The following is a 57,671-nucleotide window of genomic DNA, read 5'->3' on the forward strand; positions in this document are numbered from 1 at the left end:
CGGCCGTTCTCGCGCCGCGGTTTGTCTCTTTTTCCCTTTGTCGCCCCCCCCCCCCCCCCCCCCCCCGCCGCGCGCCCCCCCCCCCCCCCCCCCCCCCCCCCCCCCCCCCCCACCTCGGGGGTTAACCACCGAGATGGGGCGCTCGCGCTGCGGCGGGCAACTGCAGCCTCGGCCGCGAGTAGGCGGCTGAGGCGACCGGGCAGTGGGGAAGGGCTGGGGTGAAGGGCTAGTTGATGACGGGCTAGTTGGTGAAGGTGGTTGAGAGGTGGATGGCGGCTGAGTCGCCGGGGAGTTCGCCTACGCCGGTGATGGGGGTGACCGTGATGTAGCCGGCGAGCAGGAGGGCCTCGTCGGTGTCGGTCTCCGTGGGGGGCTCGCGCAGCACCAGGCCGACGATCGGCTCGCCCGTCGGCGCCTTCTGGAGTACCAGCCGGGAGCGCTCGTACGGGACCAGGCGGGCCCACCGGGCGCCCTTCAGTTCCGTGAGCGGTACGTCGGGAACGTTGACGTTGATGACCGTTCCCCGCGGCTGCTCGAGCAGCCAGGACAGCGCTTCCGCAGCCACGGCGGCCGCCGTTTCGACGTACCTCGGCTGCTCGGAGTCGATGCTGATCGCGAGCCCCGACAACCCCTGGCTGGAAGCGGTCAGCGCCGCGGCGACCGTACCGGAGTGCAGGATCGGGCCGATGTTGTGCCCGTTGTTGATCCCGGACACGACCACGTCCGGCGACGGCCCGAAGGCGCCCAGCCGGGCCAGCGTCACGGCCAGTGCCGGCGTCCCGTCGATCCCGATGAAGCCGTTCTCACCGACCTTCGACGAGATCGCCTTGCCGATCATCCCGGCCCGCGAACTGCCGACGCCGCTCTGGTCGTCCCACGGTGCCACCACCTGGACCGCGTGTCCGGCGTCCTCCATCGCGGCAGCGAGCGCCTGGATGCCCAGGGACTCATAGCCGTCATCGTTGGTGACCAGGACTCTCAGCTGTTCGGGCGCCATGCGACCACCCAATCACACCCCAGGCGCCGGCGCGGCCCCCGACCGGGGCGGTGGGGTCGGGTCGGCATCGACACAGTCTCAGCCGCGATCCTCGATGTCACCTTCCGTTTCCAGTACCGCCGTCCGCAGGGTCTCCAGTGCTTCCGAGCTCGGCTCCGACCACAGTCCGCGCTGGGCAGCCTCGAGCAGCCGCTCGGCGATCCCGTGCCGCGCCCAGGGGTTCGACTTGCGGAAGAACTCGGCGATCTCCGGGTTCGCGACGTACTCCGTGGTCAGCGTCTCGTACATCCAGTCGTCGACCACGCCCGCCGTCGCGTCGTACCCAAACAGGTAGTCCACCGTCGCCGCCATCTCGAAGGCGCCCTTGTACCCGTGCCGCTGCATCGCCGCCATCCAGCGCGGGTTCACCACGCGCGCCCGGAAGACCCGCTTGGTCTCCTCCTCCAGCGTCCGCGTCTTCACCTGAGCCGGTACTGCGGAGTCGCCGATGTACGCCTTCGGGTTGGAACCGGTCAGGTGGCGCACCATCGCGACCATGCCACCGTGGTACTGGAAGTAGTCGTCCGAATCCATGATGTCGTGCTCGCGGGTGTCGGCGTTCTTCGCCGCGACCTGGATCCGCGCGTAGGCACGCTCCATCGACGGCCGGGCCTCCGCACCGTCCAGATCCTTGCCGTACGCGTACCCGCCCCAGACCGCATAGACCTCGGCCAGCTCAGCGTCGGTACGCCAGTTGCGCGCATCGACGAGCGGCAGCAGCCCAGCGCCGTACGAACCGGGCTTGGACCCGAAGACCCGCGCGGTTGACGACCGCACGTCGTTGCCAGCAGCAACATCAGCGTCGACGTGCGCCCTGAGGTAGTTGCTCTCGGCATCTTCATCGAGGGCGGCCACCGTACGGACCGCTTCGTCGAGGAGTGAGACGACATGCGGGAACGCGTCGCGGAAGAAGCCCGAGATCCGGATCGTCACGTCGACACGCGGCCGGCCGAGTTCCGCCAGCGAAACGACCTCGAAGCCGGTGACGCGCCGCGAGGCCTCATCCCAGACCGGGCGGCAACCGAGCAACCAGAGCACCTCGGCCAGGTCGTCGCCCTGGGTGCGCATCGCGGACGTTCCCCAGACGGTCAGGCCGACCGATCGCGGCCACTCCCCCGTCTCCGCCTTGTGCCTGGCCAGCAGCGAGTCGGCCAGCGCGACGCCGACGTCCCAGGCGTTGCGGCTCGGGATCGCCTTGGGGTCGACGGCGTAGAAGTTCCGGCCGGTCGGCAGCACGTTCACCAGACCGCGCGTCGGCGATCCTGAAGGGCCGGCCTCGACGAAACGGCCGGCCAGCGCGCGGAGTACGTTCGTCAGCTCGTCGCCGGTGCGGGCCAGCCGCGGTACCACCTCGTCTGCGGCGAATCGCAACGACTTCTCGACTTGAGCAGCGTCGCGACCGAGCACTTCCTCGATCACGACCGACACCTTGCCGGCGTCCCAGGACAGCGTCTCCATACTGACCACCAGCTTGCGGGCGACGGCCTCCAGCAGGTCCACGCCATCGGCGCCGCTCACGGCAGGGAGATCAGCCAGCGTCGCCAGCTCCGTCAGTTCCGGTACCGCGACGCCCGGGTTCTCCAGCATGGCTGCTTCGTCAACGCCGAAGGTCTGGCCGAGCGCGGCTCGCAAACCCGGTACGGCGCCCGAGACGCCGCCCCACATCTGCTGCGCACGCAGTACGGCGAGAACGAGGTTGACCCGTGCCTCGCCATCCGGCCCGCCGCCGAGGATGTGCAGCCCGTCGCGGATCTGGACGTCCTTGATCTCGCAGAGGTAGCCGTCGAGGTGCAAGACGAACTCGTCGAACTCCTCGTCCTCCGGCTTCTCCGACGTGTGCAGATCGTGGTGCAGCTGAGCGGCCTGGATCAGCGTCCAGATCTGCGCCCGCAGCGTCGGGACCTTGTCGGGGTCGAGCGCCGAGACGGTGGCGTACTCGTCGAGCAGGTACTCCAGCTTGGCCATGTCGCCGTACGTCTCCGCGCGCGCCATCGGTGGTACCAGGTGGTCGACGATCACGGCGTGCCCGCGGCGCTTGGCCTGTGTGCCCTCGCCGGGGTCGTTGACGATGAACGGGTAGACGAGCGGCAGGTTGCCCAGCACCGCGTCGGGCGCGCAGTCGGCGGCCATACCGATGCCCTTGCCAGGCAGCCATTCCAGCGTGCCGTGCTTGCCGAGATGGACGACCGCGTGCGCGCCGAACCCGCCTTCCTCGACGGGCGCTTCGAGCCAGCGGTACGCCGCGAGGTAGTGGTGCGACGGGGCCATGTCCGGGTCGTGGTAGATCGCGACCGGGTTCTCGCCGAAACCGCGGGGCGGCTGGATCATCAGTACGACGTTGCCGAACTGGAGAGCCGCGAGGGCGATCGCCGGCTCGGGGCCGGACTGGTCGACGTACAGGGAACCGGGCGCCTCCCCCCACGCCTCGATCATTGCCTTTTGCAACGTTTCGGGGGTTTTGGAGAACCACTTGCTGTACTTCGAGAGCGGGATCTTCGCGACCGCGCCTTCGAGCTGGTCGTCGGTCAGCCAGTCGACATCGTGACCGCCGGCTGCGATCAGCCGGTGGATGAGGCCGTCGGCGCCGTCCGCCCCTTGGAGTTCGTCGAGGTTGAGGTCGGGGCCGAGGTCGTAGCCGGCGTCCTTGAGCTGGCCGAGGATGACGACCGCCGAGGCCGGGGTGTCGAGGCCGACGGCGTTGCCGATCCGGGCGTGCTTGGTCGGGTACGAGGACAGTACAAGGGCGAGCTTCTTGTCTTTGGGCTCGACGTGCCGAAGCTTGGCCTGGGCGACCGCGATGCCGGCGAGCCGGGCGCAGCGCTCTTCGTCGGGCGCGTAGCTGGCGATGCCTTCGGCGTCGTACGCCTTGAACGAGAACGGGATGGTGATGAGGCGGCCGTCGAACTCGGGGATCGCGACCTGGGTGGCGGCGTCGAGCGGGCTGATCGCGGCGTCGCTCTCGAGCCACTGCTCTCTGGTCGAGGTGAGGGCGAGGCCTTGAAGGAGGGGGATGTCGAGGGACGCGAGGGCGCCGGCGTCCCAGGAGTCGTCGCCACCGGCCGTCGCGTTGGAGGCGACTGTGCCGCCGGCCGCCAGGAGGGTGGTGACGAGGACGTCGCATTGCTTGAGCAATGTGAACAGGTCGGCGTTGTCCTCGTGGGTGGGGTCGAGGCCGCGCAGCGTTCCGCAGTACAGGGGAAGGGGCTGGGCGCCGGCCTGTTCGATCGCGGTCGCCAGGGCGTCGACGAAGGCGATGTTGCCGGAGATCTCGTGGGCGCGGTAGTAGACGATGCCGACGACCGGCCTGTGGTCCTTGGTGAAGGTGCGGCCGGCGCGGATGCCGTACGTCGGGAGGGTTTTCGGTGGGTCGAAGGCGTCGCCGGTGAGGAGAATGGTGTCGCTGAGGAATCCGGCCAGGTTCTGGAGGTTCTCGGAGCCGCCCTCACGGAGGTACGCGAGAGCCTCGGTGACCGCGCCGGCGGGGACGGTCGACATCGACATCAGCTCGGCGTCGGGGGCTGCCTCGCCGCTCAGCACGACGGTGGGGATGCCCGAGGAGATGACGGCGTCGAGGCCCTCCTCCCAGGCGCGGCGACCACCCAGCAGGCGGACCACTACGACCTCGACGCCGTCAAGCAGAGTGGGGACATCCTGGAGCTCGACCCGGGCCGGGTTGGCGACCCTCCACCCAGCCTGGGCCTGCGAAGCAGCCAGCAAGTCGGTGTCGGCAGTGGAGAGCAGCAAAAGGTTCGCGGGCACGCGCGACCGGTCCTTCCTCGGGGTGTCCACGCCCCAGGTGGCAGGTACGACAGCAGCAGTTCCTGACTCCCGGGATCACCCCCGGTCACAGTGGCGGGACCGCCCCGGACTCCCACCGGGTTCCTGCACAGCCGTCGATGACGAGCTCGACTCTAGACGACGGGCTCCGTAGGTACTCCCCCACGGTCGGGCTCCGCTCGCTCCTCCGTCGCTCACACGCCCGACGCTCCCACCCGCCCTTGCGTCAGCACCCGGCGCTCGCCCGCCGGCGCCCCCAACGGTCGGGCAACCCGAAGTACTCCCCGGTCGGACTCCGGTCACTCCTTCGTCTTTCACACACTCGAGGCTCCCGCGCCCTTGCGTCAGCACCCGGCGGTTGCTTGCGTGGTGCTCGGGTTGGTTGTGTGCGCAACGACAGGTAGTAGTGCGGGATCTGCGCCGTCGGGCATCGAAGCTGAGCGTGGTGACTCGGGGGTGGCGTGACTACTACCTGTTCTTCGGGACAGATTGGACCGGTGGCGCACTACTTTTCCGGTGTGGATCTCTTCTCTCGTTCCTGGGCTGCCTTGCGGGCGGCTGTTGGCGGGCTGGCTGATGAGGACTTCGGGCAGCCGTCCGGATGTGTCGGGTGGCTGGTGCGGGATCTGGTGTGTCATCTGGTGATTGATGCGCAGGATGTGTTGATCACGCTGGTGACGCCCAGCGATGCGGAGGCCACGCATGACTCGGTGAGTTACTGGAGAGTGGCTGAGACGGCGCCGACCGGTGAGGATCCGCTTGATGCGTTGATTGTTCGGTTGGCGGCGGCGTACCAGGATCCGGCGTTGCTGAAGTTTCATCTCGATGATGTGGGGGCCGCGGCCGGGCGGGCGGCTGAGCTGGCCGACCTGGGGATGCGGGTCAGCACTCAGGGCATGGTGTTGACGGCGGGCGACTATCTCTCGGCGTACGTGCTGGAGTGGACGTTGCATCACCTGGATCTGGTCGCCCACCTTCCGCAGCTCCCGCAACCGCCGGCCGAAGGTCTCGGACAGACCCGGAAGATGGTGGAGAGCATTGCTGGATCACCGTTTCCCGCGAGCTTTTCCGACACGGACGTCCTGTTGGTCGGTACAGGTCGTCGCAGCCCAGCTGCTTCGGAGCTGGCCGACTTGGGCGAACTTGCCGTGCAACTGCCGCTCGTGCTCGGCTAAAACCAGTGGCACCAGGTCGTACGCAGAGGTCACTCTGGGGAGATGCACCTCACCTTCCTGCACGACCCCCGCGGCGGTGAGAGCGTCACCGTCATCCGGCGCGCGGACGGCGCGGAGTTCAAGCTCTTCTCGTACTCACGCAAGCATCGCGTGCCGCACGACCTCGCGCACGCCGTCACCGAACGCGAACTGCGCATGCCCGACGGCATCTTCGGCTGCATCGCGGCCGGTGCGGTCTTCGACAGCATGGAGCAGACGGCGGGCAAGAAGCGCCACGACGCCAAAGTCCGCAGCGCGCGCATCCTCAAAGCGCCCAACAGCATCGGTATCAGCGAGGCGCTCTCGAGTGTCTTCCACATGGCGGTCGAGAAGGACCAGCCCACGCCGTACGCCGAAGTCCGCGAAATGTGGGGCGTCAGCCGCGCCGATCGCTGCCCCTACACCGATCCGGAAATCGACCGCACGACAGCAACCCTGCGCGAACTGAGCCACCTCTGGCAGGCAAGCTCCGACCCACTCGTCTTCCCATGGCCGCACGCACTTCAAGCACAGACCGGCACCTCAGCCGCCACCCGGCCGCGGAATCGCTAGCGACGTCTGCGACTCCACCATGGTTTTCGCCAGCCATAGAAGGCAACGCCGAACAGCCAAGCACCCGCGACAGCCGCGCCGATCTGAAGGCCCCACCAGCGACCGAGCAAGGTGTGGCTCAGTTCGCCTCTGGCCCACTTCGCGCCCTCTTGCCGGCAGTCGAGCTTGTTGCTCTGCTCATCCTTGATCAGATCGCAGGGCGGGTCCTCGACCGCATCCGCGCTCACCGTCGATCCCGTCGGTGCCTGCTTCGCCTGCGCGGCTGCCTGCGGATTGACGGCCTGGAGGTTCGGATGCTGTTTCATCCACCGCTCGAAGACCTGCAGCATGGCCAGGTGGCCACGAGCGTTGGGATGGAGGCTGTTGTGGTACCAGTTCTTCGGGTTGAAGCGCTGCTCGGCGATCCCCGCGACGGATCGAAGGCCGATGAAGTTCACGCCCGGCTGGTCGTCGTTGGCCGGATCACACAACTGCAGGTGCGCAGTGGCCAATGCACCTTCCATCTCGCCGAGGAAGTAGAACTTCTTGGCCAGCGCCGCGGCTCTGATGGTTGAATTCAGGCTCGCGACGAAGCTGCTGATGAAGTCCAGGTCTCCTTGGGACAGCGCCACCTGACCGCACTTGACTGCTCTCCCGTTCTCGACGTACGCCGGCGCAGGGTAGGCCGTGACCAGAATGGGCGCTTCGGGAAACTTCTCACGTATCTGTTGGTAGGTCGCCGCGAGTCCGGCGCTGACCTGCTTCAGGGTCTTCGTCCACAGCTGGCTCTGGGAGCCACAGTTTCCCGGAGCGATGCACATGGCACCAATGGTCGAGAAGCCCGCGTCGTTGCCACCGAGGCTGATCACGACCAGGGATGGCGAGATGCCCTGCTCAAAGGCGTCTACCTGGGCGAGCTGGGGCCCGGGCTCGTTGTACTGCTGCGCCGGACCAGGCAGGTTCGTGTCGGCCCGGTACCGGACGTGGGACGTCTTGGCCCCCGAGCACGCCAGAAACGCCATCGAGTCGAAATCGTTTCGCCCCGCGATAGCAGCCCACGCGGTGGGCGAGCGGTGGCAATGGTTCCGGCTCCCCTTTCCGCCGCTGTCGGCCTGCGCTTCGTAGTAGGTCTGTGCCCCTTCGCCGGACATGTAGGAGTCCCCCAAGGCGACAAGCACCCTTTGATCGCCCGACTTCGGAGTCAGCTCGTCCGGCCACCGGTCGGCCGCCGACGTGATACCCATGAGCGACACCGCGGCGATGACTGCGGCGATGTCGGCCTGCGTACTGGAGACGATGGCAAACACCAGCAGACCGAGTGCGGCAAAGGCGATCACAACGTACGCCGCTTGCGTGGTTTCCAGTCGCTTGACAGCGATCAAGGCAGATCCGCCGAGCAGCAGCGCACCGGTGATGAAGAATGCGGCGACCCGTCGACCCGATTCGTCCCCGTGCAGCCAATCCACCGCCGGCTCGGCAAGAACGCTGAGCCCGGCGGGCACAAGAAGGACGATCCCGCCGGCAACGAGTATCACTGTCCACCCGTGCGACTTCATCAGAAGAAGTCCGACGAGCGCGAACGCCACACTCACGATGAGCAGGACAACTCCGGTCGGGACGCGACACTTTCCTTCGCCGTCCGTGCCTCGTTGCCGGAACCGCATCAGCCCGTACCCAGCACTGAAATAGACACACAGCACACCAGCGAAGAGGAAACTTCCCACGTGTCGGGCGGCGCCATACGCGAGAAGACCTCCGCCGATCAATAAGATCAGGAGCGAGATCAGGTATGGAAAGGTCCATGGTCTGTCGGCCGGCCGGCCCGACTGTGCAGCCTTGATCGATGCCTGATGTTGCCCACTGATCCACAGCGTGGCCGCGGCGATGTAGAGAATGAAGACGGTACCGACCCCGAGCAAAGATGCACCTTGCCTGCAGACGACGGCCAGGAGGATCGCGGTGATCAACAAGAATGGCAGCCGGGTCGCGATTTTCACCACCCGTTCGCGATCCATGGCCTTCGCGTACGGCCCAGCCATCCAGCGCCAGAACGTGTTCGATTCTTCCATCAGATGTTCCCCCTCGGCGAGCCGATTCACATCACGTGATTGCTCGCCCGAACTCCACTGTGCTCCTTGAAAGTCGTCCTGAGAAGCTTTCAAATGAAGTAAAGGGCCGTGCGGATGAATCACCCACTTGTTTTGAGCGCAACCTATATATGTCGAGGTACAAGTCAGAGAACGTCGCGGAGGTATTGGCCGGTGAGGCTTTCGGGGGTTTGGGGAAGGAGGGCGGGGGTGGTGGCGGCGACTATGCGGCCGCCGGCGGTGCCGCCGCCTGGGCCCAGGTCTATTACGTAGTCGGCGTTGGCGATCATGTCGAGGTCGTGTTCGATGACGATGACGGTGGCGCCGGCGGTGATCAGGCGGTCGAAGACCGTGAGGAGGACGCGGATGTCGGCGGGGTGCAGGCCGACGCTGGGTTCGTCGAAGATGAAGAGGGTGCCTTGCTGGGGCTTCTCGAGGTCGGCGATGAGTTTGAGGCGCTGGGCTTCGCCACCAGACAGGGCGGGAGTGGCTTCGCCGAGGATCAGGTAGCCGAGGCCGACCTCGTCGAGGGTGCGTAGCCGCGCTTGCATCTTCCGGAGGCCGGTGAACTTCGCGCGGGCCTGTTCGACGGTCAGTGCCAGGGCACCGGCCATGGTCAGTCCGTCGAGGGTGATGGTGTCGCAGTCGGGGTTGTAGCGGCGGCCTTCGCACACCGGGCAAGGGATGTCGACGTCGGGGAGGAACTGGACGTCCAGCGAGATCTGGCCGGTGCCGTCGCATTGGGGACAGCGCAGGCTGCCGGTGTTGTACGAGAAGTCGGCGGCCTTGAGTCCACGCGACACTGCTTCCGGCGTACCGGCGAAGGCTCGGCGGAGGTCGTCGAGGACTCCGCTGTACGTCGCCACGGTGGAGCGCACGTTGCGCCCGATCGGAACGGCGTCGACGATGACGGTACGTTCGATGCCGCCGGCATCCAAATGCCGTACGTGCTTGGGTGCCTGGCCGACCAGCGCCGCGGCCAGGCTGTCGAGTACGAGGGTGGTCTTGCCCGAACCGGATACGCCGGTGACGGCCGTGAGCCGCAACAACGGAAACGACGCTTCGAGCTCCTTCAGGGTGAAGCGGGGACCGGTCTCCAGGTGGATCCGGCCATGCTCGAAGACGTCCTCGACCGGTACCCGCGGGCGCACGACCGCCGATTCCTGGCCGCTGAGGAAGCCGCCGATCACCGACGCGGCCGACTTCGACAGGTCCTCGACGGTGCCGGTGGCAACAATCTCACCGCCGTGCGCGCCGGCTCCCGGGCCGATCTCGATCAGCCAGTCGGCGTGGCGTAGTACCCGGACGTCGTGGTCGACGAGGACCACGGAGTTGCCGGTCTCGACCAGGCGGCGTGCGACCGTCATCAAGGCGTCGATGTTGCTCGGGTGCAACCCGATAGACGGCTCGTCGAGGACGTACAGCAGGCCGGTCGCGCTGCTTCGCAGGGTACGGCTGAGCTGTACTCGCTGCAGCTCGCCCGTCGAGAGCGTGCGCGATGCGCGGCCGAGGGACAGATAGCCGAGCCCGAGTCCGAGGAGGTGCTCGGCCGTCGCGGTGAACGCCTCGACGATCTGCGCGGCCATCCGGCTGAGCTCGGCCGGCGCGGCGGCCGGCAACGCGCGGACGAAGGTCGTCGTACGGTCGAGGCTCCACGTCGAGATGTCGTCGAGAGTGATGCCATTCAGGGGTACCGACCGCGCACGTTCGTTGAGCCGGGAGCCACCGCAGGACGGGCACTCGGCGACGTGGACGAAACGGTCGAGGCGGGTGATGGACTTCTCGCTCTGGGCGTTGGCGAGCGCGTCCTCGATCACCCGGTTGGCGTTGCGGTAGGCGGCGTTGAGCTCGAAGGCGTTGCCTTTCTTGCTGGTGACAACGACCGTCCGCTTCGTCTCCTCGCCGTTCAGGACGAGTTCGCGCTCGGCCGGAGTCAGCTCCCGGAACGGCACGTCCACCCGTACGCCGAGCTGCGCGACCACCTGAGGCAGCAGGCCCGCGCCGAACGAAGCCCAGGCCGCCACGGCTCCGTCGGCAATCGACAGCGACTCGTCCGGTACGAGCGCCTCCTGATCGATCTGCCGCGTCTCCCCGGTGCCCGCGCAGGTCTCGCAAGCGCCATCGCTGTTGAAAGCAAACGACTCGGCCCCCGGTACTGCGAAACGCTCGCCGCACTCAGGACAGGTGAGATGCGCGGTCGAGGCGATCTCCAGCGTCGGCTGCACGTGATGACCGTTGGGGCAAAGGTGCACCCCCAACCGCGAGTACATCAGCCGAAGCGAGTTGAACAGCTCCGTCGCCGTACCGAACGTGCTGCGAACACCCGGTACCGCGGGACGCTGATGCAGCGCGATCGCAGCCGGTACTCCGTCAACCGCGTCGACGTCCGCGCGCGCAGCCTGCGACAGCCGTCGGCGCGTATAGGAGGACAAGGCTTCCAGGTACCGGCGTGAACCCTCCGCATAGAGCACGCCCAGCGCGAGGGACGACTTGCCCGAGCCGGATACGCCGGTCAGCGCGACGAGCTGCCGAAGCGGCACGTCGATGTCGACACTCTTCAGGTTGTGAACACGGGCACCCCGTACTGCGACCTGCTCGCCCCAATGCATGTGGTCATCGTAGGTTGCCGATCATCAGCTTCGGCGTGAACTCGAGGCGACGTGGGCGACGAACCAGCCGATGACGTTCGGCCAGAAGTAGAAGGCCTTTTCACCACCTGGGAGGAGAGTCTGCTCGACGCTGACCCGGGTGCCGCCGTCGAAGGAGTCGAAGCGGATCTCGGTTTCGGTGTCGTCCACCGAGCTTCGGTAGGCGAACAAGGCGCCGGGTTCCCAGGCGGTGATCTGGCCGATTTCCAATACGTCCTCGCCGCCGGTGGCGTCGGCGTACCGGTAGATCTCGAGGACCCGGCCGCCGAGGCCTGGTTCGATCTGCATGCCGATCGCGCGGGCGGCGTCGAAGAAGTTGATCGGGCCGCGGACCCACCACAGGTCGATCTCGGCGGTGAAGACCCGGAAGGCGGTCGCCGGATCGGCGGCGACCTCGACGGATGCGGACGCGGACGGCTTGGTCACGATCTCTCCTCCTGCTCGATATGTTTCTTGAACGCCCCCAACTGCTCCTGCCAGTGCGCCTGAACCTGATCAAGCCACGCCTGTACCGCGACCATCGGCTCCTGCCGCAGCCGGAACACCCGCAGGCGCGCGTCATCCGGCACCCGCTCGTCGTCGATCACCCGGGCGGCCAGCAGGATCCGCAGATGCCTGCTCATCGCCGGCGCGGACGCGCCGGTCGCCATCGCGAGCTCCCCGGCCCGCCGCGGACCCTCGCCCAGCAACCGAACGACTTGCCGGCGCGTCGGATCGGCGAGCACCTCGAAGAAGCGGTCAACTTCGTCTTCCATGGCTTAATAGTTACATCGCTCGTTAACTATTCGCAAGACGTGAAGCACCCTGACGCACTAAAGTGGGCGGGCCTGATGGTCGGCTAGGAGAGGACGTTTGTGGAGCAGCACACCCGGCGAGCGCGCGTGCTCGACGCACTCACAGCTGAGCAGGCCTGGGAAGTACCGGATGGTTGGCTGACGGGGGTTCGCGAGCAGCTCCGGACCTGGGCCGACGATCCGTTGGCGCTGCGGCCGGGAGCCTTCCCGGAGTTTGTCGAGGGGACACCCGCGGCGGTCTGGTTCGCGCATCAGGTCGCGCCGCTGCTGACCGGCTGGATCCCGGTACTCCGCGGCGAATACGCCGACGTCAGCGCGGCCGTGACCCGGGACTTCTACCGCCCACCGGCCCGGTTGGGCGCCGGACACCTGGTCCGGGTCGCCGCGACCGACTGGCCCCTGCTGGTGTTGTCGGGCGCGCGGGGGTTCAACGAAGAGGGCCGTTGGCAAGCATTGCGGTTGTCGCGTGACGTGGTGAACCTGTTCGCCGACGCTCCGCCGATGGCTGCTCGCGCGCAGGCGTTGATCGCTGGGTTCGATCGTGTGCTCGGTGACCGCGAGGCGACCCGGATGCATGTCGCGGCCGACTACGCGACGATCGCGCAGTTCTGGCGGACGACGGTGCTCAGCGACGCGGAGCGCGCGGTACTGCCCGAGCTCGGCGGCCCGGAGGCGGCGCTGAAGTACTCGCTCGACTCGTTGCGGGATGCTCATGCGAAGTTGTCGGCTGTGGTTGTGGACGACGAGGCGCCGGAGTTCGCGCAGCTGTTGGCGCGGCTCATCCGGGCGACCGGGCTCGGCGGACAGCCTGCGGCGGTCGGGCAGATCCTCGGCGCCGAGGGGTGGGATGTCGAGGGCGCACTGGCCGAGTTGCGGGGTGGATTCGACACCCAGGCTTGGTTGGCGCGCAATGCTGACTGGCTTGGCAGGGCGATCGCGCAGGATGAGCGGATGGCGGCGCGGTCGTGGGTGGCGGCGGCTACGCGCGTGTCGGTGCACTTGTCGGGCGTACTCGAGAACGGGCCATGGCCTGAGCCTGAGGTGCCCGATCTGGGTGCGTTCTTCGAGCACCTCGACGGCGGCCGCGCGCCGGCAGCCGAGGCGGCACCGGTGAAGCAGGTTGCGGCCGCGTCGGTGACTTCCGAAGTACCGGCGGCTGTTGAGCTGCCGGCGGTTGAGCAGTCTGGTGCGTTGGCCGAGTTGGAGGCCTTGATCGGGCTGGAGTCGATCAAGGACTCCGTGCGGCGGATGGTGGCTGAGATCAAGACCAACCAGCGGCGCAAGGAGCTCGGGCTGCCGACGCAGGATCGGGCCCGGCACATGGTGTTCGTCGGCAAGCCCGGTACGGCCAAGACCACGATCGCCCGGCTGCTCGCCAAGATCTACAAAGAGCTGGGCGTACTGGAGAAAGGCCACGTGGTCGAGGTCGACCGGTCCGACCTGGTCGGCTCCGGGGTCGGCACCACCGCCCCGATGACAGCGGCGAAGTTCCGTGAGGCGCTCGGTGGGCTGCTGTTCGTCGACGAGGCCTACACCCTGGTACCGGACAACAACCCCGGTGACTTCGGGATGGAGGCCGTCGCCACGCTGCTGAAGATGATGGAGGACTACCGCGACGAGTGTGTCGTGATCGTCGCCGGGTACCACCGTGAGATGCAGCGGTTCCTGGACTCCAACCCCGGCCTGGCGTCGCGGTTCCCGAAGCTGCTGTCGTTCGCCGAGTACGACACCGATCAGCTGGTCGCCATCTTCGAGCTGCAGGCGAAGCAGAAGGGGATGATCCACGGCCCGGAGGTCCTGGCCGTGGTTCGCAAGTACATCCCCGCCGCTCCGCGTGGACACAACTTCGGCAACGGCCGGTTCATCCGGAACATGCTCGAGGAAGCCATCTCCACCCAGGCGACTCGGCTCTCCCTGCGCGATCCCGAGACGCTGACCGAGCGCGACCTGCGGGAGCTGCTCCCCGAGGACGTCAGGCCGGCCACCTCGATGCGTGCCGAGGACTATCTGTTGCAGCGGCCGGGCAGCTGAGGGTCAGCCTCCGAAGGCCGTCTTGTATAGGGCCAGGAGTTCCGGGTTGGTCGGGGCGCTCTCGCCGCAGAGGGTGACCTGAGCGTCGTTGGCGGTGATGAGGTACGTGCCGCCGACCTTGAAGTCGACGCCCAGGAGGGTGGTGACGGCGTCCGCGTCGGACTGGACCTGCACGGTGGTGGCGTCGCCGCCGCGGTACCAGTGGTCGACATGCAGGGTGACCTGCTCGCCCTTGATGGCGGTGGCGGTACCTGCGAAGGCCGTCTCCATCCGACGGAGGTCTGCCACCTCTACGGCGCGGCACTTGGCATTGGGAGCAGCGCCGACGGTCAGCTTGAGGACGGCCGGCGTACCGGCTGTTGCCGTGGGCGTGCTGCCGGGCGTACCGGCTGTTGCAGTCGGCGCGCCGGGCGTACTGACTGTTGCCGTCGGCGCGCCGGCGATCGGCTGGTTGTCGTCGCCGGAGTTGCCGGCGATTCCCCAGGCGATTCCGCCCCCAACCAGCAGTACGCCGGCGGCGACCGCTGGCAGCCAGCGGCGGCGGGTGGTGCTCGTGGTGTCGGGCCGGGTTTCGGTGTCCGTGGTCATAGTGGCCTCCAGGAGGCGATCTGGGTTCGGCTCGGGAGCGTGCCTGGCCGGATCGGCGGCCTTCAGCTTGGCCAGCAGTTCGTCGTCGTTCACAGCTCGCTCCCTCCTTTACCCTGCTCCTGTCCGGCGGCGACCGCGTTCTTTCGCCCGAGCACGACGGAAAGCTTTTTCTTTGCCCGATGCAACCGAATGCTGACGGCGTTCGCGGTCAGCCCGGTCACCTCGGCGATCCCCCGCGGCGCCAGGCCCTCCCAGGCCCACAGCAGAACGACTTCGCGATCCAGCTCCCCCAGAGTCCTGAGCGCGTCGTACAGCTCAGCATGGTCAGTGGTTGCCGTCGGCAACTCCGAGGCCGTACGGGCCAGCCTCTCCACCAGCCGTAACCGCCGCCCCTCGGCCCGCCGCGCGTTGGCCAAGCAGCCACGCGCGACGCCGTAGCACCAGGGCAGCACCTCATCCAGATCCACCGCAGTACCGTCGCCAAGCCCCGGTACGTCGTCGATCCGCCGCCAGAGCACCAGCATCGTCTCGGCCAGCACGTCATCGACCGCGCCGGCATCGGCCCGCCGCACCAGATACCGATGCACAGGCGCGCCCACCACCCCCACCAACACCTCGAAGCGAGCCTCGCGCACCCGCACATCCTCTCGCCCGACCGTAGAAGTCACACCCTCCCCTGTCCGGCAAGCCCCGAATTCTTTCTAACGGCGGACCAGCTGTACGTGAGTGGCGGCAGCCGAGCTGGTCTGCTCGGAGACTCGGTACTGCGTGAGCGCACCGTCCAGGTTGTCGAAAAGCCGGATGCCGGCGCCGGCCAGGACGGGTGCGATGACCAGGTTGAGCTCGTCGATCAGTCCGGCGCGGAGGTACTGCTGGACCGTCGCGGCGCCGCCACCGATGACGACGTCCTGGCCGTCGGCCGCCTGGAAGGCTCGGTCGAGGACCTCCTCGATCGGGGCGTCGGTGAAGTAGAAGGTCGTGCCGCCCTCCATCGGGAGGTCGGGGCGCAGGTGGTGGGTGTGGACGAAGGTGGCGTGGTGGTACGGCGGGTTGGGCCCCCACCACCCCGTCCAGGACTCGTCCTCCCAGGGACCGCGCTGCGGGCCGAACATGTTGCGGCCCATGATCGTGGCGCCGACATTCTCGCTCCACCGGTTCAGCCGCTCGGCGTCGACACCGGTCGCATCCTTCTCCATCGCCGCGGTCATCCAGCCGTGTAGCTCGTCCATCCCATCGCCGAACGGCACATCAAGCCGCTGGTTGGGGCCTGCCGCGTACCCGTCCAGCGTGATCGTGAAGTTGTGAACGCGAAGCTTCGCCATCATCTGTCTCCTTCGAAGAGGTTGTTCTCAGCCTGGAGTCGGAGCCGGCCGAGCGGCTTTGACATGGAAACTCGATGGACACGACCGACGCTCACCCAGCAGGCTACTGAGCGATGAGCAGCAGCGAAGTGTGGGACGAGGACATCGCGACGCGGTACGACGCGTCGTCCGCCGAGATGTTCACCCCGGAGGTGATCGACCCGACGGTCGACTTCCTCGCCGGGCTGGCCGGGTCGGGCCCGGCGCTGGAGTTCGCGATCGGTACCGGCCGGGTGGCCGTTCCGCTCACGGCCCGCGGCGTCGCGGTGACCGGCATCGAGCTGTCCGAGCCGATGGCGGCCCAGCTGCGGCAGAAGGATCCGGAGCTGCCCGTCGTGATGGGCGACATGGCGACGACGCGAGTGCCCGGCGAGTACGACCTGGTCTATCTCGTCTTCAACACCATCTCGAACCTGCGGACCCAGGCCGAGCAGGTCGAGTGCTTCCGCAACGCGGCCCGCCACCTCAAGCCCGGCGGCCGTTTCGTCATCGAACTGTGGGTGCCTGCCATCCGCCGGATGCCACCCGGGCAGTCCGCGGTACCGATGAGTCTCGGCGACGGGCATCTGGTCTTCGACACGTACGATCTCGCGACCCAGGCCTGCGCGTCGCACCACTACTTCACCGAGCCCGACGGCACGACCCGGTACGCCGCCGGCAACTTCCGCTACATCTGGCCGGCCGAGTGCGACCTGATGGCCCAGCTGGCCGGACTGGAGTTCGAGGCCCGGTACGCCGACTGGCACCGAGCCCCGTTCACCGCCGACAGCGAAAGCCACGTCTCCGTCTGGCGCAAGCCGGCCTAGTAGCCGGCGTAGTGGGCCGCGAGGAGATCCGTACCCCAGTCGTTGCGGAGATCCCGCCACACCGAGTGGATGTGGTTGGCGTCGTCCTGGGTGTTGTCGTACTCCGCCAGGAACGTCGGCCCCGCGATCGAGTAGTAATGTCCGCCGCCCGGCTTCGTCGCGCCCGCCCACGCAAACGTCAACTTCTCGATCCCCTGCTCCGTGATGTCCTGCCAGGTCTGCAACCCGATCGGCCCGGCGGCGCGCCCGATGTACTGCCCGAGCAGCAGGCTGAAGAGCTGCCGCTGCTCCGGCGTCAACTCACCGTACGGAAGCCCGCGCAGCAACACCTTGGGGTCGGCCACCGGGTCGTACCGGGTCAGGATGTCGGACGGCGCCGTTTCGGAGACGATCGCGAGCTCCCGCTGCCCGGCCTCCAGCGAGTCCAGGAACGAGAACCCCAAATCCTGCTCGGCCGCCAGCGTCCGCAACCCCTTGTGCGGCCCGGACAACACGGTCGCCGGCTCGGCGCCGAAGAACTGCGGCGTGAACCCGATCGCACCCGACACGAACGTCACATGCAACGCGATGTGATGCCCGTTGAGCCGCCAAGCCCACGGATCCATGCCCGCCGGATCGCCGAGCACCCGCAGGAAGTACCGCTGCTCCGACCCGACATCTACCGACGACCCCGGCTCGGCCTGCGGCAGCCCGCGCCGGATCGCCTCGGTGAACATCACCGACCGCGCATCCGCCAGCCCACGCTCGCTCAGGGCGATCTCCAGCAAGCGCAGAGCCAGCCGCCGCTGCTCGACGGACAACTCCCCCAGCGTCACCCCGGGACGATCGCCCGGCAGGTACGTCCAGACCTGATGGTCAGGCGTGTCGAACGGCGCGGTCGCCTTCGCCCGGAGTCCGGGGCTCAGAGCGGCCAGCAGCTCGAAGGCCGCGTCGCGAGACTGTTCTACAACCATGCCGATCGCTCCCGTTCAGTCGGAGTGTGCTGAGTCCATTGTTCGAACGGCCGGTCCAGTCTGTACCGGAAGTCCGGCTGCCGCAGCAGTACCCGGGTCTCGGCGTTGCCCGGGTTGCGCAGCGTCTCGAAGAACTTGACCGACCAGTGGAACCAGCGCATGCAGAACAGCCGCATCGTCAGCCCGTGCGACACCAGCAGCACGTTCCGCGGCGAGTCGGGCGTCTCGAAGTCGCGGTGCATCGTCTCGAGGAAGCTCGACACCCGGTCGTACACGTCCGAGCCCGACTCGCCGTGCGTGAACCGGTAGAAGAAATGCCCGTACGAGTCCCGCAGCGCTTCTTGCCGGACGATGTCCTCGGTGTCCTGGAAGTTCGCCCAGTCCTGCTCGCGCAGCCGCGGCTCCTCCCGGGCGAGCCCGATCAGATCGTCCAGCCCGAGCGAGTCGAGGGTCTGCAGGGTCCGCAGGTACGGCGAGACGTACACCCGGACCGGCTCACCCTCGAAGAGCTCACGCAACTGTTTGCCCGCTTGTGCCGCCTGCTCGTGCCCGTGGGCGGTGAGCGGGACCGCGTGGTCGGGCGTCGTCTCGTAGATCCGCTTGTCGAGGTTCGCCTCGGACTCACCGTGCCGGATCAGCGCGATCCGCATCGGCCGCTGGGTCAGATGCATCGCCGCTCCCCTCTCAACGCCACGATCGCTGCAACCCCGGCCGCCGCGTAGGCGACGCGCCGGGCGAGTGACGCCGTACGCCGGATGTCCGCGACCGTCGGCGGCAAGCCGTCTCCCAGCGTGCCCCGATCCTCGACCTCCGAACCGTAGGAGTTGACCCCACCCAGCCGCACGCCGAGCGCCCCCGCGAATGACGCCTCGACCGGGCCTGCGTTCGGACTCGGATGACCCGGAGCATCCCGTCGCCAGATGCGCCAGGAGTCGCCGGGGCGGCCGGACACCAGCCCGGTCAGTACTGCGCACACGCGCGCCGGCGCCAGGTTGATCAGGTCATCGAGTCGCGCCGACGCCCACCCGAAGTTGCGGTAGCGCGGCGACTTGTAGCCGACCATGGCGTCCAGCGTGTTGACCGCGCGGTAGCCGATCAGGCCGGGGATTCCGAGGAGCCCACCCCACACGAGCGGGGCGACGGTCGCGTCGGAGGTGTTCTCTGCCACTGACTCGACGGTCGCGCGGGCGAGTTCGTCGGCTTCGAGGTCGGTGCTGTCGCGGCTGCAGAGGTAGCTGAGTCGGTCGCGGGCCTGCTCGAGTTCCTGGGCTTCGAGGTAGCCGGCCATGATTTCGGCCTCGCGCTCGAGGCTCCGGCCGCCCAGGACGGCCCAGGTTGCGGCGGCGGTCAGCAGGGTGCGCGCGATTGGGCGGCCCGCTGTCAGCTTTTCGGCTGCCACACCTAGGGTCGCGGTCGTGGTGATGAGGATGGCGGCGTACGTAGTACCGGCTGGGCGGGAATCGGCGTACAGCCTGCTCTCGAGCCGTCCGGCGACCTGGCCGAAGCCGGCCACCGGGTGGAACCGGCGTGGGTCACCCAGCCAGCGATCGGCGGCGAAGCCGAGGAGGAGTCCAAGGGCTCGAGACACTCTGCGAAGTCTGCCAGGCCCGGCAAGTTCAAGGATGCCCGCGGTGTGGAAGGGTGACGATCATGGGAATTGCTGAGCGACTCCGTGGGGTCGACGGGCGGGGTGAGTTCGGAGTCTGGCTGGGGCGGCTCGACGGGAAACCGGTGCTGCGGCATCACGCGGAGCGCACGCACTACTCCGCGAGCACGATGAAACTGCCGGTCGCGATCGCGATGATGCGACTGGTCGAGACGGGCGAGCTGGCCCTCGACCAGGCGGTGACCGTCCACAACGACTTCGCCTCGGCGGCGGGTGGGCGGTTCGGGGTCAATCCGGCCGAAGACGAGGCGCCGGCGACCTGGAAGCATCTGGGCGAGCAGGTGACCTTGGGCTGGCTGGCTTCCGAGATGATCACGCGTTCCAGCAATCTCGCGACCGACCTGGTACTCGAGCAGACCGGGGTGGATGCGGCGAACGCAGTACTGGCCGAGTACGGATCCGGTGCCAGCGTGATCCGGCGCGGAATCGACGACGCGGGAGCGCAGGCTGCGGGGATCAGCAACCTGATGAGCCCGGCCGATCTCGCCGCGGTGCTGGTTGCTGTGGGCAATGACAAGACCCCGGCCGGCTCGTATGTCCGTGACCTGCTCGCGGGCAACACCTGGAACGGCGAGATCCCGGCGTTGCTGCCGCCGGGGACGCGGGTCGAGCACAAGAACGGCTGGGATCTCCGGATCAGGCACGACGGCGGCATCGTCCGGCCCGTCGACGCTCCGCCCTTCGTGCTCGTCGTCTGCACGACCTCCGAGTTGCCCGATGCCGAGGCGCAGCAACTGATCGCCGAGATCGCTTTTGAGGCCTGGACCCATCGACACGATCTGGAGGCGATCCGGTGAAGCTCACCACGCACCTGGTCTCCGCACCACTGCACACCCCTTTCATCACAGCACTCCGTACTGCGACCAGCGCCGACTCCCTGCTCGTCGAGCTGACGGACGGCGAGCTGAGCGGCTGGGGCGAGGCGCCTCAGGTCTGGAAGGTGACCGGCGAATCGCTGGCCGGCGCGCAGGCCTGCGTCGAAGGTCCGATCGCGTTGGCTCTCGACGGGCTGGAGCCCGATGACTTCACCGAGGCGTTGCGCCGGATCCAGGGTGCTGTGCAGGGCAACTTCGGGGCCAAGGCGGCGGTGGATGTCGCTCTGCACGACCTCGTCGCGCGTCGACGCGGGCAGACCTTGCACGGCTTTCTCGGGTCGACCGTCTCGTCGGTGCGTACGGACGTGACGTTGTCCGTCGGGGATGCGGAGGCGTTGGCTGCGTCGGCTGTCGATCGGATCGCGGACGGGTTCGACGTACTGAAGGTGAAGGTCGGTACGGGTGATGCTCGGGCTGACTTCCAGCGGGTACGCCGGGTGCGGGAGGCGATCGGGCCGGATCCGCGGCTGCGGCTCGACGCGAATCAGGGGTGGAGCCGGCGGGACGCGGTGAACGCGATTCGTGCTCTGGAGGATGCGGGGTGCGACATCGAGCTGGTCGAGCAGCCGGTGGTCGCGGCCGATCTGGAGGGGATGGCGTGGATCACGGATCGGGTGAGTACGCCGATCCTGGCCGATGAGTCGGTGTACGGAGTACGGGATCTGGTCGCAGTGATCCGGCATGGGGCGGCTGATCTGGTCAATGTGAAGCTCGCCAAGTGTGGTGGGCTGGCGACCGCCCGGACGCTGCTGGACTTGGCGCGGGAGCACGGGATCGGGGCGATTGTGGGGTCGATGATGGAGAGTCAGGTGGGAATCGGGGCCGCGGCGGCGCTGGTTGCGGCGTACCCGACGACGGCGGTGAACGACCTCGACGCGGCATGGTGGTTGAGGGAGTCGCCGGTGGTCGGCGGGGTGCGGTACGAGGGCTCGGTGATCCACCTGCCGACGGCGGCTGGACTGGGCGTGACAGGCTTGGCGCTATGAAGTTAGTTTCTGCCAAAGTTCCGGTCAGCACCGTATGGTCTTCACCAGACGCGCCGCGTGAGGTCGACGCCCCGGCGGTCGCGGCCCAGCCTGACGTCGCCGCCTGGGCCAAGGCGATGGACACCGAGACCCGCCTCGGCCTGCACGGCCGGACGCTGACCCAGTTGCTGTTCGCCGAGCCGGTCCTCGTGCGCTCCGAACGCGACGGGTGGTCCGAGATCATCGCGCCGTGGCAACCCTCGTCGGCCGACGACCTCGGGTATCCGGGCTGGGTGCCGTCGAGCCATCTCGGTGAACTGCCGGGTGCTGCCACTGCGCCGGTTGCCGTGACTGTGCCGAGTGCGCAGTTGTTTGCCGAGCCGGGTGCGGGTCATCTGGCCGACCTGTCGTTTGCGACCGTACTGGCCTCGGTGGACCACACCGACAGCTTCACCCGGGTGGCGCTGCCCGATGGTGGCTTCGGCTGGCTGGCGGACTCAGCGCTGCGCGCGGTGGACTCCCCCGCGTCACCGGAGGACCGCATCCGCCTGGGTTCGCTCTTCCTCGGTCTGGAATACCTCTGGGGCGGCACCTCGACGTACGGCCTCGACTGCTCCGGCCTGGTCCACGCCGTCAGCCGCGTCCTCGGCCAGCGAATCCCCCGAGACGCCCACGACCAGTGCGACGCCCTCGAACACATCCCCACCGACGAAGCCCACCCCGGCGACCTCTACTTCTTCGGCCGCCCCGGCCAGAAGGTCCACCACGTAGGTTTCGTCTCCCCCGCCGGCATGCTCCACGCCTCAGAAACCGGCAAACGCCTAGAAAACGAACCCCTACTCCCAGAACGCCGCCAAACTCTAATAACCGCCGCCCGCCTGTAACCCCCGTCCCGCCGACTCCCGCCCGACCCCGCTCCGCCCGGCGCCCGCTGCCTCACCACCAGCATGGCGGCGCTCTCCGCAACAACAACCGGCGCCCGATCCCCGCAGGGGATCGGGCGCCGGTGTTTTTTGAGCTAGGACTTCTTGGTGTCGGACTGCTCCGGAGCCTTCAGGCTTTCGAGCTCCGCGCGGGTCGCCTCGTCCAGCTCGCCGCCGCCCGCCTGCGCCGCGTCGGCCTGCCTGCCAGGCTCGGCATCAGCCGGCTCGACTACTGCGGGGGCGGTCGCCATGTTGCGGGACTTGTGGAGGCTGAGCAGCGTGGTGATGCCGAGGGTGACGATGATGAAGCCGAGGGAGACCCAGATCGGGATCTCCGGCGCCCACTCGATGTGGTGCCCGCCGTTGATGAACGGCAACTCGTTCTCGTGCATCGCGTGCAGGACCAGCTTCACGCCGATGAAGGCGAGCACGACCGACAGCCCGAGCGACAGGTAGACCAGCCGCCGCAGCAGATCGCCGAGCAGGAAGTACAGCTGCCGCAGACCCATCAGCGCGAACACGTTCGCGGTGAAGACCAGGAACGGCTCCTGGGTCAGCCCGTAGATCGCCGGGATCGAGTCGAGCGCGAACAGCAGGTCCGTCGTACCGAGCGCGATGATCACGATCGCCATCGGGGTGACCAGGCGCTTGCCGTTCTGCTTCACCGTCAGCTTGACGCCGTTGTACTCGTCGGTCGCGTTCAGCCGCTTCTTCGCGAACCGGATGACCGCGTTCTCCTTGTAGTCCTCGTCGTCGTTCTCACCCTGCTTGGCCAGGTGGATCGCCGTGTACACGAGGAACGCGCCGAACAGGTAGAACACCCAGGAGAACTCGTTGATCGCGGCCGCGCCGACGGCGATGAAGATGCCGCGGAAGAACAGCGCCAGGATGATGCCGACCAGCAACGCTGTCTGCTGGTACTTCCTGGGCACCTGGAACCTGGCCATGATGATCAGGAAGATGAACAGGTTGTCGACGCTGAGGCTGTACTCCGTCAGCCACCCGGCGAAGAACTCCCCGGCGTACTCGCCGCCGGAGAAAACCCAGACGCCGAGCCCGAAGACGACGGCCAGCGAGACGTAGAAGACGATCGCCCGGGCCGATTCCTTGGTACTCGGTTCGTGCGGGCGGCGGCCGATGATGAAGACATCGAAGGCCAGCAGGGCGAGCAGCACCCCGACGGTGATGTACCAGACGTAATCGGCAACGTGCACAGGAAACCTCCGGAGCTCAGACGAAAATCGGACTCCGAAGGTCTCTTCCGCCTGGCTCGATCAGTCGGGCCTGGCCGGCGGCACCGGGCGTGGGGACGAACCCTTGACCGTGATGACGATACCGCCGCGAAAGGAATACTCCCCTTCAACTGTCTCTATTCTGACTGCTCGGTGTCCGAGTTTCCAAATCGAACCCGGCTATGAACCCTGTCACCATGATCACCTCGCGCGACGGGAATATCTTGCGTGAGCAGTCAGGTTGCGTCGATTACACCTGTGGCCGCCTGGATTTCGGCAGCTTGCCGACGATCGTCTCGTACGACGCGTCGATCAGCTCGAGGATCTCGTCGTCGGGCACCGACCCGGCGAGTCGTACGGTGTTCCACCCCGACCGCCCGATGTACGCCGACTTGCTGACGTCGCCCGGATAGGTGTCGACCAACTCGTCGGCCTCCTCGCGGTTGTTGCCGCACTTCACCCCTACCGCGCTCCCCGACCCGAGGAACGCGAAGATCTTGTCCCCCACCTTGGCGACGACGTCGCCTTCCCACGGCTCGTCCTGCCAAGCCCCCGGCTTGGCCAGGCAGTGCTCCAGCAAGTCCGCCCCGGTCAGTCTCATCACAAAATGCTAAGCCCGCCGTCAGCGACGATGACAGTGCCGGTGATGTAGCTGGAGCGCGGCGAGGCCAGGAACAGAGCCACCTCGGCGATGTCCTCCGGTGTGCCGGGCCGAGCGACGGGCCAGGATGCGCTCACCTGTTGCATTGCTTCCTCGGGGAAGGTCTCCAGGAGTTTGTCGGTGCGGATCAGGCCTGCGCAGATGGCGTTCGACCGGACTCCCAGCGAACCGAACTCGACGGCCCACGCCCGGGTCATCGACTCCAGTGCGCCCTTGGTGCCGCTGTATCCCGAGGCGACCTCCATCCCGAGCCGGGCACCCGTCGAGGAGATGTTGATGATCGTGCTGCCCGCGCCCATCTTCGGTGCGAGGGCGGCCGTCAGGAAGTACGCGCTGCGCAGGTTCACGTCGTACATCCGCTGGTACTCCGCAGCCGTCAGCGCCACCGTCGGAACCATCGGGTAGAACCCGGCGTTGTTGACCAGGATCGCGATGTCGCCGGCCTCGTCGGTCAATCGCTCCAGGTCGTCCAGCTCACCCAGATCAGCCGGTACGAAGGTCGCCCGACCGCCGTCGCCCTCGATCAGCGCGACCGTCTCGGCGCCGAGTTCGGCCCGTCGCCCGGTGACGACGACCTCAGCTCCGGACGCCGCCAGACTGCGCGCGATGGCCCGTCCGATTCCCGACGTGGCTCCGGTGACGAGGGCCCGCTGGCCGGCCAGCTCCTGAATGCTCATCGATCGAGCGTAGGGCCGCCGCCAACACGTCGTACCGACTCGCCGACCGCCGCCCACGAACTGCTCAGAAGCGGTTTCGGGCAGGGCTCCGTCGCACCCGAGCTCTGCCCGTCGACGGCGTACGCTCCGGGGATGGCATCCGTCGTCGTAGCTGCTGTTCAGGCTGGGTCTGTTCTCTTCGATACCCCTGCCACCGTGGCGAAAGCCGAGCACTTCATCCGCGAGGCGGCCTCGGGCGGGGCCCGGCTGGTGGTACTGCCGGAGGCGTTCATCGGTGGCTATCCGAAGGGCGTCGACTTCGGGGTGACGGTCGGTTCGAGGTCCGCCGAAGGTCGCGACCTCTTCCGCCGCTATCGCGAGGCCGCGATCGCAGTACCAGGCCCCGAGACCGCCCGACTAGCGGAACTGTCCGCCCAGCTAGCCGTCGATGTAGTCGTCGGCGTGATCGAACGCGATGGCGGCACCCTCTACTGCACCGCCCTCTTCTTCACAGCCACCGACGGCCTGACAGCCAAGCACCGCAAACTCCTACCCACCGCCGCCGAACGCTACCTCTGGGGCCAAGGCGACGGCTCGACCATGCCCGCGGTCCAGACCGAGTACGCCGTACTCGGCGCCGCCATCTGCTGGGAGAACTACCTCCCGCTGTTCCGCCAATCCATGTACGCCAAGGGCATCGACATCTGGTGCGCCCCCACAGTCGACGACCGCGACCAATGGCAAGCGACGATGCGCCACATCGCCTTGGAAGGTCGCTGCTTCGTAATCAGCGCCAACCAGTACCTGATCCGCGCCGACCTCCCCCCAGACGTCCACCCCATCCAAGGCGGCACCCCCGACACCATCCTCATCAACGGCGGCAGCACCATCATCTCCCCCTTGGGCGACATCCTCGCTCCCCCCGCCCGCACCACCGAAACCGTCCTCCTAGCCGAACTAGACCTCTCCGACCGAGACCGCTCATTCCTAGACTTCGACCCAGTAGGCCACTACTCCCGCCCCGACATCTTCACCCTCACCACCAACGAATCCCCCCAACACACAGTCAGAAAAGCCGACTGACCCCCACCGCTCCCCACCGGCCCGCACGCCAAGCCCACTACCGCCACCTTCACCATCAGCCGACGCCTTCCCACCAGCCGGTACGCCGAAGTCGCTGCCGCTGGCTTCGTCTTCAACTGCCAGCTAGCTTCCACCCGCACCCGCTAGGCCCGGCATACCCATCCGACCGACGGGTGGAAGCAGCAGTTCCCAGGCCCGGCACGCAGGTGACACTCCAACCGCCGCCAGCCCGCCAGCCCGCACGCCGAACCCACCGGCACCCCGGCCCGCTACCGCCAGCAGCCGACAGCCCACCAGCCGGTACGCCGAACCCGCTGCCGCCGGCTTCACCATCAGCCGGCAGCTTCTCACCAGCCCGTACGCCGAACCCTCTGCCGCCAGCTCCGCCTTCAACTGCCAGTTAGCTTCCACCCGCACCCGATGGACCCGGCATACCCACCCGACCAACGGGTGGAAGCAGCAGTTCCCAGGCCCGGCACGCAGGCGACACTCCAACCGCCGCCAGCCCGCCAGCCCGCACGCCGGCACCCCGGTCCACTACCGCCGGCTCCACCACCAGCCGACAGCTTCCCCACCAGCCGGTACGCCGACCCCATCGGCACCCCGATCCGCTACCGCCAGCTCTACCACCAGCCGACAGCTCCCCACCAGCCCGTACGCCGAAGTCGCTGGCGCCGGCCTCGTCTTCAACTGCCAGTTAGCTTCCACCCGCATCCGATGGACCCGGCGTATCCACCCGACGAGCGGGTGGAAGCAGCAGTTCTCGGGCCGGGCGTGCAGGTGACACTCCAACCGCCGCCAGCCTGTACGCCGAACCCGCTACCGCCGTGTTCCTCTTCAACTGCCAGCTAGCTTCCACCCGCACCCGACGGACCCGGCATACCCACCCGACCAACGGGTGGAGCCAGCAGGTCCCAGGCCCGGCACGCAGGTGACACTCCAACCGCCGCCAGTCCGCACGCCGGCCCCGCCGGCACCCCGGTCCACTACCGCCAGCATCACCATCAGCCGACCGCTTCCCACCAGCCGGTACGCCAAAGCCGCTGCCGCCGTGTTCGTCTTCAACTGCCAGCTAGCTTCCACCCGCACCCGACGGACCAGGCGTACCCACCCCGACCAACGGGTGGAAGCAGCAGTTGTCGAGTCCAGTGCGCAGGTGACACTCCTCCGCCGCCAGCCCGTACGCCCGACCCCACCGGTACCCCGGCCCGCTACAGCCCAGCTCCACCACCAGCGACAGCTTCCCACCAGCCCGTACGCCGAGCCCGCTGCCGCCAGCTTCACCATCAGCCGGCGGCTTCCCACCAGCCTGTACGCCGACGCTGCTGCCGCCGGCTTCGTCTTCAGCTGCCAGTTGGCTTCCGCCCGTATCCGATGGACTCGGCGTACCCACCCCGGCCAACGGGTGGAAGCAGCAGTTGTCGGGTCCGGCGCGCGGGTGAGATTTCACAGCCGTCGAGCCCGCCGCCAGCGCGGGCTCGGCGGCTGGGCCGACGAGGAGGTGGGGCTGCTACTTGGCGCCGGCGTTGAGCATTTGGCGTAGTTCCTTCTTGAGTTCTGAGATTTCGTCTCGGTAGCGGGCAGCTACCTCGAACTGGAGTTCTGCGGCGGCGTTGTGCATCTGGTCGGTTAGTTGCTGGATGAGGTCGGCGAGGTCGGAGGACGGGAGGCCGCCAGCCAGCTCGCGGGCCTTTTCGCCGGCCTTTAGTTTGCCGCCGCCGGGGACGGGGGCCTTGCCGCGGGACTGGGTGCGGCCGTTGCCCAGGAGTTCGGCGGTGTCGGCGTCCTCGCGGGCGAGCATGTCGGTGATGTCGGCGATCTTCTTGCGCAGTGGTTGCGGGTCGACGCCGTGCTCGGTGTTGTACGCGACCTGGATCGCGCGGCGACGGTTGGTCTCGTCGATCGCCTGCTCCATCGACGGGGTGATCTTGTCGGCGTACATGAAGACCGCGCCCGAGACGTTTCGGGCCGCACGGCCGATCGTCTGGATCAGTGACCGGCCCGAGCGCAGGAAGCCTTCCTTGTCCGCGTCGAGGATCGCGACCAGCGACACCTCCGGCAGGTCGAGGCCCTCTCGCAGCAGGTTGATGCCGACCAGTACGTCGTACTCGCCCATCCGCAGCTCGCGGAGCAGCTCGACCCGGCGCAGCGTGTCCACCTCGCTGTGCAGGTACCTGGTCCGGATCCCCATCTCCAGCAGGTAGTCGGTCAGGTCCTCCGACATCTTCTTCGTCAGCGTGGTGACCAGCACCCGCTCGTTGCGCTCGGTCCGGATCCGGATCTCGTGGATCAGGTCGTCGATCTGGCCCTTGGTCGGCTTCACGATCACCTCGGGGTCGATCAGACCCGTCGGCCGGATGATCTGCTCGACGTGCCCGTCCGACTTGTCCTGCTCGTACTGCCCGGGAGTCGCCGACAGGTAGACCGTCTGGCCGATCCGCTCCAGGAACTCCTCCCAGCGCAACGGCCGGTTGTCCATCGCCGACGGCAGCCGGAAGCCGTGCTCGACCAGCGTCCGCTTGCGCGACATGTCGCCCTCGTACATCCCGCCGATCTGCGGCACGGTGACGTGCGACTCGTCGATCACCAGCAGGAAGTCCTCGGGGAAGTAGTCCAGCAGACAGTGCGGCGCCGTTCCCGGCTCCCGCCCGTCCGTGTGCCGCGAGTAGTTCTCGATGCCCGAGCAGGTGCCGATCTGACGCATCATCTCGATGTCGTACGTCGTCCGCATCCGCAGCCGCTGAGCCTCCAGCAGTTGTCCGCCGCGCTCCAGCTCGGCCAGCCGCTCCTCGAGCTCGGCCTCGATGCCGGCGATCGCGCGCTCCATCTTCTCGGGCGCGGTCACGTAGTGCGTCGCGGCGCCGATGTAGAGCTCGTTCTCCTCGCTGAGCACCTCGCCGGTCAGCGGGTGCAGCGTCATCACCCGCTCGATCTCGTCGCCGAAGAACTCCACCCGGACCGCCAGCTCCTGGTACACCGGGAAGACCTCGAGCGTGTCGCCGCGGACCCGGAAGGTGCCGCGGGTGCCGGCCAGGTCGTTGCGCGCGTACTGCACGCCGACGAGCTTGCGGAGCAGACCGTCGCGGTCCATCTCGTCGCCGACCTTCACGTGGATCATCCGGTTCAGGTACTCGTCGGCCGAGCCCAGACCGTAGATACAGGAGACGGTCGCCACCACGACCACGTCGCGCCGGGTCAGCAGCGACCAGGTCGCCGAGTGCCGCAGCCGCTCGACCTCCTCGTTGATCGAGGAGTCCTTCTCGATGTAGGTGTCCGTCTGCGGGACGTACGCCTCCGGCTGGTAGTAGTCGTAGTACGAGACGAAGTACTCGACCGCGTTCTCCGGGAAGAAGTGCCGCAGCTCGGTCGCGAACTGGGCGGCCAGTGTCTTGTTCGGTTGCAGGATCAGCATCGGCCGCTGGATCTTCTCCGCCAGCCACGCCATCGTGGCCGTCTTGCCCGTACCAGTGGCGCCCAGCAGCACCACGTCCTGCTCGCCCGCGTTGATCCGGCGCTCGAGCTCGGCGATCGCGGCCGGCTGGTCGCCGGCCGGTTCGAAGTCGGACACGACCTTGAGGGGCGCGACCATACGCTGGAGATCGGTGACCTGTCTCATGTCACCCACCGTACGACGCCCCGCCGACAGTTTCCGAAAATCCGCCCACAGCGGAGCCCGGAGCCCCTAGGAGTAGCTCTTGACCACCGATTCGTTCATCGCGGCCAGGTCCTTGGCCCGCCGGTCGTAGACGCTCACCTCAAGCCCCACGTCGGTCGCCGTGACCTGCCCGTACTGGTCCTCGTACGCCGTCATGAAGCCCCGGAACGGCAGCAACTTCCCGCTCTTCGTCGGCACGTCCGCGGTATAGGTGATCGTGTAACAGGACTTCAAGACGGGCGCCGCGCACTCCAGCGGCGTCCCCCTGCCGATCTTGACGTTCTTGTACCCGTTCGACTCGATGTCGACCAGGTGCTCGGCGAACCCCTTGGCGTCGTACAGCTGCGTCTGCCGGACCCAGAAGTAGCCGTCGATGAATCCCCGGCGCTTCCCGCCCTGCCGGTTCTCCTGCAGGATCCAGTACTGACCGCCGACCGTCTTGTCCGGTCCCTGCAGCCACCCCTTGGCCGGCGTGAACCAGACGCCCTTGCCGACCTCGACGCCGACGTCGTACGGCCCCTTGGTCCTCGGCGCGGTCGTCGGCGAAGGCGTGAACAGCGTGCCCACCGGCTCCGGGGTCGCACCGGCGACCGGCGTACCGGCGTCGTCGTCCTTGCCGGTCACCATCAGCACCACGCCGATCGCGATCAGCAACACCGCGAGCACGGCGCAGCCCATCACGATCCACTGTGTCTTCGACGATCTGGCCGGCCGGAACTGCGGTCCGATCGGGCCCGGACCCCATCCGCCCTGGACGGGCGGAGGCGGTGGGGTTCGGTACTGCTGGCTCATGTTCGCCCCTCACTCAAAGACTGTCGAGCACCGACTGCTTCATCGCCGCCACTGCCGGATCGGCGGTCGCGGCGAAGTCGGCCCCTGCCTGGTAGTCCAGTGCGGTGACCACGCCGTCCTTGCGCCGGTACGCCGCCACGTCGCCCTTGATCGAGGCGCCCGGGGTCGGGGTGATGGTGTAGGAGAGCGCGACGCACTCCACCAAGACGTCCTTGGGGCACTGCAGGTTCCGTACGTTGTCGAGCTTGGCGATCTTGTCCTTGGTCTCGCCCTCGACGATGCCGACCACGAACGCGTTCGCGGTGACGTTCTGCTTCTGCCGGACCCACAGGAAGGCCCGGGGCGCGCCGTCCGGCCCGTAGATGGCGACCTGCTTGCCGTTCGTCTCCTTGGCGACCACGTTCCAGCCGGGCGCCGGCACGATCGAGACGCCGAACTGCACCGGCAGCGCGTTCGACGGCGGCGTGTACGACGGTGCCGGCGTGACCGTGGGGACCGGGCCGGGGTCGGCGGCCTTGTCGTCTCCCCCGGTCAGCAGGACTAGCGCTACAGCGACCAGTACTACAACAGCGAGCCCTGCAGCGATGGGGATCGCCACCGGCGGCAGCTTGAACCCCTTCTTGACCGGCTCGGGCCGACGCAGGGACGGCGGACCCACTCGATCGCCCCACGGCGCGTCGGTCTCAGTAGCACCCTGTACTCCGGTGCCGCCCGCCGCTGGTGGAGTAGTGCCCGCCGCATCCCACGTGGACGGCGCAGACCCCGCAGTACCGGCGCCTGGCGTGTCCCAGGGGGACGGTGGACGAGCGGGGACCTCCAGCGACCAGGGGGACGGCGGTAGCTCCGGCTCCGGGGTGGTGGACTCGTCGTCCTCCTCGGCGCCGGTCTTCCGCACCCACGGGTTGCGGGGTGGCTGGCCTTTGTCGCGCTTGTTGTTCACTGGCTCTTGATCACCGAATCCAGCATCGTGGTGACGGCCTTCTGGACGGCGTCCTTCTTGTCCTCGCGGCCGTACACCTGAATGATCGTCAGGACGCCGTCCTGGCGCTGGATGACGCCGACCAGGCCGACCACCTTGAGCGTGCCGCTCTGGCTCGTCGACACGGCGGTGTAGCTCTGCGACGCCAGGTACTTGACGTTGCCGGCGGTGGGCGAGCTCTCGAACGGCTTGTTCTTCTTGACCTGGTCCAGGCCCTTCGTCTCGACCGTGAACAGGTTCGCCAGCGCCGACGCCGGGGTCTCGCCCGGGTTCGGCTTGAAGGCGTTCACCATGAAGTACGCCTCGCCCTTGTTGAGCAGGTAGACGCCGGTGTACTTCGCGAGCGACTCGCGCTTGTAGCCGGGCGCCGGGGTCACGCGGACCCCCTCGGCGACGTCGATGCCCGTGTCGTCGGCCGGCGTACTGGGCTCGTTGCTCGGCTCAGTGCTCGGCTGGGTGGCGGTGGGGACGCTCGGCGACGCATCGATCTTCTTGTCGTCGTTGCCACCGAATACGAACGCCAGCACGACACCGATGACAGCTACCGCGGCGAGACCTCCACCGGCGAGCAGCAGGATCTTGTTCGGTCCTTGCCGGCCACCACCGCTGTACTGCGCGCCCGGCTGCCCCCACTGCCCCGGGTACTGCTGCTGGCCGGGGTAGCCCGGCTGCTGCGGATACCCCTGCGGCGGCTGCTGCCCCTGGTACGGCGCCTGCCCATACCCAGGCGGCGGCCCATGCTGAGGCCGGCCCTGCTGAGGCTGGCCCTGCTGAGGCGAACCCTGGTACGGAGGCTGCCCCGGCTGTCCATACCCCGGCGGCGGCCCCTGCGGCGGCGGCCCCTGGTACGGCGGCTGGCCCGGCTGTCCGTAGCCGGGCGGCGGTCCCTGCGGAGGCGGTCCCTGCGGAGGCGGTCCCTGCGGAGGCGGTCCCTGTGGCGGCCGCCCGTACCCCGGCGGCGGGCCCTGCGGTGGCTGCTGCCCCGGCTGGCCTCCGTACGGCGGTTGCTGGTTGCTCATGCCTGCGTCTCCCCAGTCATCCCGTCGTAGCCGACAGCCGGCGCGCTCCCCTGCACCGCCACACCGCGCTCGGACTTCGGCACGGAGCGGACCGAGTTGCCACAAGCGGAGCAGAAGTCCGAGTGCGGCAGCAGCGGCATCTCACAGCGCGAGCAGAACGCCAGCTCACCCGACGCGTGGTTCGACCCACCACGGGCGGCCGACTCGAGGGCCGCCTCCAGCAGACCCTTGTGGAGCACTGTACGGACGCGAATGATCAGCGCCCCGAGCAGCACCAGACCCCAGAGCACGCCGAGCACCGCACCGATCGTCGAGCCGTGCCCGCCGACGAAGCCGAGCAGGTACACACCGCCCTGGAACAGCGCGTTCACCACCATCGCCTGGATCAGGCCGGCCACCCAGCGCGGCGTGAACCCGTCGTACTTCTCCCCCAGCCCGGAGAACTCCGCCACCGCGAGACCGGTCGCCGATCCGTAGATCAGCGGTTTCACGAACCCCTGCAGCAAGACGACGGAGATCCAGGTGCCCGCGCTGCTGCCCGGACCGGCGAAGCCGCCGCTGATCCAGCCCCAGTGCAGTACGAGCGTCTCGAAACAAGCGAAGCCGACACCGGCCACCACGCCGAACGTGAAGCCGTCCATCAGGTCGTCGTACCGCGGCCGCGAGGCGAGGTAGAGCGGGCCGATCTGCCGGATCAGCTCCGAGACGACCGGGACGAGCAGTACCAGGATCAGCAGGTCGCTCCCGGCCGGACTCGCCGCGTTGCCGCCGATCAGGTCGGTCGACAGGCCGATCTTGTCGGACCACAACCAGGTGAACACCGCGGCCAGCACACCGGTCAGCACGAACGCCGCGGCGACCACCGGGACCGGCTCGTCCTCCCACAGGTTCACGTCGTAGATGTAGAGGATGTAGACGATCGGGATGGCGAACGCGGCGATCATGATCGCGACCGGCAGCGCGCCGAGCGCGGCCGTCACCACGGTCAGCAGCAGCGCGATGCCGAGCGCGACCCGGTAGGTGTACGGCTGGCGGCCCGCGCCCTGCGGCATGATCGTCGAGACCAGCTTGAACGAAGCCACCGGCTCGTCCGGTCTGGCCGCATAGGCCTTCTTGCGCTCGGCGTCCCCGGTCTGCAGATCGTTGCCACAGTGGTGGCAGAAATGCGATACCTCGGGAACGTCAGAGCTACAGCGCGGACACTCCACGCCACCCTCCCAACCTCGGACTTGCGGACCGGGAAGATTCTCCAACAGCTCGGCCCGGAATCATCATTTCGGGCCCAAGGGTCACCCTTTCGTGGCCGGACCGTGTCCTGCTCGGCTCAGCAGTCCGGGCCAGAGCTCGTCGATCCGGGCGTCCAGCTGTTCGAGACTGCCGGCATTGTCGACGACCAGATCCGCGACCGCCAGCCGCTGCTCCCGCGTTGCCTGGCTGGCGATCCGGGCCTTCGCTTCCTCGTCGGTCATCCCACGATCCCGGGTCAGCCGCTCGACCTGTACCTCCGGCGGCACATCGACCACCAGCACCAGATCGAAACTGCCGCCCTGCCCGGTCTCCACCAGCAAGGGAATGTCGTGCACCACGACAGCATCCGCCGGCGCCGCGCTCTCGATCTCAGCCGCTCGCGCTCGTACCCGCGGATGAATGATCGCCTCCAGCTTCCGCCGGGCAACCTCGTCCCCGAACACGATCCGCCCGACCGCCGGCCGATCCAGCTCTCCCTCAGCAGTCAAGACGTCGCCGAACACCGCGACCACCTCAGCCAACCCATCAGTGCCCCGGGCAACCACCTCCCGGGCCAGCACATCCGAGTCGATCACCACGGCACCCCGGGCCGCCAGCCGCGACGACACGGAGCTCTTGCCCGACCCGATTCCTCCGGTCAATCCGACTCTCAGCACGCAAGCACCGTACAAGGACGAGACCCCCGCACCCAGTACGGGGGTGCGGGGGTCTCGGGTCTTGCAAGTACTACAGGGTGACTGTCAGCCCTGGCCGGTCAGCTTCTCGCGGAGAGCCTGGAGCGCCTCGTCGGAAGCGAGCGCGCCCTCGGCGGGTGCGTCGTCCTTCGGAGCCGCGCTGCCGCCGGTGGCCGAGGAGTACGTGGAGGCCTCGCCGGCCTCGACGTCCGCGGTCTTGGCGTCCTCGATCTGCTTCTTGTGGGCCTCCCAGCGCGTGTGGGCCTCGGCGTACTGCCGCTCCCACTCCTCGCGCTGAGCGTCGAAGCCCTCGAGCCATTCGCCCGTCTCCGGGTCGAAGCCGTCGGGGTAGACGTAGTTGCCCTGGTCGTCGTACGTCGCCGCCATGCCGTACAGCGTGGGGTCGAAGTCGTCCGAGACCGGGTCGACACCCTCGTTGGCCTGCTTCAGCGACAGCGAGATCCGGCGACGCTCGAGGTCGATGTCGATGATCTTGACCATCACATCGTCGTTCACCTGAACGACCTGCTCCGGGATCTCGACGTGACGCTCGGCCAGCTCGGAGATGTGCACCAGACCCTCGATGCCCTCCTCCACCCGGACGAACGCACCGAACGGAACCAGCTTGGTGACCTTGCCGGGCACGATCTGGCCCATCTGGTGGGTCCGGGCGAACTGCTGCCACGGGTCTTCCTGGGTCGCCTTCAGCGACAGCGAGACGCGCTCGCGGTCCATGTCGACGTCCAGCACCTCGACGGTGACCTCCTGGCCGACCTCGACCACCTCGGTCGGGTGGTCGATGTGCTTCCAGGACAGCTCCGAGACGTGCACCAGACCGTCGACGCCGCCGAGGTCGACGAACGCGCCGAAGTTGACGATCGAGGAGACGACACCCTTGCGGATCTGGCCCTTCTGCAGCTGGGTGAGGAAGTTCATCCGCACCTCGGACTGCGTCTGCTCCAGCCAGGCGCGACGCGACAGAACCACGTTGTTGCGGTTCTTGTCGAGCTCGATGATCTTGGCCTCGATCTCCTGGCCGACGTACGGCTGGAGGTCGCGGACCCGGCGCATCTCGACGAGCGAGGCGGGCAGGAAGCCGCGCAGGCCGATGTCCAGGATGAGTCCACCCTTGACGACCTCGATGACGGTACCGGTGACGACGCCGTCCTCTTCCTTGATCTTCTCGATCGTGCCCCAGGCCTTCTCGTACTGGGCGCGCTTCTTCGAAAGGATCAGGCGGCCTTCTTTGTCCTCCTTCTGGAGAACCAGGGCCTCGACGTGGTCGCCGACGTTGACGACCTCGTTCGGGTCGACGTCGTGCTTGATCGACAGCTCGCGCGACGGGATGACGCCCTCGGTCTTGTAACCGATGTCGAGGAGAACCTCGTCCCGGTCGACCTTGACGATGGTCCCCTCAACGATGTCGCCGTCGTTGAAGTACTTGATGGTCAGATCGATCGCCGCGAGGAAGTCTTCCTCCGACCCGATGTCATTGACCGCTACCTGCGGGGTGGTGCGTACTGCGGGGTCGAGAGGTGCCTCGATGCTGGCCGTCATGTGGTGAGTTGCTCCGTGGGCTGATGGTGTCGTACGGGTGCGCAATGGCCGTTGGATCGCATCTTGCTGCGAGCACGAGCCTGCTCCGTCTGAGGTCGCGCGGGCCCATAGCGCATCTCACAGAATACGTGTATGACGGAGGGCACGGCAACCCGGGGCACCCGGTGACGACCGGCCGCCCGCCGAGGTCTCTCGACGTGCCACTGGTCTCAATGTACGACGTCCGGGTCCGGGCGGCCGCCCGCGAGCTCGCCCGTGTCGCAGATCCGGGTGATCAGCGCGTTCGCAGCGGCCGCCACGGGGTTCGCCGCAGACCGTGCCGCGAGGTCGATCAGCGCCCAGAGATCCGCTGCCCGGGCCCGGTCGACCAGCCTGTCTCCGAGGTCGAAACCGGCCCGTACCACCCCCAGGACCGCCCCCGTGAGCACCGGGTCGGTGGTGAACCGCAGCAGGTTGCCCAAGTCGGCGTACACGGAACCCGCATGCGCGAACTCCCAGTCGATCAGCCCGGTGACCACCGCGTTCTCCGGATCGACCAGCAGGTTCTTCGGGTTGAAGTCACTGTGCACCAGGCAGATCCGGTCCACCCCGGTCGCGGCCAGGTCCTCCGCCTCGTCGATCACGCCGGCGAACCGGTCGACCTGCTCACGCGTCAGCCCGATCTCACCGGCATGCGCCCTGAAGAAGTCCTCCAGGTCGCCGACCCCGAACGGCTCGATCGCCAGCTCCCGCCCGACGAAGTCGCCGAAGCTCAGGAACGGCATCCCACTCAGCCGCACGAGGAGCTCACCGAGCTGCTCCCCCACCTTCCGCCGCTCCGCGTCGCCGGCCGTCGCGAGATAAGTCTCCAGATTCACGCCGGGCAGCCGCTCGTACAAGACATAAGGAGGAGCACCGTCGCCCGCGGGGTCGGGCATGGCGTCCAGCACCCGGGGCACCGGTAGTAGTCCGCGCACGAGCCGCATCAGCGAGGCGTCGACCGCCGCGCGCGCCGGACGCTTGCCGTAAAGCTTCAGTACGGCGTCTTCGCCGCCGGCGCTCACCGCGAAGGTCTCCCCGCCGTACCCGCCGGTCAGCGGCACCGCACTGGCCGCGATCGCCCCGAAATCGTCCATGCCGCGCATCCTGCCGCACGCCACGGACACCACCACACACGAGCCCGCCGGCGAGAGCGTCCTCACCGGCGAGCTGAGCGTGGCGGCAGCGCCGGTTCACGCCTTGGAGCGCATTGACGCGCATTTACGCCTTGGAGTGCCGGTTAGGCCTTGGCGGGTGCTACGAGCCCAGCCGCGGCCAGCACCGTCGGTACTGCGTTGCGCAGGCCGGCCGCGTTGGGGTGCAGCGGGACGAGTCCGTTCGTCACCACGTTCGGGATCAGTCCCTCGATCCATCGGGTCGCGACGCCCTTGCACATGTCGTGCCCGATGCTGGGCGTGGCCAGATCGACGTACGTCGCACCGTGCTGTTGCGCCTGCTCGGCCATCCGGACGTTCAGCCGCGTCAGCGCCGCCTGCAGGTAGTCCGCGTCCGCCGCCCAGACCGGGACGACCGGCCAGCAGCCGCTCTTCTTGATCGCCGTCGGGTAGCCGACCATCAGGATCTTCGCGTGCGGCGCCCGCTGCCGGATCTCGTCGATCACCGTCCCGTACGTCGGCGCGAACGCGTCGATGCTCCGCGCGAGCCTGTCGACGCCGCCCGCGGTGTTGGTCGCCTTGCACGACGTCCCGACCGGCTGCGGCAGCAGGTTCACGCAGGAGAACGCGAGCCCGACGAGGCCGATGTCGTTGCCACCGATGCCGACCGTGACGAGCGTGGTGTCCGCACTCAGGGCGTCGTACTGCGGTGCCGCGGTACCGCTGATGATCCCCGGCTGTGGGTTCGCGAAGTCTTTGGTCTGGGCGCCGCCACAGGTCACATCGCGGAAGGTCGCCGGCTGGACCTGCTGGGCGATGAGGGACGGGTAGTTGACCGCCGATCGCGCGCAGGTGAACAGCTCCTTCGCCGGCAACACCAGGGAGCCGGCGGCGTAGGAGTCACCCATCGCCACATAGACGAGCGGCGTCTCGGCCGCCTGAGTCGTGGTCGCTTGAGCCGTGGCCGCTACCGGTCCGGCGACGAGCAACCCGGTCACGGCGAGTACCGCGACCGTCCGAGCACGTACTGATCTCTTCTGCATGCTGCCCGCCTTCAACGTTAAGTGACTGGTCGGTAACAGTACGAGTCAGCTTGAAGAAAACTCACCTTTTCGGCAAGGGCTGGGCCCTGACAATTTTCCGTTCTTGAATTACGCTACTCCAGTATCGAAAAGGAGGTCGAGATGGCCGGACGAGGCAGACCGCGCGACACCGCGGTCGAGGGCAGAGTGCTGGCGGCCGCGGCGGCAGAGATCCGCCAGGGCGGGTACGACGCGCTGTCGATCGACCGGGTCGCCGAGCGGGCCGGGGTCGCGAAGACGACGCTGTACCGGCGCTGGGCCTCCAAGGCCGAGCTGGTGGTCGCGCTGATCACCAACCTGCGCGAGGAAGTCCCGTTCGAACCGACCGACGATCCGCGTGGCGACCTGACCAAGCTCATCACCGCGATCGCCGCCAACCTCGCCGCGACCCCGGCGACCCTGATCGCCGACCTGGCAGCTGCCGCCGCCCGCGAACCGCGTGTCGGCGAGAGCGTCCGCGCGCTCTGGGCCGAGCGCCACCGAGCCGTCACGGCCGTGGTCGCCAAGGCACAGGAAGCCGGCCTCGTACTGGACCACGTCTCCCCCGCCGTCCTGGTCGACCAACTGGTCGGCCCCCTGTACTACCGCCTGCTCGTCACCGGCGAACCGCTGACCCCCGACTACGCGAAGACGCTCGTCCGCAGCGTCCTAGGCCCCGAGGAGCCCCAATGACCACCGCCACCGCCACGAAGAAGTCACCCGTACGCCGCCGCGTACTCACCGCCTTGGCCGCCGTCGTAGTACTGCTGGCCGGCTACTGCGTCTACGCGATAGCCCACACCACCGTGCTCCACACCGAGATCGAGATCGACGCGACCCCCGACGAGGTCTGGAAGGTGCTGGCCGATCGCGCCGCCTACCCCGACTGGAACCCCTTCATCATCTCGTCCACCGGCGACCTGAAGACCGGCGCCACCATCACCAACGTCCTCAAGGACACCAACGGCGACGAAACCACCTTCACCCCCGAACTCCTCACCGTCACCCCTGGCAAAGAACTCCGCTGGATCGGCAAAATCCCCCCAGGCGGCATCTTCAACGGCGAACACTCCTTCCGCATCGACCCCCTCCCCAACGGCCGCTCCCGCCTGACCCAGGAAGAACGCTTCAACGGCATCGCCGTCCCCTTCACGGTGAGCATGCTGAACAAAACCATCAAGCCCCAATTCGAAGCCATGAACCGCGCCCTCGCCGCACGCGCCACGTCCTGAGCTTGTCCCGAGCGACAGGACATAGTCGGATATTCGGGCGAGCGCCACGCTCACCGAGGCGGCGGATGTCCGCAGGACCGGCACTATGTCCTGTCGCTTGGGACACGCTGGGCCACCGATAGGCTGCGTGGGTGGTTGAGCCGCGGCGGGTGGAGTTGAGTGAGTCCGAGACGTCCAGGGCCAGTCGGACCTACTGGGACTCGGCGGCTGAGGAGTATCTGGCGGAGCATGGGGAGTTTCTTGGGGACGATCGGTTCATCTGGTCGCCCGAGGGGGTGGATGAGGCTGCGGCTCAGTTGCTTGGGCCGGTGCGGGGGAAGCGGGTGCTGGAGGTTGGGTGCGGGGCTGCGCAGTGTTCGCGGTGGCTCGTCGGGCAGGGCGCGGATGTGATTGCCTTCGACATCTCGGTGGAGCAGCTCCGGGTCGGGCGGGAACTGGATCGGCGTACCGGGAGCGCAGTACGGACTGTTGCTGCCGACGCGGTCGCGATTCCCTTTGGAAACAACGCGTTTGACATCGCCTGCTCGGCGTTCGGCGCGTTGCCGTTCGTTGCTGATGCGGAGGCGGCGCTCGCGGAGATCGCGCGGATTCTCAAGCCTGGCGGGCTTCTCGTCTTTTCGGTGACGCATCCGATCAGATGGAGCATGCCGGACGACCCGACCCCGGCCGGCCTCCGAATCACCCAGTCGTACTTCGACCGCACCCCGTACGTCGAGGTGGACGCCGACGGCACCCCCATCTATGCGGAGCACCACCGCACCACCGGCGACTGGATCCGCGCCCTCACCACCGCCGGCTTCATCATCGACGACCTACTCGAACCCGAGTGGCCGGCCGGCAACGACAACATCTGGGGCGGCTGGGGACCAGACCGCGGCCGGCTCGTACCCGGTACCGCGATCTGGTCCGCCCACAAGCCCTAGCTACTCAACCGGCGCCGCAACAACCCGGTCGCTCCGATTGCCACCCCGAAGACACCGAGGCCGACAAGCAGCCGCACCCAGCTACGCCCACCCTCACCGGTGTCCCCCGCCAGCTTCAGCGAGTACGCAGTCGCGCCGGCCGCTCCCTCAGGAGCACCGAACGGCATCGACTCGGTCTTGGCGCGATTGGCGGAGGCTGACAGCATCCCGTACCGCCGGCTGAAGTCGAGCGCAGTAGCCGCACCCTTCTTCGTCAGCTCCTTGGCGCCTTCCTTGGACAGCCTGTCGGCCCCCTCAGGAAGCGCCTTGCCACCTTGCGACGCGGTCTCCAGCCCGTCGGCCAACTTGCCCGACCCATCAGCAGCCGACCCGATGCCGGTCGCCAGGTCCTTGGACCCCTGCGCCAGCTGATCGGACCCGCTCTTGGCCTTGCCGACCCCGTCAGCCAACTTGCCAGTGCCATCAGCCAGCAACCCAAGCCCGCTGTCAAGCTGCCCGGTCCCGTTCACCAAGACACCAACGCCGTTCTTGAGCTGTCCGGCTCCACCGGCCAACGCCCAGGCGCCGTTGTCAAGCGCCCCAGCCCCAACCTTCAACTGCCCCGCACCGGAGTCGAGCTTCCCAGCCCCGTCCTTGAGCGCCCCAGCACCAGCATCAAGATCCCCAGCACCCTTCTTCAGCGCACCGGCACCCGTGTCCAGGTCCCCAGCACCCTTCTTCAACGCACCAGCCCCGGAATCAAGCTGCTCAGCACCAGACTTCAACGCACCCGCACCAGTATCGAGCTGCTCAGCACCGGACTTCAACGCGCCAGCACCCGTGTCGAGCTGCTCAGCACCGGACTTCAACGCGCCAGCGCCCGTGTCGAGCTGCTCAGCGCCCGACTTCAACACTCCAGCACCGGTATCGAGCGCACCAGCACCGAGGTCGACCTGGTCGGCGCCATCTGACAGCAGGTTCAGTCCGGCCAGCAGGGTCTTGCCACCCTCCTGAATCTGCCCGACCCCTGCTTGCAGTCCGTTGATTCCGCCGCGCAGGGTCTTGTTCGCGGGTGTGTCGGTCGCCTCGCCGATTCCGCCTTGCACGCTGGCGACCACACTGGAGACCAGCTGGCTGATTCCGGCATCGACGAGATCAAGACCCTGTACCAGACCCGGCTTCGAGTCCGGGCAACCCGAGACCCGATTGTCGAGCCCGCACTGCAACTGCGCGATGCCCGGAACGGCCCGCTGAGTCAGCCGGCCCTTCAGATACGCGAGCGCCTCCTGCATCGTGGCCGAGTCCGGCAACGGCTTGTCCAGGTCAGGCGTCGAACCGTTGATCGAACCAAGCTGACCGATCAATGAGTCCAGGATCAGCTTCTTGACGGTGTTCGTCTCCGGCCCGGCGTTCAACGCTCCGGCCGGACCGTTCAGCAGCGCGGCCGCGGGACCGTAGCAGGCTTCGTCGTACGTACCGACGGCCTTGCCGTTGCTGACCCCCTTCAATGCGTCGGATGCACAGTCGACGCCGCCGCGCATCTTGTCGATGCCAGGACCGGCTGCGGCCAGCTGCTTCTTGAGGCTCTCGAGTCCGCCGAGCAGCGTTCCTTCGGCGCCGACGGAGCCGATCCCGTCCTGGAGCTGCTTCACACCGGCGTGCAGCGCTTGCGCCTTCGTGGGCAGTTGGCCGATACCGCCGTACATCTGCACCAGGCCGTCCTCGACACCGGTCAGGCCACCGCTGATCTGGTTCAGCCCCTCGATCAACGAAGGAGCCTTGCCAGTCGCCTCATCCAGGCCCGCCGCGAGCTTGCCGGTACCCGCCTTGAGGTTGCCGGTGCCGGCCTTCAGTGTGCCCGCGCCGGTCTTGAGATCACCGGTACCGGCCTTCAGCTTGCCAGCACCCGTCTTCAGGTCGCCGGTGCCGGCCTTCAGTGTGCCCGCGCCGGTCTTGAGATCACCGGTACCGGCCTTCAGCTTGCCGGCTCCTGTCTTCAGGTCGCCGGTTCCGGCCTTGAGTTTGCCGGCGCCGGCTTTCAGGTCGGTGGTACCGGCCTTTAGTTTGCCGGCACCCGTCTTCAGGTCGCCGGTGCCTGCCTTGAGTTTGCCGGCGCCTGCCTTCAGGTCGCCGGTGCCGGTCTTGAGTTTGTTGACGCCGCCCTCCAGCTCGCCCGTGCCGGCCTTGAGCTTGTTCGCGCCGGCGCTGAGATCCTTGGCGCCCTTGTTGAGTTTGCCTGCGCCGTCGTTGATCTTGCTGGCGCCGTCGGCTGCTTCGCCGGTTTTGGTGCGGAGCAGGGAGGCGCCGGTGTCGAGTTCGCCGAGGCCGCCGGCCAGTTGGGCCGCGCCGTCCGAGAGCTTGTTCGCTCCGGGAGCCGCCTGGTTGGCGAGGCCGTCGTTGAGGGTCTTGGCGCCGGCGTTGAGTTGGATCAGGCCGCCGAGCAGCTTCTGGGCGCCGTCGCGGAGGCGGATCAGGTTGGTGTCGAGGGTGGTGCCGCCCTCGACGAGATCGACGCCCTTCTCCGCGCCGGTCTGGTATCCGCTGACGGCGCTCTTGAAGGACGGGCTGTCCAGCGGGCTGACCGGCAGCGCGGTCAGCTCGGCCTCGGGAACGACCGCGTCCTTGACCTCCGCCGACCAGCCGAACTCGGCCGTCGCGGCGCCGACCGGCGGGAACAGCGTGACGGTGAAGCTCAGCTTCGTACCGCCCTTGCCGTCACCGGCCCGGTTCGCCTCGTTCGACGAGACGTCGGTGAACTCCGGCGGCAGCACCGTGGTGAGCTGACCGACCATCGGGATGACCACGTCGGACTGCTCGGTGACCTTCTTGCCGAAGCCGTCGGTGATGGTCACCTCGCGCGACTCGGCCGAGGTGTTCTCGACCAGGTAGTGGGCTTCGAGCCGGCCGTTCTTGCCGACCGCATCGCCCGGTTTCTTGAGCTTCTTGCCATTCAGGGTGTACGTGACGGCGACCTTGATCGGCAGCTTCTTCTTGTCGAAGTCGCTGACCGTCCGCAGCCGCTGCTCGCCGTCGACGGTCAGGTCGACGTTCATCTTGCCGTCCTTGACCGTCGGACCGCCGAAGCCGTCCAGGTTGCGCAGGCCATCGGTCGAGACCGGGTTGCTGAGCTTGACCTTGCCCTTGCCGGCGAAGTCGAGCTGCTCGTAGATGCGGGCGCCTTCGACCTTGCCGCTCGGGTCGAGCCGGGCCTGCACGGTCTCGGTGTTGGTGACCTTGACCGGGTCGGCGGTCAGCGCGGTCGCCGTCGCCAGCGCCTGGGACGTCGACAGGACGAGGGCGGTCGGGACGGCGACGGCGACAGCCAGTCCCCGGGTGATACGTCGGGCGCTCACGCGCGATCTCCTTCGGTGGCGGAAAACTCGTGAGTGGACGCGGGTACCAGGGCCTCTTCGGTCGTGGGCTCGCCAGTGGCCGGCGGATCCTCGGTCCGCTGGTTCGACGGTGCCCGCAACGGCCCCTGGATCGAGGTCGCCAGGAACCCGATCCCAGCGGCCAGCAGTACGCCGGTCGCGGCTGACGGCGACTGAGCCAGGAACGCGGGACTGTCCGCGGTGTAGCTCTCCTCGTACACGGCGACCATCGCGGCCGCGCCGATCAACAGCGTCCACAACGGCAGCCGGTTGGCGGAACCGGCCGTGAACAGGACGCATACGACGACGACCAGAGCCGCTGCCACGGCCCGGCCCGATGCCGAGTCGGGCAGGTAAAGCGCCCGGATGGCGAATCCGAGCCAGGCAACCACGAGCCCGATCAAGAAGCCGGCCGCCCGCATGGCCGGCGTGCGCTCCTGGACCAGCCCGACCACTCCCCCCAGGGCCCCGCCGACCAGTGCCACGTGCTGCGTGTCCAGACCGAGGGCTTCCCCGATCAGGCACAACAGACCCGCAACCACTGCCAGCAGGGCTCCGCCGAGCAAGGTACTGCGCTGCATTGAGTCCTCCACCTCACTGTCGGACTCCGGGGACCCCGTCCGGAAAATCCAAGTTTCACGTACTTGAACTACCGTTCAGTACGAAGCTGATGGACGTTCCTACCAGGCGGTAACCGCAAGTTTCAATACCGGGGAGATACCGACTCAGCCAGCAGCCACCGAGAACACGTGAATGTGTCCGAAACCACCGCTCGAGGGCGGAAGTTCAAGTGTTTGAAGGCTTTTTCCGGCCAGCAAGGGCAGTGTCTTTGCAAAGACATAGGTGCCGATCTGCTGCTTCCCCGACGGCATCCAGTTCCGGTACGTCATCGACGCGACGACGGTGTTGCCGTGTCCGATCGCCTCGGTGCCACCACCCCGGGTCCAGTCCGTGAAGCCCAGTACTACGGACTGCCGCGTCCCGTCGGTGTAGACGATCGTGGCCGTCCCCGAGACACCGGTCGGCCAACCCGACGACGCCCCGAGCACTCCCAGCTTCGTCGCACCGGCAGGAGCGGTGATCGGGATCGACTGACCCTGAGCGACGAAGTTGTCCCGGTCCCCCGCCGCCGTCGAAGGCCAGCGGTAGTGGAGGCCGCCATGGACAACGTCAGCACCCGGCGCCAACCCGGCCGCTGTGAGCGCTTGCCGGGAGTAGCTCGCGGCCGCGTTGTCGAAGTCGGCCGAACCGAGTTGGGTGTCGTCGCTGATCCCGGCGTTGGCGCGATGGCCGGAGAAGCCGACATCGAAGACGTGCAGTCGGCCCGATGCCGGTGCGGTCGGCAGCGTCACGCCCACGACGGTCTTCGCGGCGTCGATCGGGAAGGACGCGGAGTACAGATAAGTCCGTACTTGCTCAGGACCACCGGCCCAGTAGTTGTTGCGGTAGGGCATGTCCGCCGCGACGACATTGTCGGCCCGCTTCGGCACCGTCCCACCAGCCAGGGTCCAGTCGCTGAAACCGAGCTGGACGGCCGCGCTGGTGCCATCGGAGTACCGGACTGTCGCAGTACCGGCCGCTCCGTCGATGGCGCCTTCCGCGCTGCCGAGGAAGCCGATTCGATTGGCGCCTGGCGGACTCGAGACCGGAAAGTTCTGACCGGCCGCGACGACATTGTCCGGGTGGCCGGCGCGGACGTTCGGCCAGACATAGTCGATCCCGTCAGCAATGAATTTGCTGCCGGGAACCACGCCGGCAGTCTGCAGAGCCGCAACGGCATATCCGGAGCCGAAGTTGTCGTAATTCGCTTCGCCGGGGGCGTTGTCATGACTCGTGCCGTTGTTGCCGGCAACGGAAACGGCATCCGCCGAGTACGACGGTGGCGCCGCGTCCGGGCTGGTCGCCCATCCCGTTCCACCCTGGTTGCCGAGTGCAACAGTCATCGTCGCGCCGGTAGTGAGCATCCCGGCCGGCAGAAAGGCCTTGTTCCAGGCGGCCCCGTCCACGGTCATGCTCTGGACGTACGGCGTACCGACCGAAGCCGCCGGCGCGTTGATCGTGAGGGACTTGCCACCCTGCAACCGGATAGCCGTCTCGGGGAACAGCGGGCTGCCGAGGACGAGGTCGGCCGTGCCCGGGATCGCCGGATAGAGGCCGATCGCGGACCAGACGTACCAGGACGACAGCGATCCGAGATCGTCGTTGCCCGCCAGGCCGTCCGGTTTGTTGCCGAACAGCTCGGTCTGCACCCGGCGAACCACTTCCTGGGTCTTGTCGGGCCGACCGGTGTAGTTGTACAGCCACGGCGTACCGAAGCTCGGCTCGTTCCCCATCCAGGCGTACTCGCCGGCGATCTGGTTGAGCTGCTGGAAATGCGTGTCGAGGTACTGGCTCATCGCGCCCGGCCCGCCCTTGGCCGCAATCAGCCCGGCCGCGTTGAAGGGCACCATCGGCGTGTACTTCCACGCGTTGCCCTCGGCCCAGTCGTCGAACGAGAAGTCCGTCGGGCTGAAGTTCTCCTTCCAGGTCCCGTTCGACCGCCGAGGCTGGACGAATCCACTCGCCGGGTTGAGCAGGTACTGCCAGCCCTGCGCCCGGTCGAGAAACTTCGCCCGTACCGCGGTGTCGCCGCGCGCTCCGGCAAAGGCCGACAACGCGAAGTCCGCGATGTTGTACTCGAGCGACGTCGAGACCGTGCCCGTGTGGTCGCAACAGCCGAACCCACCGTCGGCCGGCAGATAACCGTGCGTGTCGAGATACCCGTTGCCCGGCCGGATGTTCGTCCGCCCGGTGGCCTGGTCCACCATCGCGGCCTGCGCCTTGGCGGCATCGAAGTTGCGGGCTCCGAAGGCGTACGCCGACGCGATGATCGGCAACGCCGGGTCGCCGACCATCATGTACGTCTCGTCGTTCGCCACCGGCCACTTCGGCAACCGGCCCGACTGGTCGTAGGCGAGCAGCATCGACCGGACCATGTCGGAGGTCTGCGCGGGAGCGACCAAAGCACTCAACTGGATCTGCGATCGATAGGTGTCCCAGCCGGAGAAGTTCGCATAGACGGCCGACTGTCCGGTCGGTACGGTCCGGACCACGTCGTCGAAGCCGAGGTACTGGCCGTTCGAGTCGCTGAAGACGTTGGGGTGCAGCAGCGAGTGGTAGAGCGCCGTGTAGAAGGTCTTCTGCTGATCGAGCGTCCCGCCACCGATCTGGATGCCGGTCAGCAGACTGTTCCAGGACGCCTTGGCGGCCTGCTCGACGGTCGGCAGATCCCAACTGGCGAGGCTGTCGCGATTGACCCGCGCGTTGGCGAGGCTGACGAAGGAGATCCCGACCTTCGCCTTGACCACGGTCCCGGCCGGGAAGGTCAGCGCGATCCCGCCGTCGCCGGTGAACAACCACGGCGCACCCCACTTCGCTGAGGCGGTGAAGGCTTTGTCGAACTTCACGGCGTAGTACAGCCGGTAGTGGTTGTCCCGGATACAGAACGCGCCGGCCCCCGTCCACCCGGTGACCTCCGTCGTACTGGCCGCGGTGATCGCTCCCTCGGAAGCCGCCGCTCCCCCACCGTTCTTGAGCAACAGGGTCGCCGGCGTCCCGGCCGGAAACGCGAACTGCCCAAGCCCGCCCCGCAGCCCAGTGGTCAGCTCCACCTTCACGTTGTTGGCCAGCGTCAACCCGTAGTACCCGAGCCTGGCCGTCTCCTTCGCATGCGTGAACCCAACCGTCGCGGCGTTCTTGTCCGTCGGCACCGTCCCCGTCACCGGCAGGAACGGCAGATCCCCGTAAGCCCCACACCCGGCCCCACTCATCCGGGTCAACCCGAACCCCGACAGCGCGGTCGCCGCGTAGTCGTAGTCACCACCAGGCCACCGAGCAGCCGTATCCGGCCCCCACTGCACCATCCCGAACGGCATACTCGGCCCAGGAAAGGTGTTCCCCGCGTTCCCTTCCTGCCCGGCCTTCTGCGCCGTCCCGATCAACGGATTCACCAGCGCGGCCGGATCGGTCACCAGCGCCGTCGTGGCTGCGATGGCACTGGTGACCGGGAGCAGTACTGACAGCACCGCGAGACCAGCGCAGACCGCTCGAAGCGAACGCATCAGCAAACACCTGGGCCGGGAAGACTGTTGTTCGATTTGTAGGATCCCCAGTACAGGTTCGCGTCGTCCTCGTACTTGTTCCAGGTGTGATACTTCCGCGCCACTGCTTCGGCAGCCGCGTAGACGCCCGCGAATCCAGGACCGAACTTCGCCCACTGCTTGCTGTGGATGTACTCGTGCTCCATCAAGCGCGGACCTTGCTCCTGCGCCACCTGGTAGCCAACGATCTTCGCCAGTCCTGCGATCCGCAGCGCCTGGCACCTCACCGTGCTGTTGAACACGTCCTCCGAGTGTGGATAGCCGAGGTAGTCACCCATTGTCAGTGGACGGCTCTGCCCCGCGCTCCAGTCGGTGTCGAAGCAGATTCTCTGTCGGTCGGTGTTCTTGCAGGATTTGCCCCACGCCAGCAGCTTGGCCGCCAGGTTCGCCTGGCCGTTGCCGGACAGCCCCGACAGGTTGGTGTACCAACTGACCTTCGGCACGCCGACCTTCGGCACCGACCACGGTCCCCAGCCACGCGCGTTGGAGGTCCGGACCTTGATCTCGAATGCCTCGACCCGGCCCGAGCTGACGGAATCGTGGGTACGGTTGTCGGTGGCTGTCTGCAAGTGGGTGTAGGTCGCCCCGGTCAGGAGGTTGCGCCAGGTGATCTGGAAGTAGCTCGGCTCGACCGTGTAGTCGTACCAATTGAGACTGAATCCACCCTCGTACTCGGATGGACTACCCATCGCCGGCGCCGGCGGGAGGGGCGGAAGCGGGGTGGCCGCCGCGACTACGGACGGGGCCGAAACGCCTGCCTCATTGGCAGAGCGAACTCGGAACTCGTACCGGGTGGCATTGGCCAACGGCACGACCGTCAGGTTGGTCTGGCCGATCACCGGATACGGCAGTCGGATCCAGCCCTTGCCTGCTATCCGGTACTCGACCCAGTAGTAGATGCCTGCCGGCGTACCGTCCGACCAGTCGATGGCGACCTTGCGATCCCCCGCCGATGCAGTGAGCGAAGTCGGAGCGGTCGGGGCCGGTGGCATCGGGCGGGCCGTGTCCACCGGGGACGGTGCCGACGTACCGGACAGGTTGTTGGAGCGGACGCGGAACTCGTAGGTGACCGCGTTCCGCAGGAACGTCACCTTCAGGGTCCGGGCGCTGATGGGCAGCGGGAGCCGGCTCCAGTTGCCACCGGCGGGACGCATCTCGACCCAGTACAGGATGTTCGCCGGTGTGCCGGCCGACCAACTGAGATTCACGAAGCCGTTGCCCGGTGTCGCCGTGAGGCTGGTCGGCGCGGTCGGGAACGGAGGCATCGGGCGGGCCTGGACGGTGTTGGTGCCACCGCTCTCGCCGATCCCGTTCTGCGCCGTGACCCTGAACGCGTAGGTCTGGCCGTTCTCCAGGAAGCCGGCCGTCATCGAAGTACCGGTGACCGGCAGCGGCAGCCGCTCCCACGGATCTCCCGAGGTCATGTTGCGCTGATAGACGATGTACTGGACACCGCTGGTGGTGCTGCCCGTCCACGACAATCTCACCTGGCCGTCCTGCGCGGTTGCAGTCAGGTTCTTGGGAGCGACCGGCAGGCCGCCGTACGACGTCGCCGAAGCGACCGCGGACAAGGCGCCCAGCCCACCTTGATTCTCCGCCGCGACCTTGAACTCGTACTTGTGCCCGGCCTTCATCAGCCCGAGTTCGGCCGTCTTGTCGAGACTCGGCAGCCCGAGCTTGGTGAAGGTGGTCTGGCCGGCCGTGACGTCGCGCTGGTAGACCCAGAAGCTGACGTTGGCGACGCCGTTCCAGTCGAGCCGGATGGTCGCGTCACCCATCGCCCTGGCGACCAGTCCGGTCGGAGCCGGTGGCGGGTTGTAATGCGAGGTGGCCCGGACAACTCCGCTGATCGGTCCGTCGATGCCGTTGGCGTTGGGCTGGACCTTGAACTCGTAGACATGCCCATGCTTGAGGTAGGCGGCCGTGAAGGCACCCTTGTCCGTCGGGTACTCGAGCTTCGCGAAGGACTCACCTGCCGTCACATCCCGCTGGTAGACCCAGAAGTACGTGTTGGCCACGTCGCCCCAAGTGACCTTGATGGTTCCGTCTGTCTGCGCCGCCGCGACCAGCCCGGTCACCGGCGCGGGCGTCGGGAACTTCGGCGTCGCCTGCACCGGCGCGGACAGCGCGCCCTCCCCGTTCGGCCCGAGCCCCGACACCTTGAACTCATAGGTGTGACCGTTCGACAGGTACCCGGCCGTCATCCCGGTTCCTGCCGCGATCGGCAACGGCAGTTGGGTGAAGGTGGTCTCGCCGTCGGTGACGTCGCGCTGATATACCCAGTACCAGGCCTCGTCGCCAAGGCTGTTCCAGCTCAGCTTGACCTCGCCGTCGCCCGCGACCGCGACCAGCCCGGTCGGCGCCGGGAGCTTCGGATAGGTAGAGGTCGCCGGCGTCGCCACCACCTTCGCGGATTCGCCACCATCGTTGTAGGCCGCGACGGCGAACTCGTAGCTGTGCCCGTTGGCGAGGTATCCAGCCTCCATCGTGGTGCCGCCCGAGATCGGCAGCGGCAACTTGACGAAGTCAGTCTCCTCAGCCGTCAGGTCGCGCTGGTAGACCCAATACCAGACATCCGGAGTGGTCGACGCGGTCCAGGACAACCGAATGGTTCCGTTCGCGGCGGGAGTGGCGGTCAGGTTCGCCGGCGCCGCCGGTGGGATTCCTACCGGAGTCGCGGTGACGACGGTCGAGTGCGGCGAGTCGCCACCCGCGCCACGTGCGATCACGTAGAACTCGTGCTGCTCGCCGATCTGGAGGCCCTTCACCACCAGCGTTCTCTCATCGGCGCCCACGGTCGTCGCCGAGATGAAGGTCGAGTCCGGTTGCTCGACACTGCGGTAGAACACCTCGTAGTTCCAGACCTGCGGTACGCCCTGCCAGGACACCCGGACGGCACCGGTCCCGTCCGGTACCGCGGTCACCGCACCCGGCGCCGTCGGCGGCACGATGTTCATCGTGATCGATGCCAGGTCCGACCGGGGCCCCTCCCCGTTGTCGTTGGCCGCCGTGACGACGAACTGGTAAGTCTTGGCATGCTTCACGAACGAGATGATGCCGGTCGTCGTGGTGACCGGATCGGGTTCCCGGGCAAAGGTGGTCTGCCCATCGGTCACGTTCTTCTGATAGATCCAGTACTTCGTCGCGCCTGGTACCGGATTCCAGTGCAGTTCCGCCTCGCCCGCGATGGATTGGATCACGGTCAGGCCGGTTGCCTTCGTGGGCACGGTCGCTGGATCCGGAACCGGCACCGGCCAGGCGGTGTCGACGAATCTCGGCCGGTAGATATGGGCGTCGGTGCTGTTTCCCGTCTCGGACAGACTGTTGACGTTGTACGACCAGAGCAGGCGTCCCGGTGAGGTCAGATCGGTGTGCACGTGGACGTCGTACACGATCTGGTCGTTGCCCTGCCCCGGCTCGGGCGCCTTGTGGATGACGACCGGCTCGGAGAACGGCCCGACCGGACCCGTCGCCGGGTAGGCCACGAAGTCGTCGCGGAAGATCCCGTGCGCTTGCTGGGTCAGCAGCACCCAGCCGGTCGCCGTCTTCTGGACGCCGAAGGTGGTTCCCACCCCGCTGAGGATCCGCGCGGAGGCCGCCTCGTCGGCAACCCAGGCGGAACCGTTCCAGTACTGCCAAGGTGCGGACAGATCGGAGTTCGTCCGGGCGACGTGGGCGAACCGCATCAGGGTGTCCGACACGTACTCGGAGCCGTAGACGTACGTGTAGCCGCCGTCCTGGACCATCTCGACGCCCCAAGCGATCTTGTCGCCGAGCGGAAGCGCGACAGCCGATTCGAGCGCGAAGGTCGAGGCGTTGAACGTGGCCAGGCTGGTTCCCTTCAACGCCATGTCCAGGGCGCCCTGACCGGACCGCGCGAACCGGTTGTAGGCGACCAGCAGCTTGCCGCCCGAGGTGACGCCGTCGCCGACCCAGAAGAAGTCGCCGTCGGCGTTCGGAGGCATCAGCGCGGACGGCGCCGCCGGCGTACCCCGGAAGACCGACTGCATGCTGTCACCGGACTGGATCACCATCGAGTTGTTGATCATCGGGGTGTTCGCCGGCCGGCTCTTGTCCGCGTTGACCGGGCCGATGTAGGTGTCCGAGAACAGCCAGGCGATGCGGCCGTCCGGCAGCAGGACCGACGCCGTCCCGTCCGCTCCGCTCCACTGACCGGAGGTGTCGCCGTAGTTGGTGAAGGCCGCGTTGAGCTGAGCGGCGGAGCGTTGTCCCACCGGGGTGGCCGCCCGGGCGGACGGCTGGGCGATCACCAGCCCGGCGACGATCAGCGCGATGGAAATCAGCACGGCCGGAATTCGCCTGGCCCGGGGGAAAACCGCAGTCGTCATTGCCCCACCCCTTCAAGTGTGCTCGAAGGTTAGGGTCGCGGCGAAAGCACCCACAAGCGGGAGTTGCTGCAACGGTGAGGGGTTGACAGTGAGGGCGCTGTGAGCGTGGAGGTGGGGGTGGCCGTAGCGTTGGGGCATGACCTCAGAGACGACTCCCGAGCAGCCGGTCGAGCCGAAGTTGGGGTTCTTGCGGAGTGCGACGGTGGTGGCGGTCGGGATGGCTGTCATGAACGTGGCGGCTTATGGGTTCACGTTGTTCGCGGTGCATCGGCTGGTACCGGAGCAGTTCAGTGCCGTGGTGGCACTGCTGGGGTTGCTGTTGATCGGGAACGTGGTGCCGCTGGGGTTGCAGGCGTCGGGGGCGCGACGGATCGCTACCCATCCAGGACCGGGTCGAGAGGCGTTGGCGGACTCGTTGCTCAGGGCGGGCCGTCGGTCCGCGCTGGGGCTGACCTTGGTGTGTCTGGTGGCCAGTCCGCTGTTGATCTGGCTGTTGCACATCGATTCGGTACTCGCCGTGCTGCTGTTGGCGCCGACACTCGGCGGGTTGACGCTGATGGGGTCGCAGCTCGGAGTACTGCAGGGCAGTGAGCGGTGGACCGAGTTGGCGGCGATGTACACGGCCGTCGGGGTTGGGCGGTTCGCCTTCGGGGCCGGGGCGTTGGTGATCCACCCGAGTGTCACCGCGGCCATGATCGGTGTCGCGGTCGGTGCCGCGGTACCGCCGTTGGTCGGGTCCTTTCTGCTTCGCGGTTCTACCGGTGGTACGCCCGAGCAGGTCAAGGAAGCGTTGCGGGAGACGATCCACGGCACGCACGCGCTGCTGGCCTTCTTCGCCATCGCGAACGCGGACGCGTTGCTCGCCAGGGGTCTGATGGACGGCGAGCACAGCGGGTACTACGCGGCCGGCGTGATCGTCGCCAAGGCGTGCCTTTTCCTGCCCCAGTTCGTGATCGTGACCGTGTTCCCCTCACTGGCCAGCTCCCCCGGCGACACGTTGCGGCTGCGGCGCGCGATCCAGGCCGTCGCGGCGCTGGGCGTGTGCTGTGTCCTCGGCGCCTTGCTGCTGCCGGATCTGGTGGTGACGGTTGCCGGGGGCAAGGACAAGTACCCGGTACTGGGCGACTTCGCCTGGATCTTCGCGCTCGCCGGTTCCGCGTACGCCGTACTGCAACTGGTCGTGTACGCCGCGATCGCCCAGCAGGAGAAGCGTGCCGCCCTGGTGATCTGGGTCGGCCTGGCCGTGCTGGCGGTCGCCGCGCTGATCGTCATCGGCACCGACCTCGCCACCGGCTTCACCGCCATCAAGGTCCTGGCCGGCATGACCGCCGTCTGCGCCATCGCGCTGTCGGCAGCACTGGCCACCGGGCTCCATCGGCAGGCTGGGGCCTCCGCCTAGGCTGGCGGAATGACGACCCCGAAGTTCATCCTCGACCTCCGCGAGAAGGTCGGCCACGACCTGCTCTGGCTGACCGGGATCACCGGCGTCGTGCTCGACGATGCCGAGCGCGTCCTACTGGTACGCCGGGCCGACACCGGGCGCTGGTCGTTACCCGCCGGGATCCTCGAGCCGGGTGAGCAGCCGGCACCCGCGTTGCTGCGCGAGATCCAGGAGGAGACGGCTGTCGAGGCGGAGATTGTCCGGTTGGTCAGCATCGACACGCTGCCGCCGGGTTCCTACCCGAACGGCGACCAGGTCCAATTCCTCGACCTTTGTTTCAGCTGCCGCCCGGTGCGCGGTGAGGCGCGCGTGAACGACGACGAGAACCTGGAGGTCGCCTGGTTCCCCCTCGATGACCTACCAGACCTCTCCGAGATCAGACTCGCCTCGATCGCCCACGCCCTGAAAGCCGACGACCAACCGCTCTACACCGGCCGCCCGTACTAGCGCCGGAGCTCCAGCTGAAGTTCCCGCGACCAGCGCTCGCCTGTCGTCGGCTCCCGACCCAATCCAGCCGCCAGCCGGCGCCGGACCTCGGCCGACTTCCCCCGCTCGACCAGCAGAGCCGCCTCCGCCAGCGCGTACCGCGCCTTCTTGTCCCGGCGCGGCACGCCGACCTCCGGATCGCTCCACCTGCCATGCCAGAACGATCCGGCGGTCTTCGCCTGGTAGTCGCCGAAGTAGCTCCACACCATGCTGTCGAGCGAAACGTTCCGGATCGACGACGCGGGCAACTCGGCAGTCCACTCCGCCTCTTGTTGCCAGCGCCACTTGTTCGGACTCGTTTTACCTCGCCGGGTGATGCCGACGAACCGCAACTGGCGCCGGATCACGTCCCACTGCGCGTGCTCCTCGTCGATCCAGTCACGCAGCAGCTCGTAGAGGTTCTCGAAGGTGTGTCCCTGGCTTACCAGGTCGACGAACACCGTCGGGCGGCCGCGCATCAGCTCTGCCGGGGCCAGACCTGCCGCAGTCAGATTCGTCCGCAGTTGGGCCAACTCATCGGCGGTCAGATCGTCGGCCCACAGCCCGGGAAGCGACAGCGGCAGCGGATGCAGCCGGTCCTGCCAGGAGGTACCGGCGAGAGCGCCGCTCAGTAGGTCGAACAGGCTGTCCACTGAGCGGCCGACGAAGTACAGCTCGCCGTCGCCGCAGCGGGCCAGCACCTTGCCGGCACATGCAATCAGCTCGTCGAGGTACCCGAGGTTGACCTCGGGTACGTCGTCGAGGAGCGAGCCGAGCTGGTCCGGCCGGACCAAGTCCCATCGGAACGGCCGGATCGGCTCATCAGGCATCAGGCGACTCGCATCGCACTTCAGGCCACTCGCTGAGCATCAGCTAGTGCGCGGCCTCGTGCCAGGTGCGGCCGACGCCGACCGAGACGTCCAGGGGGACGGTCATCTCGACGGCGGCGCCCATGTCGCGGCGGACGAGTTCTTCCAGCGCTTCACGTTCGCCGGGGGCGATCTCGAAGACCAGTTCGTCGTGGACCTGGAGGAGCATCCGGGACTTCAGGCCGGACGACTTCAAGGAAGCGTCGACCTTGAGCATCGCCATCTTGATGACGTCGGCGGCCGAGCCCTGGATCGGGGCGTTCAGCGCCATCCGCTCGGCCATCTCGCGGCGTTGGCGGTTGTCGCTGGTCAGGTCGGGCAGGTAGCGACGGCGGCCGAGAATGGTCTCGGTGTAACCGCTCTTGCCGGCCTCCAGCACGATGCTGCGCAGATAGTCGCGGACGCCGCCGAAGCCCTCGAAGTACTCGTCCATCAAGCCCTTCGCCTCGTCCACGCCGATCTTCAGCTGCTGGCTCAGCCCGTACGCCGACAGCCCGTACGCGAGGCCGTAGTTCATCGCCTTGATCTTGGCCCGCTGCTCCTGCGTCACCGCGGTCGGCTCGACCGAGAACACCCGCGACGCGGTCACCGAGTGGAAGTCCATCCCGGAGTTGAACGCGTCGATCAGCCCCTGGTCCTCCGACACGTGCGCCATGATCCGCATCTCGATCTGGCTGTAGTCGGCCGACATCAGCGCCTCGAAACCCTCGCCGACGACGAACGCCTCGCGGATCCGCCGACCCTCCTCGGTCCGGATCGGGATGTTCTGCAGGTTCGGGTCGGTCGAGCTGAGCCGCCCGGTCGCCGCGATCGTCTGGTTGAACGTGGTGTGGATCCGCGCGTCCGTCGGGCTGATCGTCTTCAGCAGCCCCTCGACCGTCTGCCGCAGCCGGGTCGCGTCCCGGTGCGCCAGCAGGTACGCGAGGAACGGGTGCTCGGTCTTCTCGAACAGCGACTGCAACGAGTCCGCGTCGGTCGTGTAACCGGTCTTGGTCCGCTTGGTCTTCGGCATCTGCAGCTCGTCGAACAGCACCACCTGCAACTGCTTCGGCGAGCCGAGGTTGATCTCCTTGCCGATCACCTCGTACGCCGCGGTCGCCGCCTCCCGCACACCCGTGGCGAACCGTGCCTCGAGCTCCTCCAGGTACGGCCGGTCGACCGAGATGCCGTCCCGCTCCATCGCCGCGATCACGTCGATCAGCGGCAACTCGACGTCGGCGAGCAGCGTCGTGCCGGCCTGCTTGTCCAGCTCGGCGTCGAGCGTGTCGGCCAGGTCGGCGATCGCGCGGGCGCGCAGCATCGTCGCGTCCGCGGCCGGCCCGCCCTCGACGTCGTCGAAGCTGAGCTGCCCGTTCTCGGCCTCTTCAGTGCGCAGCTCACGCTTGAGGTAGCGCACGGTCAGGTCGGCCAGGTCGTACGACCGTTGGTCCGGCCGGACCAGGTACGCGCTCAGCTGGGTGTCGGAGGTCAGCCCACCGAGCGTCCAGCCGCGCTCCAGGAACCCGAGCAGCGGGCCCTTCGCATCATGCAACGCCTTCGGCTGCTTCGGGTCGGCCAGCCATGCCTGCCAGGCCGAATCGTCGTCCGGTGTCAGCATTGCCGGGTCGAACCACGCCGCCGCACCCGTCGAGGTCGCCAGCGCCAGGCCGGTGATCTCACCTGTACCGCGACCCCAACTGCCTTGCACCGCGACGCCGGTGCGCGCGCCGGTCGAGACGTGCTCCTTGATCCAGGCAGCGACCTCGCCGGGCTTGAGCTGCGTGCCCTCGAGGTCGAAGCCCTCCTCGATCGTCTCCTCGACCTGCTCGTGCTCGGCGACCAGCCGCTCACGCAGCACCCGGAACTCCAGGCTGTCGAACAGCGTGTGCACCTTGTCCCGGTCCCATGGGTGCCGGACCAGGTCGTCGACGGACACGTCCAGCGTCAGGTCGCGGACCAGCTCGTTGATCTGCCGGTTCCGGATCACGTCGGACAGGTGCTCGCGCAGCGACTCACCGGCCTTGCCCTTGATCTCGTTCACCCGGTCGATCACGTCGTTCAGCGAGCCGAACTGGTTCAGCCACTTCGCCGCGGTCTTGTCGCCGACCCCGGGCACGCCCGGCAGGTTGTCGCTCTTCTCCCCCACCAGCGCGGCCAGGTCCGGATACATCCGCGGCGGGATCCCGTACTTCGCCTCGACCGCGGCCGGGTCCATCCGGGCGATCTCGGAGACGCCACGCTTCGGGTACAGCACGGTGATGTTCTCGTTGATCAGCTGGAACGAGTCGCGGTCGCCGGAGCTGATCAGCACCTCGAACCCCTGCTCGTCGGCCTGCGTCGCCAAGGTGGCGATGATGTCGTCGGCCTCCCAGCCGTCGATCTCGGTGGTCGGGATCCGGAGCGCCTCCAGCACCTCCTTGACCAGCGAGACCTGCCCCTTGAACTCGTCCGGGGACTTCGACCGGCCGGCCTTGTACTCCGTGTACTGCTCGGCGCGGAAGGTCTTGCGGGACACGTCGAACGCGACGCAGATGTGCGTCGGCTGCTCGTCGCGCAGCATGTTGATCAGCATCGAGGTGAACCCGTACACCGCGTTGGTGTGCTGACCCGTGGTGGTGGAGAAGTTCTCCACCGGCAGCGCGTAGAACGCCCGGTACGCGAGCGAGTGCCCGTCCAGCAGCAGGATCCGCGGTCGCGCGGTGGAGCCGTCCACCACCGTGCCCGGGTCCTTGGTCATCGTCGAGGAGTCTGTTTCAGGAGCCACGTAAAGACTCTAGTGGGTACCGCCGACAGTTCTCGCACGCGCACGCAGGCGCTCCCGTAGCCTTCATCCATGAGTGATGAAAACACTGCCGCCGAGCTGCCGCCGGGGATGCTGACCGAGGGCACCCTGCTCGACTTGATGGGCATCGTGGTCAC

45 protein-coding genes and 1 riboswitch (1 of these 46 only partly in view) are annotated in these 57,671 nt (G+C 67.6%); of the genes, 14 read left to right on the forward strand and 31 right to left on the reverse strand.

Going from position 1 to position 57,671, the window contains the following annotated elements:
• Positions 1-241: 241 nt before the first annotated feature.
• Both surE and cobN read right to left on the reverse strand, forming a co-directional pair.
• Positions 242-997, reverse strand: coding sequence for a 5'/3'-nucleotidase SurE (gene surE, locus ACIA12_RS08995; protein WP_396366361.1), 756 nt, complete (start codon positions 995-997; stop codon positions 242-244).
• Positions 998-1,075: 78 nt separating this feature from the next.
• Entirely contained in the window at positions 1,076-4,795 is a 3,720-nt protein-coding gene (gene cobN, locus ACIA12_RS09000; protein WP_396366362.1) for a cobaltochelatase subunit CobN, read from the reverse strand.
• Positions 4,796-4,851: 56 nt separating this feature from the next.
• Positions 4,852-4,921: riboswitch (cobalamin riboswitch) on the reverse strand.
• A 410-nt stretch (positions 4,922-5,331) separates the two neighbouring features.
• Between cobN and ACIA12_RS09005 the strand changes: the two genes are divergently transcribed.
• Complete coding sequence (locus ACIA12_RS09005) at positions 5,332-5,988, forward strand: maleylpyruvate isomerase N-terminal domain-containing protein (RefSeq protein WP_396366363.1); 657 nt, start codon at positions 5,332-5,334, stop codon at positions 5,986-5,988.
• A gap of 42 nt (positions 5,989-6,030) precedes the next feature.
• Positions 6,031-6,579, forward strand: a complete 549-nt coding sequence (locus ACIA12_RS09010; RefSeq protein ID WP_396366364.1) for a hypothetical protein — start codon at positions 6,031-6,033, stop codon at positions 6,577-6,579.
• Here the strand turns inward: ACIA12_RS09010 and ACIA12_RS09015 are convergent.
• From ACIA12_RS09015 to ACIA12_RS09030, 4 genes are read right to left on the reverse strand one after another with little or no spacing between them, the layout of a single operon-like run.
• Complete coding sequence (locus ACIA12_RS09015) at positions 6,576-8,750, reverse strand: SGNH/GDSL hydrolase family protein (RefSeq protein ID WP_396366365.1); 2,175 nt, start codon at positions 8,748-8,750, stop codon at positions 6,576-6,578. The genes ACIA12_RS09010 and ACIA12_RS09015 overlap by 4 nt on opposite strands.
• A gap of 41 nt (positions 8,751-8,791) precedes the next feature.
• A complete protein-coding gene (locus ACIA12_RS09020; protein ID WP_396366366.1) occupies positions 8,792-11,254 on the reverse strand; it encodes an excinuclease ABC subunit UvrA in 2,463 nt (820 codons plus the stop codon).
• A 24-nt stretch (positions 11,255-11,278) separates the two neighbouring features.
• Positions 11,279-11,719, reverse strand: a complete 441-nt coding sequence (locus ACIA12_RS09025; protein ID WP_396366367.1) for a hypothetical protein — start codon at positions 11,717-11,719, stop codon at positions 11,279-11,281.
• On the reverse strand, positions 11,716-12,048 hold the full coding sequence (locus tag ACIA12_RS09030) for an ArsR/SmtB family transcription factor (RefSeq protein WP_396366368.1): 333 nt from the start codon (positions 12,046-12,048) through the stop codon (positions 11,716-11,718). The genes ACIA12_RS09025 and ACIA12_RS09030 overlap by 4 nt, the downstream gene beginning before the upstream one ends.
• A 99-nt stretch (positions 12,049-12,147) precedes the next feature.
• Here ACIA12_RS09030 and ACIA12_RS09035 point away from each other — a divergent pair, with 99 nt between their 5' ends.
• Positions 12,148-14,118: an AAA family ATPase gene (locus tag ACIA12_RS09035; RefSeq protein WP_396366369.1), complete on the forward strand. Its 1,971-nt coding sequence runs from the start codon at positions 12,148-12,150 to the stop codon at positions 14,116-14,118.
• A gap of 3 nt (positions 14,119-14,121) precedes the next feature.
• Here the strand turns inward: ACIA12_RS09035 and ACIA12_RS09040 are convergent, their stop codons facing one another.
• The 3 genes from ACIA12_RS09040 to ACIA12_RS09050 all read right to left on the reverse strand — a co-directional run bounded on the left by ACIA12_RS09040 (position 14,122) and on the right by ACIA12_RS09050 (position 16,028).
• Complete coding sequence (locus ACIA12_RS09040) at positions 14,122-14,799, reverse strand: hypothetical protein (protein WP_396366371.1); 678 nt, start codon at positions 14,797-14,799, stop codon at positions 14,122-14,124.
• Positions 14,796-15,341, reverse strand: coding sequence for an RNA polymerase sigma factor (locus ACIA12_RS09045; RefSeq protein WP_396366372.1), 546 nt, complete (start codon positions 15,339-15,341; stop codon positions 14,796-14,798). Before ACIA12_RS09045 ends, ACIA12_RS09040 begins: the two co-directional genes overlap by 4 nt.
• Positions 15,342-15,407: 66 nt before the next feature.
• Positions 15,408-16,028: a dihydrofolate reductase family protein gene (locus ACIA12_RS09050; protein WP_396366373.1), complete on the reverse strand. Its 621-nt coding sequence runs from the start codon at positions 16,026-16,028 to the stop codon at positions 15,408-15,410.
• A gap of 113 nt (positions 16,029-16,141) precedes the next feature.
• On the opposite strand from ACIA12_RS09050, the gene ACIA12_RS09055 reads away from it, so the two are divergent.
• On the forward strand, positions 16,142-16,873 hold the full coding sequence (locus ACIA12_RS09055) for a class I SAM-dependent DNA methyltransferase (protein ID WP_396366374.1): 732 nt from the start codon (positions 16,142-16,144) through the stop codon (positions 16,871-16,873).
• Here ACIA12_RS09055 and ACIA12_RS09060 read toward each other — a convergent pair.
• The 3 genes from ACIA12_RS09060 to ACIA12_RS09070 are packed head-to-tail and all read right to left on the reverse strand — an operon-like array spanning position 16,870 to position 19,414.
• The gene (locus ACIA12_RS09060) at positions 16,870-17,826 is read right to left on the reverse strand and encodes a DUF3500 domain-containing protein (protein WP_396366375.1); all 957 of its coding nucleotides are present in this window, start codon (positions 17,824-17,826) and stop codon (positions 16,870-16,872) included. The genes ACIA12_RS09055 and ACIA12_RS09060 overlap by 4 nt on opposite strands.
• Positions 17,817-18,497 carry a phosphoglycerate mutase family protein gene (locus ACIA12_RS09065; protein ID WP_396366376.1) on the reverse strand — a complete coding sequence of 227 codons (681 nt, stop codon included), beginning with the start codon at positions 18,495-18,497 and terminating at the stop codon, positions 17,817-17,819. The genes ACIA12_RS09060 and ACIA12_RS09065 overlap by 10 nt, the downstream gene beginning before the upstream one ends.
• Positions 18,488-19,414, reverse strand: coding sequence for a cobalamin biosynthesis protein (locus tag ACIA12_RS09070; RefSeq protein WP_396366377.1), 927 nt, complete (start codon positions 19,412-19,414; stop codon positions 18,488-18,490). The genes ACIA12_RS09065 and ACIA12_RS09070 overlap by 10 nt, the downstream gene beginning before the upstream one ends.
• Before the next feature lie 62 nt (positions 19,415-19,476).
• Between ACIA12_RS09070 and ACIA12_RS09075 the strand changes: the two genes are divergently transcribed.
• The 3 genes from ACIA12_RS09075 to ACIA12_RS09085 are packed head-to-tail and all read left to right on the forward strand — an operon-like array spanning position 19,477 to position 22,216.
• A complete protein-coding gene (locus ACIA12_RS09075; RefSeq protein WP_396366378.1) occupies positions 19,477-20,289 on the forward strand; it encodes a serine hydrolase in 813 nt (270 codons plus the stop codon).
• Entirely contained in the window at positions 20,286-21,353 is a 1,068-nt protein-coding gene (locus tag ACIA12_RS09080; protein WP_396366379.1) for a mandelate racemase/muconate lactonizing enzyme family protein, read from the forward strand. The genes ACIA12_RS09075 and ACIA12_RS09080 overlap by 4 nt, the downstream gene beginning before the upstream one ends.
• Entirely contained in the window at positions 21,350-22,216 is an 867-nt protein-coding gene (locus ACIA12_RS09085) for an NlpC/P60 family protein (protein ID WP_396366380.1), read from the forward strand. Before ACIA12_RS09080 ends, ACIA12_RS09085 begins: the two co-directional genes overlap by 4 nt.
• 134 nt (positions 22,217-22,350) lie before the next feature.
• Here ACIA12_RS09085 and ACIA12_RS09090 read toward each other — a convergent pair whose 3' ends face one another.
• From ACIA12_RS09090 to ACIA12_RS09100, 3 genes are all read right to left on the reverse strand, one after another.
• The gene (locus ACIA12_RS09090) at positions 22,351-23,469 is read right to left on the reverse strand and encodes a TerC family protein (RefSeq protein ID WP_396366381.1); all 1,119 of its coding nucleotides are present in this window, start codon (positions 23,467-23,469) and stop codon (positions 22,351-22,353) included.
• A gap of 268 nt (positions 23,470-23,737) precedes the next feature.
• Positions 23,738-24,088, reverse strand: coding sequence for an MmcQ/YjbR family DNA-binding protein (locus tag ACIA12_RS09095; protein WP_396366382.1), 351 nt, complete (start codon positions 24,086-24,088; stop codon positions 23,738-23,740).
• On the reverse strand, positions 24,088-24,825 hold the full coding sequence (locus tag ACIA12_RS09100; protein ID WP_396366383.1) for an SDR family NAD(P)-dependent oxidoreductase: 738 nt from the start codon (positions 24,823-24,825) through the stop codon (positions 24,088-24,090). The genes ACIA12_RS09095 and ACIA12_RS09100 overlap by 1 nt, the downstream gene beginning before the upstream one ends.
• Positions 24,826-24,957: 132 nt before the next feature.
• Here ACIA12_RS09100 and ACIA12_RS09105 point away from each other — a divergent pair, with 132 nt between their 5' ends.
• On the forward strand, positions 24,958-25,887 hold the full coding sequence (locus ACIA12_RS09105; RefSeq protein ID WP_396366384.1) for a nitrilase-related carbon-nitrogen hydrolase: 930 nt from the start codon (positions 24,958-24,960) through the stop codon (positions 25,885-25,887).
• Positions 25,888-26,959: 1,072 nt separating this feature from the next.
• Here the strand turns inward: ACIA12_RS09105 and ACIA12_RS09110 are convergent.
• The 10 genes from ACIA12_RS09110 to ACIA12_RS09155 form a co-directional block, all read right to left on the reverse strand.
• The gene (locus ACIA12_RS09110) at positions 26,960-27,337 is read right to left on the reverse strand and encodes a hypothetical protein (RefSeq protein ID WP_396366385.1); all 378 of its coding nucleotides are present in this window, start codon (positions 27,335-27,337) and stop codon (positions 26,960-26,962) included.
• A gap of 60 nt (positions 27,338-27,397) precedes the next feature.
• Positions 27,398-29,503, reverse strand: a complete 2,106-nt coding sequence (gene uvrB / locus ACIA12_RS09115) for an excinuclease ABC subunit UvrB (RefSeq protein WP_396366386.1) — start codon at positions 29,501-29,503, stop codon at positions 27,398-27,400.
• 66 nt (positions 29,504-29,569) lie between these two features.
• Positions 29,570-30,334, reverse strand: coding sequence for a hypothetical protein (locus ACIA12_RS09120; RefSeq protein ID WP_396366387.1), 765 nt, complete (start codon positions 30,332-30,334; stop codon positions 29,570-29,572).
• A 13-nt stretch (positions 30,335-30,347) separates the two neighbouring features.
• Complete coding sequence (locus ACIA12_RS09125; protein ID WP_396366388.1) at positions 30,348-31,274, reverse strand: hypothetical protein; 927 nt, start codon at positions 31,272-31,274, stop codon at positions 30,348-30,350.
• Positions 31,271-32,332 (reverse strand): hypothetical protein, encoded by a 1,062-nt coding sequence (locus ACIA12_RS09130; protein ID WP_396366389.1) that lies wholly within the window; start codon positions 32,330-32,332, stop codon positions 31,271-31,273. Before ACIA12_RS09130 ends, ACIA12_RS09125 begins: the two co-directional genes overlap by 4 nt.
• Entirely contained in the window at positions 32,329-33,540 is a 1,212-nt protein-coding gene (locus tag ACIA12_RS09135) for a PrsW family glutamic-type intramembrane protease (RefSeq protein WP_396366390.1), read from the reverse strand. The genes ACIA12_RS09130 and ACIA12_RS09135 overlap by 4 nt, the downstream gene beginning before the upstream one ends.
• Positions 33,541-33,621: 81 nt before the next feature.
• Positions 33,622-34,236 (reverse strand): dephospho-CoA kinase, encoded by a 615-nt coding sequence (gene coaE / locus ACIA12_RS09140; RefSeq protein ID WP_396366391.1) that lies wholly within the window; start codon positions 34,234-34,236, stop codon positions 33,622-33,624.
• Between the two features lie 84 nt (positions 34,237-34,320).
• Positions 34,321-35,811 (reverse strand): 30S ribosomal protein S1, encoded by a 1,491-nt coding sequence (gene rpsA / locus ACIA12_RS09145; protein ID WP_396366392.1) that lies wholly within the window; start codon positions 35,809-35,811, stop codon positions 34,321-34,323.
• A 209-nt stretch (positions 35,812-36,020) separates the two neighbouring features.
• Complete coding sequence (locus ACIA12_RS09150) at positions 36,021-36,926, reverse strand: phosphotransferase family protein (RefSeq protein WP_396366393.1); 906 nt, start codon at positions 36,924-36,926, stop codon at positions 36,021-36,023.
• A 143-nt stretch (positions 36,927-37,069) separates the two neighbouring features.
• Positions 37,070-37,987: an SGNH/GDSL hydrolase family protein gene (locus ACIA12_RS09155; RefSeq protein WP_396366394.1), complete on the reverse strand. Its 918-nt coding sequence runs from the start codon at positions 37,985-37,987 to the stop codon at positions 37,070-37,072.
• Positions 37,988-38,128: 141 nt separating this feature from the next.
• Here ACIA12_RS09155 and ACIA12_RS09160 point away from each other — a divergent pair, with 141 nt between their 5' ends.
• The 3 genes from ACIA12_RS09160 to ACIA12_RS09170 all read left to right on the forward strand — a co-directional run bounded on the left by ACIA12_RS09160 (position 38,129) and on the right by ACIA12_RS09170 (position 40,160).
• Positions 38,129-38,698, forward strand: a complete 570-nt coding sequence (locus tag ACIA12_RS09160) for a TetR/AcrR family transcriptional regulator (RefSeq protein ID WP_396366395.1) — start codon at positions 38,129-38,131, stop codon at positions 38,696-38,698.
• On the forward strand, positions 38,695-39,237 hold the full coding sequence (locus ACIA12_RS09165; RefSeq protein WP_396366396.1) for an SRPBCC family protein: 543 nt from the start codon (positions 38,695-38,697) through the stop codon (positions 39,235-39,237). Before ACIA12_RS09160 ends, ACIA12_RS09165 begins: the two co-directional genes overlap by 4 nt.
• Positions 39,238-39,368: 131 nt before the next feature.
• Positions 39,369-40,160 carry a class I SAM-dependent methyltransferase gene (locus tag ACIA12_RS09170; protein ID WP_396366397.1) on the forward strand — a complete coding sequence of 264 codons (792 nt, stop codon included), beginning with the start codon at positions 39,369-39,371 and terminating at the stop codon, positions 40,158-40,160.
• Here the strand turns inward: ACIA12_RS09170 and ACIA12_RS09175 are convergent.
• From ACIA12_RS09175 to ACIA12_RS09190, 4 genes are all read right to left on the reverse strand, one after another.
• Positions 40,157-43,492: a hypothetical protein gene (locus ACIA12_RS09175; protein ID WP_396366398.1), complete on the reverse strand. Its 3,336-nt coding sequence runs from the start codon at positions 43,490-43,492 to the stop codon at positions 40,157-40,159. The two genes, ACIA12_RS09170 and ACIA12_RS09175, sit on opposite strands and share 4 nt — an antisense overlap.
• The gene (locus ACIA12_RS09180; protein ID WP_396366399.1) at positions 43,489-44,091 is read right to left on the reverse strand and encodes a hypothetical protein; all 603 of its coding nucleotides are present in this window, start codon (positions 44,089-44,091) and stop codon (positions 43,489-43,491) included. Before ACIA12_RS09180 ends, ACIA12_RS09175 begins: the two co-directional genes overlap by 4 nt.
• A gap of 144 nt (positions 44,092-44,235) precedes the next feature.
• Positions 44,236-47,610 (reverse strand): GH92 family glycosyl hydrolase, encoded by a 3,375-nt coding sequence (locus ACIA12_RS09185; RefSeq protein WP_396366400.1) that lies wholly within the window; start codon positions 47,608-47,610, stop codon positions 44,236-44,238.
• Complete coding sequence (locus ACIA12_RS09190) at positions 47,610-51,998, reverse strand: fibronectin type III domain-containing protein (RefSeq protein WP_396366401.1); 4,389 nt, start codon at positions 51,996-51,998, stop codon at positions 47,610-47,612. Before ACIA12_RS09190 ends, ACIA12_RS09185 begins: the two co-directional genes overlap by 1 nt.
• Positions 51,999-52,134: 136 nt before the next feature.
• Between ACIA12_RS09190 and ACIA12_RS09195 the strand changes: the two genes are divergently transcribed.
• Together ACIA12_RS09195 and ACIA12_RS09200 are read left to right on the forward strand one after the other, a co-directional pair.
• On the forward strand, positions 52,135-53,397 hold the full coding sequence (locus ACIA12_RS09195) for a lipopolysaccharide biosynthesis protein (RefSeq protein WP_396366402.1): 1,263 nt from the start codon (positions 52,135-52,137) through the stop codon (positions 53,395-53,397).
• Positions 53,398-53,406: 9 nt separating this feature from the next.
• Positions 53,407-53,886, forward strand: a complete 480-nt coding sequence (locus tag ACIA12_RS09200) for an NUDIX hydrolase (protein ID WP_396366403.1) — start codon at positions 53,407-53,409, stop codon at positions 53,884-53,886.
• On the opposite strand, the gene ACIA12_RS09205 is transcribed toward ACIA12_RS09200, so the two are convergent.
• Complete coding sequence (locus ACIA12_RS09205) at positions 53,883-54,734, reverse strand: hypothetical protein (protein ID WP_396366404.1); 852 nt, start codon at positions 54,732-54,734, stop codon at positions 53,883-53,885. The genes ACIA12_RS09200 and ACIA12_RS09205 overlap by 4 nt on opposite strands.
• Positions 54,735-54,777: 43 nt before the next feature.
• Positions 54,778-57,489: a DNA polymerase I gene (polA, locus tag ACIA12_RS09210; protein ID WP_396367149.1), complete on the reverse strand. Its 2,712-nt coding sequence runs from the start codon at positions 57,487-57,489 to the stop codon at positions 54,778-54,780.
• A 96-nt stretch (positions 57,490-57,585) separates the two neighbouring features.
• Here polA and ACIA12_RS09215 point away from each other — a divergent pair, with 96 nt between their 5' ends.
• On the forward strand, positions 57,586-57,671 hold the 5' end (the start) of the coding sequence (locus ACIA12_RS09215; RefSeq protein ID WP_396366405.1) for a hotdog fold thioesterase. Its footprint extends 343 nt past the window's final position; 86 of the gene's 429 nt are visible here — the first part of the coding sequence; the start codon lies at positions 57,586-57,588; its stop codon lies beyond the right edge, outside the window.

This window comes from Kribbella sp. NPDC051620 (genome assembly GCF_044453825.1).
Classification (GTDB): domain Bacteria; phylum Actinomycetota; class Actinomycetes; order Propionibacteriales; family Kribbellaceae; genus Kribbella.

Coding starts and splice junctions, on each gene's coding strand:
- ACIA12_RS09180 (WP_396366399.1), bottom strand. CDS start 44,091: ATGCAGCGCAGTACCTTGCTCGGCGGAGCCCTGCTGGCAGTGGTTGCG.
- ACIA12_RS09010 (WP_396366364.1), top strand. CDS start 6,031: ATGCACCTCACCTTCCTGCACGACCCCCGCGGCGGTGAGAGCGTCACC.
- ACIA12_RS09075 (WP_396366378.1), top strand. CDS start 19,477: ATGGGAATTGCTGAGCGACTCCGTGGGGTCGACGGGCGGGGTGAGTTC.
- uvrB (WP_396366386.1), bottom strand. CDS start 29,503: ATGAGACAGGTCACCGATCTCCAGCGTATGGTCGCGCCCCTCAAGGTC.
- ACIA12_RS09100 (WP_396366383.1), bottom strand. CDS start 24,825: ATGAGCATTCAGGAGCTGGCCGGCCAGCGGGCCCTCGTCACCGGAGCC.
- ACIA12_RS09150 (WP_396366393.1), bottom strand. CDS start 36,926: ATGGACGATTTCGGGGCGATCGCGGCCAGTGCGGTGCCGCTGACCGGC.
- ACIA12_RS09050 (WP_396366373.1), bottom strand. CDS start 16,028: ATGGCGAAGCTTCGCGTTCACAACTTCACGATCACGCTGGACGGGTAC.
- ACIA12_RS09065 (WP_396366376.1), bottom strand. CDS start 18,497: ATGCATCTGACCCAGCGGCCGATGCGGATCGCGCTGATCCGGCACGGT.
- polA (WP_396367149.1), bottom strand. CDS start 57,489: ATGACCAAGGACCCGGGCACGGTGGTGGACGGCTCCACCGCGCGACCG.
- ACIA12_RS09030 (WP_396366368.1), bottom strand. CDS start 12,048: ATGGAAGACGAAGTTGACCGCTTCTTCGAGGTGCTCGCCGATCCGACG.
- surE (WP_396366361.1), bottom strand. CDS start 997: ATGGCGCCCGAACAGCTGAGAGTCCTGGTCACCAACGATGACGGCTAT.
- ACIA12_RS09165 (WP_396366396.1), top strand. CDS start 38,695: ATGACCACCGCCACCGCCACGAAGAAGTCACCCGTACGCCGCCGCGTA.
- ACIA12_RS09105 (WP_396366384.1), top strand. CDS start 24,958: ATGGCATCCGTCGTCGTAGCTGCTGTTCAGGCTGGGTCTGTTCTCTTC.
- ACIA12_RS09185 (WP_396366400.1), bottom strand. CDS start 47,610: ATGCGTTCGCTTCGAGCGGTCTGCGCTGGTCTCGCGGTGCTGTCAGTA.
- ACIA12_RS09085 (WP_396366380.1), top strand. CDS start 21,350: ATGAAGTTAGTTTCTGCCAAAGTTCCGGTCAGCACCGTATGGTCTTCA.
- ACIA12_RS09155 (WP_396366394.1), bottom strand. CDS start 37,987: ATGCAGAAGAGATCAGTACGTGCTCGGACGGTCGCGGTACTCGCCGTG.
- ACIA12_RS09200 (WP_396366403.1), top strand. CDS start 53,407: ATGACGACCCCGAAGTTCATCCTCGACCTCCGCGAGAAGGTCGGCCAC.
- rpsA (WP_396366392.1), bottom strand. CDS start 35,811: ATGACGGCCAGCATCGAGGCACCTCTCGACCCCGCAGTACGCACCACC.
- ACIA12_RS09205 (WP_396366404.1), bottom strand. CDS start 54,734: ATGCCTGATGAGCCGATCCGGCCGTTCCGATGGGACTTGGTCCGGCCG.
- ACIA12_RS09055 (WP_396366374.1), top strand. CDS start 16,142: ATGAGCAGCAGCGAAGTGTGGGACGAGGACATCGCGACGCGGTACGAC.
- ACIA12_RS09195 (WP_396366402.1), top strand. CDS start 52,135: ATGACCTCAGAGACGACTCCCGAGCAGCCGGTCGAGCCGAAGTTGGGG.
- ACIA12_RS09095 (WP_396366382.1), bottom strand. CDS start 24,088: ATGAGACTGACCGGGGCGGACTTGCTGGAGCACTGCCTGGCCAAGCCG.
- ACIA12_RS09130 (WP_396366389.1), bottom strand. CDS start 32,332: ATGAGCAACCAGCAACCGCCGTACGGAGGCCAGCCGGGGCAGCAGCCA.
- ACIA12_RS09060 (WP_396366375.1), bottom strand. CDS start 17,826: ATGGTTGTAGAACAGTCTCGCGACGCGGCCTTCGAGCTGCTGGCCGCT.
- ACIA12_RS09120 (WP_396366387.1), bottom strand. CDS start 30,334: ATGAGCCAGCAGTACCGAACCCCACCGCCTCCGCCCGTCCAGGGCGGA.
- ACIA12_RS09020 (WP_396366366.1), bottom strand. CDS start 11,254: ATGCATTGGGGCGAGCAGGTCGCAGTACGGGGTGCCCGTGTTCACAAC.
- ACIA12_RS09190 (WP_396366401.1), bottom strand. CDS start 51,998: ATGACGACTGCGGTTTTCCCCCGGGCCAGGCGAATTCCGGCCGTGCTG.
- ACIA12_RS09160 (WP_396366395.1), top strand. CDS start 38,129: ATGGCCGGACGAGGCAGACCGCGCGACACCGCGGTCGAGGGCAGAGTG.